We start from the raw sequence: 57,671 nt of genomic DNA on the forward strand, positions 1-57,671 counted from the left end.
GTTCATTCATCTTTGCAGTCGTAATTATTACGTCATTAATCATTGCATTTGAAGCACTGGGTATTGAAGCAATTTCTCAACCAGCAACTGCAATGCTGTATGAGATCATGAATGCCATTCCAAATATCATTGCAGCTGCACTGATTCTGATTCTGGCTTATGTGGTGTCTAGACTGGTAGCACGTCTGGTGACTGAAGTCGTTGCCGGAACAGGCATAGATGAGGTTCCAGCCAAACTGGATCTACAACGCTTCTTGGGCAAAACCAAACTATCAAGTCTGGTGGGTTACCTGATTGTACTGTTTACCATGCTATTTGCAGTTTCTGAAGCTGCGGACCGTTTAGGCTTTGAACAGGTGAGTGGCCTGATTGCGATGTTCATCTACTTCGGTGCAAACATCCTGCTAGGTGCTGTGATCCTGGTGATCGGCTTCTGGCTGGCCAATGTGGTTGCCAACATTGTGCAACGTGGTGAATACAACAGTTCACGCTGGTTAGCGAACCTGGTTCGTGTACTGATCATGGGTCTGGTCATTGCGATGGGTCTACGTGCCATGGGCATTGCTGACTCGATTGTGAATCTGGCGTTCGGTTTAACTTTGGGTGCGGTTGCAGTAGCATTTGCCTTGGCCTTTGGTCTCGGTGGCCGTCAACCAGCAGAACGTGTACTGACTGATTTGATCGATAAAGCTAAACGAGAAGCTAAAGAACCGAATCCTTTGAAAAATGAAACCAATATCATGACTTCAGGCTTAGGTGCTGATGTCAGTGGTACTACAGGTGCAGGCAGTTCAACGACAGGAGAAAATATTGTGCCGAATCAAGATCAATCACAAGATGACAATGCGCCAATGCGTACCAATTTATCCAATAGTACGCCAGCAACATTGACCACTGCACCACAGGATGATGAAGCTTCAGGTGTAGATCAGGTGACACCAGATGTCGATCAGGCTGTACCGGATTCGCTTCAAGTTGATCCAACTCATCCACCAGCAAATAATCCATTTGGTTCTACAGGTGAAGAAGAACCGGATGTCGATAGTCATCCAAAAAAAGATGACCCGAATTAACCTGTTCTATTTAAACAAAATCGGCCACGCTTGAGTGGTCGATTTTTTTAATTCTGAGGAAATCTGAATGAATGCCAAGAAACCGAATAATCTGTTAGCACCCTTAGTGATAGCAGGCATTACCATTGGCTTTTTCACGGCTGCTTATCGATTTGTCTTTGTGAAAAGCAAACAGGATGAGCAGGCTGAAAAAGAGCTGGATAAGAAAATACCTGATCCAGACGAATTTAACTAAGCCAGAATACTGCTCAGTCACTACACATAGAATTTCTTTTTTTTAAAATATAGAATATTCAAGTGAATACTAAAATGATTTTGGTATTTTTCTTGCATTAAAAATATAAAGAAAAAGGAGATCAATAAGATGTGGAAAACATTGCAGCATAAATTCATGGCGCCTATGGCAGGTCAAGTACCCTTACATCTGCAGGAAGCGGCTCAGAAAATGCAACTGACGATTGACCGTTTAGAAAATACGGCCAATCTCAGCCTGTTTAAAACGGATTATCTGGAATAAGCGTAGTATTTTCTTTTCCTAGATCATCTTTGTATTAAACATATTCCGATGCGGCATGTGCTGATGACCATGCCCATTGGAAGTTAAAACCTCCCAAATGACCAGTCACATCCAGTATCTCACCCACAAAATACAAGCCTTTCTGCTTTTTGCTTTCCATTGTTTTAGATGAAACTTCGGTTGTATCTACGCCGCCCAAAGTCACCTCGGCTGTACGGTAACCTTCAGTTCCAGAAGGCTTCAGTTCAAAGCCACTTAAACGTTTGGCAATCTGTTCCAGTTTGTCATCACTGATATTGCCAATGGATGTTTCAGCTACTTCAGTCCAGATCAGATTCTGTAATTCTAGTACTACACTTTTCGGTAAATGTTCGGTCAATAGTGTACGTAGCAAAACCTTAGGTTGGCTCTGTTTTTTAGCTTTAAAGAAATCAAACAGGTCGATACTTGGCAGAAAGTCGACCTTAAAGCTTTGGCCAACATCCCAGTAATTTGACAGTTGTAGCGAGCTAGGACCGCTCAGACCACGATGGGTAAACAGCAGGGCTTCAGTAAAACTGTTTAGGTCATTAGACAGCGTGGCTTCAACTGCATTACCGCTCAGACGGGTGGTGATTTCCTTGAAACTATCCGAGAAAGTAAACGGCACCAGACCGGCACGGGTTGGATAGACATGATGTCCAAACTGTTTGGCTATCTCATAGCCGATACCTGAACCGCCTAAGGTTGGAATAGACAGGCCACCTGAAGCAACCACAACCGATTCCACTTCAAAATATCCTAAAGAAGTGGCTACCTGAAATCCTTGATCGTCCACAGTATTGACGGCTTTCACTTCGCAATTAGTTTTGATCTCGACCAGACCGGTCTTGTCACATTCGGACAGCAACATCGCCAGAATTTCTTTGGCACCATTTAAGGTAAATAGCTGTCCATGTTTACGTTCTTCATACTCGATGCCATATTCGCAGACCAAGCCAATAAAATCCCAATTGGTATAGCGGCTCAGTGCTGAAATCACAAAATGCGGATTGTGCGAGATGAAATTTTCAGGTTCGACATAGAGGTTGGTGAAATTGCATTTGCCACCACCGGACATCAGGATTTTCTTACCCACCTTATTGGCTTTTTCAACGACTACGACTTTACGACCACGTTGTGCTGCCATATAGGCCGTCATTAAACCTGATGCACCTGCACCTATGACCAAAACATCGTATTGCTGAACAGACATGACACACTCAAGGGAGAAGAAAGGGGAGCATTATAGACAATTTTATTTCAGCTTTGTCTATTCCTGAAGGGCGCTGCCCGAATTACAACGTATTAGCGAATATTTATCATAAATAATTTGAAGCAGCTGGTGGATTCATGCATAGTTTTGTCATGCCTAAAAAATAATCACAATGAAAGGAATAATCTATGACGGATACAGCAGCATACAAACAATATAATCTGATCAGCTATATTCTTCATCTACTGGGTTTTTTCCTGGGAATAACCCCATTAATCGCTATTATCATGAATTATATTAAACGTGATGAAATGCGGGGCACCTGGCTAGAAAGTCATGTGGACTGGCAGATTAAAACTTTCTGGTTCAGCTTGCTGGGTTATATTCTGGGTGGGCTGCTCACCGTAATTCTGATCGGTTTTGTGATTATTTTTCTGGTCTTTGTCTGGCATGTCTATCGACTGGTCAAAGGGCTGATTGCACTCAATGAAAATAATCCGATAGGCATTTAAGTTTCGATCAGAACTTTAAGCGAGTTAAATATTTCGACCTTGTAGTCCACCGGTATGCAGGATCAGCAGTTTTTTTTCTGCTGGGAAATAACCTGTTTTAATCAGGTCAGAAATTCCCAACAGCATTTTTCCCGTATAAATCTGCTCTAAGGGAATATCATATTCAGCTTCAAAGTGCTGTATAAACTGGATCAGTTCAGGAGTGGTTTTGGCATAACCACCGCAACAATAATCATCGAGAATGGACCAGTTTCTTTTCGTGGTCAGCTTAGCCACCTCCTCATTCAGGAAGTCGCCTTTTAAGGCAGAAAATCCTAATACCTGTTGCTGAGGATGGCTGGCTTCAATCAAACCTGTAATCGTACCACCCGTGCCTACAGCACAGCAGATGACGTCAAACTGTGCATCGCCATCTTTTAGAATCTCCTGACATCCCCGAATCGCCAATGCATTAGTACCACCTTCAGGAATGATGTAATGTGCAGGGAACTTTTGTGCTAATGCTTCTAAATAATCAGCGTCCTGTTTACGTCGATATTCTTCACGACTCACAAAATGCAGTTGCATGCCGAATTGTCGTGCCAACGTTAAAGTAGGATTTAAAGGCTGATGGGCCAGTTCCTCACCCCGAATAATACCGGCACTCTCAAAGCCAAACTGCCGGGCTGCAAACGCCGTTGCGGCAATATGATTGGAATAAGCGCCACCAAAAGTCAGCAGCTTTTTAAAGCCAAGTTGCTGTGCTTCCAGAAAATTGTATTTCAGTTTAAAAAATTTATTGCCTGATATTTGCGGATGTACTAGATCCAGACGGCGTATGGTTACAAGCCTGTCTTTCAGCCAGATGCGCTGGTCTGGAATATGCTGGGCAATTTTTTCAAACATGGTATTTTCATAAGCTAAGAATGAGCAAATTATAGCGAAATAGAATCAGCAGGATGGCAGAATCATGAGCTCCTTAAACTAAGAATAAAATTTCGTAGATTGTCACAATTCATATGCTGAAAATTTAAACAAATTTGCTAATCTGAATCTGATAGGGAACTTAGAGGAGGATAGAATAATGAAAATACTATCCTGTGCGATTTTAAGTGGATTGCTCTTAGTAGGCTTATCTGGCTGTGATGACCCGCTGAATAAACCTAAAACTGATACACGAAGCATGATCATTGGCGGAGTGCCGGTGCATGACCATGATTATAAGATGCTTGATTCATCTCTCACCGCTCAAGACCAACTGAAGAAATAGCCGGATTTCGCACAAATATTGCATCATTTGTGTAGAAATATTAAAGCAAAATAAATTATTTTTACTTAAAATAAGCCATTCATTTTAAGTTTGGATGGTCACGTGGAATCATTTTGGATTTTAGGTTCAATTGCCTTTGCCCTCATGTTAGGTGCAATGAGCCCAGGACCGACTTCTATTTATGTAGCGAAAAATTCAATTGCGATCTCACGTAAGCATGGTTTATTTACAGCTTTAGGTACCGGAACAGGGGCGGCTATTTTTGGCCTACTTGCAGTCCTAGGTTTACAGGCATTCTTGCTGGCTGTGCCGTCTGCCTATCTGGCTCTTAAAATTTGTGGTGGTTTATATCTGCTCTGGTTGGCTTTTAAAATTATCAAGCATGCCAAAGAACCGATCGATGCAGGCGATGACAGTCAAACTCAGATGTCCTTACGTCGTGCCTATATGACAGGTTTGATTACCCAATTATCTAACCCAAAAATTGCCATTGTATTGGCCAGTATTTTTACTGCTCTTTTACCAAAAGAAATTCCAACTTACTTTTACTTTGTATTGCCGGTTTTATGTTTCTTTATTGATGCGGGCTGGTGTTCACTGGTGGCCGTTGCACTTTCTGCTGAAAAGCCACGTCGAGTATATTTGAAGTTTAAAGCTGGCTTTGACCGTGCAGCAGGGGCGGTTATGACCGTACTTGGCTTAAAGCTGATCTTCGGGATGAAGTAATTTTCCAATTATCGCAGACTATAAAAAAGCCCCGATGATTCGGGGCTTTTTTAATTTGGTGCTTAAAAAATATTCTCTTCGGAATTAGCCGAGATCCGGTGAATAGATAAATCCGCACCGGTAAATTCTTCTTCCTGACTCAGACGAATACCGATCAATACTTTCAGCAGACCATAAATCAGGAATCCACCTGCCAGAGCCACTATAATCGCCAGAACTGTACCGAATAATTGTGAAATGATAGAAACACCGCCCATGCCTCCGAGCCATTGCTGACCGAATACACCGACAGCAATTCCACCAAAAGCACCGCATACACCATGCAAAGGCCAGACCCCTAATACATCATCAACTTTGAGTTTATTTTGGGTATAGGTGAAGAGTTTCACAAAAATCACGCCTGCGCTGATTCCGATAAATAATGCACCCAGTGGATGTACCACATCAGAACCTGCACAGATGGCAACCAGTCCGGCTAATGGCCCGTTGTGCAAGAAGCCTGGGTCATCTTTACCGGCTACTTTTGCCGCAATGGTTCCACCGACCATCGCCATTAAAGAGTTAATTGCAACCAGTCCGGAAATGGCATCCAGGCGCTGTGCACTCATAACATTAAAGCCAAACCAGCCGACAATCAGAATCCATGAGCCTAAAGCTAGAAAGGGGATGGATGATGGTGGATGTGCAGTAATCCGGCCATCATTTTTATAGCGTCCATTACGTGCGCCAAGTAAAACGACCGCAGCCAGAGCAATCCAGCCCCCCATGCCATGCACGACCACAGAGCCAGCAAAATCGTGGAAGCTGGCACCGAATTTATTTGCCAACCAGTCCTGAAAACCAAAGTTGCCATTCCAGATCATCCCTTCAAAAAATGGATAGATCAGAGCCACTAGAAATAAAGTCGCTAAGGCCTGCGAACGCATTTTGGCACGTTCCGCAATTCCCCCTGAGATAATCGCAGGAATAGCTGCGGCAAAGGTCAGCAGGAAGAAACAACGCATCAGGTTATAACCATGATCGGCTGCTAGAGTAGAGGCATCGTGGAAAAAATGCTGACCATAGGCAATATAATAGCCCACCAGAAAGTAAGCGATGGCGGATAGGGAAAAGTCAGTGAGAATTTTACTTAAGGCATTGACCTGATTCTTATGGCGAACTGTCCCTAGTTCTAAAAATGCAAATCCTGCATGCATGGCAAGCACTAGAACTGCACCGAGAAGGAGAAATAATAAGTCTATATTTTGCATTGTGCGTTCCAATTTAGTGCATAGAATCACAAAAGAAATCCAGTATATAGAGGCAAACTGATTCGAAAAGAGTTACTAACAAGGGAAATTTTGATAAAGAATTTCTTGAAACTGACAAGACTCGATATAAAGCACAATAGAATTTTATGCACCAAACTAAGACATCATAAGAAAAGATAAAATTTAAATTTATATTTTGTTTTTTAGATATTTAGCTTTATCACCGAAAATGGCGTGTTAAAAATGTGTGCTAAAGGTGCACATGAAAAGTGAAAGGATTTTTAAGAAAAAATTTAAAAAAATTAAGTGAAAGATGATTTTAAATTTTAGAAGTTATATAGACCATTGATTAGCTATATCTCCAACAAATAAAACCCTAAAGAATTAGGGTTTCATCTGGAGCTAAAATCTCTGAAGTATTCAATTAATCTTTAAAATGCACAGGAATCCACTGATAGCTCTTTCCATCTTTCGAGTAAATATGACCGATTCCCGGGAATGGTAAATGTGGCGCTGCAATGGTCTGACCTTGCTTGGCATATTCAGCAAAATGCTTTAAACGGGTTTCTACCGCAGTTTTAGGATCAACATCGAATTCTATGGCCGTTTCAGGTTTGTCGAATTGCAAGGTATGTGAATGGACGATGTCACCGACAAAAACCACTTCTTGACCATCGGATTTGAGTTTAAAGCTGTAATGCCCTGGGGTATGACCAAAGGATGGCTTAAACTCGACCCTACCAAAGGCTAAAGATTTATCAGAAAAAACTTTCACTTTTTTAGCTTTTTCATAGGGTGCAAGGGCTGCTTTAATTTTCTCTACGGTGCCCAAGAAACCTTCCTGCTGGTCTTTTGGTAGTTTTTTGACGGTATTTGGACTCAGCCAGTAGTCATATTCGGTTTTGGAAATATGTAAGGTGGCATTTGGATAATTTGCTGCGCCGTCATTTGAAATGCCACAGACATGGTCAGGGTGTAGATGAGTCAAAAAAATATCACTCACCTGTGCAGGCTGATAACCTGATGCTTTGAGGTTGTTATAAATTGACCCTAAGTGTGCACCAAAGCAACTTGCAGCACCGCTATCCACCATGAGCAATTGATTGCCTGTATTAATTAGGTAGGCATTGACTGAAGTTTGTATACCTTTGGCTTGATCGGCATGATATTTCTTTAAAATCTCAGTTTTTTCTATATCACTTAGGCCTTTAAACATCGATGGATTTAAGTAGTTTGTACCATCGAGCAGGGCAGTAATCTGAGTATTACCAATTTGGTGATGGTAGTAGCCAGCGACTTGTTTTTGTGAAGTAATCGGTGCAGATTCAGCAGCCTGACTCACACTTACACCTAAAACAGAAAATGAAAGTAAAGAAGTGAGAAGGGATGTCCTTAAAATATTCATGGCAATTCTTATGGTTGTGAAGTTTATGCTATGTATTAGCATGTAAAGCATGAAAATAGAATATAAAAATATTTACCATTTTTTAAAGAGAGAAAAAGAATTCGCTATCTGTACTAGATATTCAGTTTGAATCTGTATATTGATTTTTTAAGGAAATAAAAGATTTTTTATCTAAAAATATTTTTATAAATAAATTACTTAGATAAATTTCACTTTTATAAAAAAGCCCGTTAACATGGGGTATTGCAAACAGCCTTGGGTATCGCTATGAGTTTTTGGAAAAAGAAAAATAATGCAGCATTTGTATTTTTCATTATTACCTTATATTCATTGCTGGGCTTCGGCATTGGCTATGTCATCTGGGAATTTTTCCTTGATAAATAAGTGCTATTTGATTTATTGATTGACCTAAAAAAGCCTCTAAAGATAGAGGCTTTTTTAATAAGCAATTATTTACTGCATTCAGGCTGAGAACGGTCAATAATTTGAGTGCCTTCTACGCGATAGCCAATTTGACCTACAAGAAATGCTTGATTTAGTTGAGTGATGACTACATCAGAAAGTGCTACTGCACAACGATCTTTTTCAATTGCACGATCTACTGCTGTTTTGAAATTAGGAATACCTAAAGGGAATAAAATTACTGGAACTTTATCTTCGCCTTTAACGCGTTCGCCTTTAACGAACTGAGTTGAGTTTAGGTTGAAGTTTTTCGTTGAAGCTACAGTCATATCAGCCATACGAACTGAACATCCTGTGAATAGAATTGTTGATGCTGCTAAAGCTGAAACTAGTAATTTTTTCATGTTTACCCCGAATAATTCTAAAAATAAAAAAGCGTTTAAATTCTATAGATATATTTTTTAAAAACAAGAAAATAAATTGTATAAATGGTAAAAAAATTAAAGATGAAGAACTTTTATTGGCTGAGTATTATTTTATTAGACTAAGTAAAAAGCCCCTACATCAGTAGAGGCTCTTCTTCTATCTAAGACCTAAATCTCAAGACACTTTATCACCCGGTTTAGCGCCAGATTCAGGTGAAATCACCCAAACACCTTCGCCATTACCAGCCGCAAGTACCATACCGTTTGAGATACCAAAACGCATTTTACGTGGAGCAAGGTTAGCGACCATCACCACCAGTTTGCCTTTCAGATCTTCCGGTTTATAGAACTCACGGATACCGCTAAATACGTTACGTGGTTCAGCTTCACCGACATTTAAAGTCAATTGAAGAAGTTTATCAGAACCTTCAACGATTGCAGCTTCTAGAACTTCCGCTACACGCAGGTCAACTTTGATGAAGTCATCAATGGTGATGATTTCAGCTTCGCCTACTTTAGGTTCAGCTTTCTTCTCTTTGGCTTTCTCTTTTTTCTTCTCAGCTTTCGGTGCTTCAGCAGCAGGCGCAGCTAAAGAATCTTTAGAGGCATCGACCATTGCAGCCACAGCTTTCGGATCAACACGTTGCATCAATGGCTGGAACAATGCAATTTCATGACCAGTTAAGATGTCTGTACGAGAAGAAAAGTCGAAAGAAGCCAGTGTAAGGAAGTCCTGAACTTGAGCAGCCAAAGTTGGAAGGACTGGAGCTAAATACACAGCCAATTGACGGAACAGGTTGATACCCACAGAACACACGTCATGAACTTGCTGTTCTTCGCCTTCGATTTTCGCTAAAGCCCAAGGTTTTTTCTCATCGATGTACTGGTTGGCTTTATCTGCAAGCGCCATGATTTCACGGATCGCTGCCGAGAATTCACGAGTTTCATAAGCTTTGGCAATCGAATCGCCAGCATCAATAAAGCTTTGAACCAGTTCAGGCTCGGCACAAGTTGCACTTAACTTGTTATCAAACTTGGTATTGATGAATTTTGCACAACGGCTGGCAATATTAACTACTTTACCTACAAGGTCCGAATTCACTTTCTGAACGAAATCATCCAGATTCAGGTCAGAGTCTTCTACCTTGTCAGAAAGTTTAGAAGCAAAGTAATAACGCAGGTATTCAGGGTTTAAATGCTGTAAATAAGTTTCAGCTTTAATGAAGGTACCACGTGATTTCGACATCTTCTGACCATTCACAGTCAGGAAGCCATTCACGAATAAACCGGTTGGGGTGCGGTAGTCTGCACCTTCCAGCATTGCAGGCCAGAACAGGGCATGGAAGTAAACGATGTCTTTACCAATGAAGTGATAGACTTCATTTTTAGAATCTTTTTTCCAAAAATCATCGAAGCTTAAATCAGGACGTTTAGTTTTGATGTAATTCTCGAAGCTCGACATATAGCCGATTGGCGCATCCACCCACACATAGAAATATTTGTTTGGCGCATCTGGAATTTCAAAGCCGAAATACGGTGCATCACGTGAGATGTCCCAGTCATTCAAGCCATTGTCAAACCATTCATCCAGTTTGTTGGCGATAGATACGGGTAGACGGCCTTCGTCACGGGTCCATTTTTGCAGGTATTCACCAAAATTTGGCAGTTTAAAGAAGTAATGATCCGAAGATTTCTCAACAGGAGTCGCGCCGCTTAAAGTCGATTTTGGATTTAATAATTCAGTCGCGTTGTAAGTTGTACCGCAAACTTCACATGAATCGCCGTATTGATCTTCCGCCTTACATTTTGGGCATGTACCCTTAATAAAACGGTCTGACAGGAACATGCCTTTTTCAGGATCAAATAACTGAGTTACAGGGCGAACTGCGATATTGCCGGCTTCACGGTTTTTGATATAGATTTCTGAAGCGCGGGCGCGGTTGGTATCACTGTGGGTAGAGTCATAATGATCGAAATGCACACCGAAACCGTCAAAGTCACGAATGTGTTCTTTTTGCACATTGGCGATCTGTGCTTCAGGTGAAATGCCATTTGCCTCAGCACGCAGCATGATCGCTGTACCATGAGCATCATCCGCACAGACATACGTCACGTCATGACCCATTGCACGCATCGCACGTACCCATATATCAGCCTGGATATAGCCGAGTAAGTGACCCATATGAATCGGGCCATTGGCGTAAGGAAGGGCATTGGTGACTAGGATTTTACGCACGGATTCACTCTCTCATTCGTATTCATTATGCAATGGACCATAATTTTACATGATGCAGAAGGGATTACAAAGAAATGCTTTTACAGAAGCGTTAGGAATAAATCAGGCTGAATATTCAGAATACAAAAACAGGCTATAGACGGGTAATTGACCCTTAAAAATTCGGTTGAGATAAGTTGATGCTACTTCCTGCAAGCAATAGCAACAACATGTACAGGCTTTGTTGCAGTTTGCTTAATTCACCTACGTCATTGCGTGCTTTGTGCTAAAAATTTGGCTGATCTTTTTTATTATGACGCCTTAGGGGGGTACTCATGACTCAGAATAACCAGACAAGTACTTCAAAACAGAATCAAGATAAAGAACAACATGCACGAGAGCTGCATGACAAGATTGAACAAGAGCAAAAGCAGAACGAGATTGATAAACAGCATAAGCAGAAGCATGAAGAAGTCCTAGAAGCCCAAAAAAATGGTGCTGATGAAAAGTCTGATCATCAGCAAGACTCTAAAGCATCTGGTAATCAGCAATCAGAGCAAAAAGATGCGTCTAAAAATGACCAATCTAATCATGGTAATCAATCAGATAGAAAAGCTGAAAGTACCAAAATGGATGACTTAAAAGCGAAAGCCATCGCAATCGGTGAAGAGCTGTTGCAAAAAGGCGAGAAGATTCTGAATGAGCTAAAAAATGGCAAATCAGACAGCCAGAAAAATGGCGAGCAAGGTTCAGATGATTCGAAAAAGGCTCAAGATCAAAGTTCTGGAGATAAATCAGCAAATCAGGCTGACCAGGATCGTATGGCAAATTTAAAAGATGAAGCGCTGCACAAGTTTGAAGATACCAAAGTCAAAATTAGTGAGTTGGTGAATGAAGCTGCTACGAAACTGAATGAGTTAAAACAGATGGCGGCTGAAACCATGACCAAAATGAAAGGCGATGACCAGTCTCAGTCAGATGATTCTAAAAAGCAGGATCAGGATTCTTCATCTAAAGAGGCTAAGGATAAGGACCAAAATTCAGATCAGACCAATAATAAAGATGATGCTAAAAAGGATCAGGATAAAGCTGATCAATCTGGGCAAAACAAGACCGATCAAGATAAAAATCATAAATAATCATTTCATGTTGAAAGCCACTTCATTCAGCCTTTGAATGAAGTGGCTTTTTAATGCATACTATCTAGTTAATTTTATTTAAAATTTTAAATATCAATAATATAAAGTAATAAATAAGAGATGATGTTCACTTTATAAATTTTCTTCCCTGTAACCCTTTAAAACCCAGTAAAATAGTTGGAAATCATATTTGTCTTTTGGGCTTGTGAATACAGATTACTTAACCTGAGCTAAAAACCTCGTTAAACTAAGCTATTCAGATGTCTATCTATATTTTTGGAGTAACCTATGTCCTGGCTTTCTTCGCTTAAATCGGTTTTTTCGCCTTCCAAGGAGGTGAACGAAGAAGCTGTGCAAAACGTACTGCAAAACTATATCTTGCCAAATTCTACCAATGCACTGAAAGACCGGATTACTCAGGTCAATGTGCAAGGTGAGATTCTGCAAATCACCATTAATACTTATTCGGAAGAAAAAGAGCAGTTACAGCAGATTCATGATGAACTGGCGGATGCGCTAGAGAAATGCGGCATCAAAGAACTAAACCTGCATGTGATTCAGCAAAAGATGGGTCATAAGAAAGAAGGCGGTTGTGGACATCATCATGCGGAAGGTGAGAGCTATTCCAGCCAGCCGCAAACTGCTGCCTCAAAATCGAACCTGCCACCTGTAGTTGATGCTTCAGGTCATGCAGCCCAAGCAGAAGCTGACCCAAATAATCCACCGATCCAGAAAGCTGCTCCACAGCAACGTGATGTGCCGAAGCATCCACGTATTCAGAATGTCATTCTGGTCTCTTCAGGCAAGGGTGGTGTCGGTAAATCTACAACGACTGTGAATCTGGCTTTGGCTTTGCAAAAAATAGGTTTGAAAGTGGGTGTACTGGATGCAGATATTTATGGTCCAAGTATTCCGACGATGCTCGGCAATGCCGGCAAAACCCCGATGATCGAAGCCGAGCAGTTTGTTCCACTCGATGCGTATGGTATGGCAGTGCTGTCAATTGGGCACTTAACGGGTGATAACAATACGCCCGTTGCTTGGCGAGGTCCTAAAGCAACGGGCGCCTTGATGCAGCTATTCAATCAAACCTTATGGCCAGATCTGGATGTATTGATGATCGACATGCCACCAGGTACAGGTGATATCCAGTTAACGCTCGCTCAGCGTATTCCAGTCACAGGTGCTGTGATCGTCACCACACCACAAAACGTGGCATTGCTGGATGCGACCAAAGGCATTGAACTGTTCAATCGTGTGCAGATTCCAGTGATGGGTGTAGTCGAAAACATGTCTACCCATATCTGTTCAAATTGCGGTCACGAAGAACAGATCTTTGGTACAGGCGGCGGTGATAAACTGTCAGAGCAATACAATATTCCATTGCTCGGTCGTTTGCCTTTGAATGCAGTGATTCGTGAAAATGCCGATGCCGGTAAGCCTTCAGTGATTGCTGGAGATGATGCTGCTGAAAGTTATATGGCCATTGCTCAGAAAATTGCAGCAAAATTGCCAAAAGCAGAAAAAGATAAAACTCGTATTTTCTAAGATTCTATAGTGAAAAAAAGAGAGCCGAGGCTCTCTTTTTTTATGAGGTTTTAGTCGTGACTGTATTTTCTTTTCTTGCCTGAATGATATTAAAGCCAATCGCAATAATTACCATGATGGTGCCGATAATATCGGTCATGGTCTCAGGCACAATCATCATGAGTGCGCCCACCCCCAGGAAGATGCGCCAGAACCAATTCATCGCGGTTTTAAAGTAGCCTTCTACTGCAGCGCCAAGTGCCAGAATGCCGACAATGGATGTCACGGTAATGCTTAAAATGACATTCCATGCCGGTAAGGCGAATTCTTTAGCATTAACTGCAATATTTGTTGTGTCAATCATCAGCATCGCCGGGTTATACACAAATAGGAACGGCACAATAAATCCGGCTAGGGATAGGCGCAGCGCCAGGAATCCAGTCCGCATTGGGTCACCCCCGGCAATTCCGGCACCGGCAAAGGCGGCTAAGGCGACGGGAGGGGTAATATTAGCAAACAGGCCAAAATAGAACACGAACATATGTGCGACTAGGATTGGAATATCAAAGTTGGCTAAAGCCGGAGCTGCCATCGTTGCCGTAATGATATAGGCAGGAATGGATGGTAGGCCCATACCCAAAATCATCGATGCAATCATGGTAAAGAAAAGGGTCAGAAACAGACTGCCGGCACCAATGCTCATGATCGAAGAAGTCATCACCGAGCCAAAACTGGTCAAGCTCACCACACCAATAATAATACCCACGACCGCACAGGCCGCCATCACGGAAAGTGACTGTTTGGCACCATCTGCCAGCGCTTCCAGAATTTCTTTAGGTCCCATGCGGGTCGATTTTCTGAATGCTGCAACCACGATAGTCAATAAAATCGTATACACAGCCGCATAGCTAACCGGAATGGATTGAAATAAGAAGAACACCAAAGCAACGATCGGAAATAATAAATGTCCTCGTTCTTTCAGAACTTCTTTGACCCGTGGTAGGTCAGCTTTGGGAACACCTTTCAGGTGATCCCGGCCAGCTCTGAAATGGACTTGTGCCATCACACCGAGGTAATACAGCAGGGCAGGCAATACCGCAGCTAAGGCAATGGTGCCGTAACTGACACCTGTAGTTTCTGCCATGATGAAGGCACTGGCACCCATTACTGGCGGCAAGATCTGTCCACCCACAGAAGCACTGGCTTCAACAGCACCGGCAAAGTTTTTGTGATAGCCAATTTTCTTCATTAAAGGAATGGTAAATGAACCGGTTCCTACCACATTGGCAACCGCTGTCCCATTAATACTGCCCATAAAACCGCTGGAAATCACCGCAACTTTGGCAGGGCCACCTTGCTTATGCCCGGCAAGTGCCATGGCGAGATCATTAAATAATTTTCCCATTCCTGATTTAGCCAGAAAGGCACCAAACAGAATAAACAGGAAAATAAAGGTCACTGATGCCCCAATGGCTGAAGAATATAAACCTTCAGTTTTCAGATACATTTGCCCAAAGATGTCACTGAATGTATAGGGTCGGGTCAGCAAGCGATCCGGCATCCAGTCAAAATGACTGATAAACGGATAGCTTAAGAAAATCAGTCCCAGGATCGGCAACATCCAGCCCATCACCCGTCGAGCAGCCTCGACCACCAATACTACCGTCATAATTGAGAAGACAATATCCAGCGTATTAGGAATGCCTCCTCGGGTGGTCATAATGGCTTGGTATTCTTTAAATAGATAAAAGAAAGAAGCGAAAGAGGCAATCACCCAAATCCAGTCCGTCCACGCGACCTTTTGCCGACTGCTGGCCTGACGTGCTGGATACAACAAGAAAATCAGCGCCAGACCAATGGATACATGCGCTGCACGCTGAATCAGTTCAGGTAAGGGATTAAAAGTAATATAAAGATGAAATAACGAATAGGATATTGCCAAGGCAGCAATAAACCAGCGAACCGATTTGTTGATCGGATTGCGAGTGACAGATTCACGGTCAAATTTTTCTAATAATTCTTGTTGCTGTTGATCATCCAGTGCTTCGGTCACATTTCTTGTTTCTTGTGGATTCATAGGCAATCATTTAAACCTCTTTTTTTCCATAGGCTGTCTCTTTTTATGGAAAGTTGTACCGTACTATAGTCGGGAAAATCCTGATAAATATTCCAGATACGATCAGCACTCTCAATTTTTCCCTGCATTCTGCGTGAAATCACCCAATTGATTTCTTTCATCTTCCGGTTGATTTGCATATGGATATTGCCATCATCCTGTCGAGTAATAGTACCTTGATCAGGTGTACCCGCACCAAATGAAATGAACTGAGTATCTGTCAGAATGAAATGGTCCTTGTCTAGAAGATAACGTTCTTTCCACTGTGTTCTTTCTACCGAATGCATCCAGCTCAGCTGAAAAGATTTCTGGTCAATTTTGCACTGAAAATTTTGCTCTTTCACTTCCACAAAAATATACGAAAATGTCAGCCAAACACAGCTAATAAAAAAAGCAGCCAAACTAAAAAGTGCAGCAATCGCTGCACCTTGTATTAATTTCATCAGTTCGCTTTATTCTCATCATAGAATTTTTGCGCGCCCGGATGCAGTGGAGCAACCAGACCTTTTTGCGCACCTTCTAAAGTAATTTCTTTTGCTGCCTGATGTGAATTGGCGAGTTGATCCAAGCTGGAGAAGAACGTTTTGGTTAGTTTATACACATCATCTGTAGAGAGATCCGAACGAACCACCAATGCATTCATGATCGCTGCTGTTGGAATATCTTCAGCATTGCCATAGGTCCCTTTAGGAATGGTCATTGGCAGGAAATACGCCTGATCTTTGGCAATGGCTTTGACTTTGTCAGGATTGATGCTGACCAATTGAAGGTCAAAACCCTGTTGCAGTTCCATTAGGGAGGAATTTGGAAGACCACTGGTTAGGAAGGCTGCATCCAGTTTGCCACCTTTCAAGGCATCTGCTGCTTCGGCATAACCTAAGTAATCTACTTTGACATCCTTATAAGTGATACCAAAACCGTTCAATAGAGTACGGGCATTCACTTCTACACCTGAATTCTGGGCGCCCACTGCAATACGTTTGCCCTTGAGATCTTCAATATTTTTGATGCCAGAACGTTTTGAAGTGACAATCTGTACATAGTTTGGATAAAGAGCAGCGATCTGCTGCACGTTGTCAATTTTAGAACTAAAACTGCCTTGACCATTAATTGCTTCAGTTAAGCTGTCGCTCATGACAAAGGCCATTTCAACTTTGTTCTGTTTTAATAAATTTAGATTTTCGACAGAAGCCCCTGTGGTCTGGGTTTTGGAACTCACGCCATAGGTCTTGTTATAGATTTCAGCCAATCCTGTCCCGATGACATTATAAGGACCTGAGGCACCGCCTGTCGCAATATTGACAAATCGGGTTTGCAGTTTATCTGCAGCTACGCTCTCACCAGATGCAGCCTGATGATCTGATTTATTTTGTGCATTATCATTCGAGCAGGCAACTACGCCTGATAACGCTAAGCTCATGACTGAAAGTTTGATCCATTTATTCATATATGACTCCTGATATTATTCTTTAGTTCTTAAAATATAATTAAAACAACAATATACTAAACCGTCTGGATGTTAAAAAAATGTGAATTATCAATTGTTGTCCTTGTACAATTTAACAGCAATTATTTTGTCTGAATACCTTTAATAGCATTTTTTTCGAAATTTTGCTTAATTAATATGTTGAGCAAATTGAGCTAGATAGACATCTTAAATGGAGAGCGGAAATTTAATCATTAGGAGTTAGGTAAAAGTTGCTCCCATCACCAAATTTTTCTAGAGAGGTGTCCAAAGTTCATACGCAAGAGCAGGGATTTTAGTTAGTTAAAATTCAATCAAAGGTTACCGGAAATAATGATTTCAAAGTTTTGGATAGTTTTCCATTCATGGTATAGAGACTAGTATTTCAGGAATTTTAAGTCCGAATACTCTATTGAAACTTCTACTTTTATAGCAATTTTATGATGAGCTTATAGCTTTATAAATTGACAAAATTGACTGAAAAGAAAATTTCTTATATTTCTATCTAATTATATGAAATTAATTAAAAAATAAGAAAATATAAAAATTTTTAATATGTTCTCTTACAATTATTTTTTTGCAGATTTGACCGGATTATTTTATGCTTAATACCTAAGAGCGAGGTCAAACTATGATTTCATGGTTATTTATTGGTTTAGTGGCAGCCATTCTATTAACACCGGGCCCAACCAATACTTTATTGGCATCGTCAGGTATTCAAGTTGGATTTAGAAAAACTTTTCGCCTTATTCCCGCAGAAGCTTTCGGCTATCTCATCGCAATTACATTCTGGGGCTTTTTGATTGGTAAAATCTCGGTCTATTTACCGGAATTACCTCATATCCTCAAACTCTGTAGTGCTGCTTACATTCTATTTTTAGCTTTAAAATTATGGCGTACCACAGAACTTGGTGAAAATTTTCAATGTATTTCGATTCGGGCACGGGAACTATTTTTGGCGACTTTGCTGAATCCTAAGGCATTATTATTTGCTTCGGCTATTTTCCCGGTCATTGTGTGGAAAAGCAGTCAATATTATGTGACTTATATGCTGGCATTCTTGGCATTACTTATTCCTATCGCATTTTTCTGGACCTTTTTAGGTAGCTTATTGGCCAGAAAAAACAATCGCTGGCTGAATCAAAAGAACTTACAAAAGACCGCTTCCATTATTTTAATGAGCTTTTCTGTACCTTTATCCTATGCAGCACTCCTCAGTCTTTAAACCTGAAAAAGCAGCTAAATTTCCTGAAATTTAGCTGTCAGAATTTCGCTTATTTTCATTAGTGTCAATTTCAGTTAAAGTACGTCGCAATTACTTATTTTTAAGATTTTTGGATTATATCAATGGCAATTAAGTCTGATCGTTGGATTCGCGAAATGAGCGAAAAACACGGCATGATTGAACCGTATGCAGAAAACCAGATTCGTCTGGATGAAAATGGTCAAAAGCTGATTTCTTATGGTGTTTCAAGCTATGGCTATGACGTGCGATGTGCGCGTGAGTTTAAAGTATTCACCAATGTTCACTCTGCAATTGTCGATCCGAAAAACTTTGACGAAAAAAGCTTTATCGATATTGAATCGGATGTTTGTATCATTCCACCCAACTCATTTGCTTTAGCGCGTACAGTAGAATACTTCCGTATTCCACGAAATGTACTGACCGTTTGCTTGGGTAAATCGACTTATGCACGTTGCGGCATTATCGTGAATGTGACTCCACTTGAACCTGAGTGGGAAGGTCATGTCACGCTAGAGTTTTCGAATACGACTAACCTGCCTGCACGTATTTATGCCGGTGAGGGTGTGGCTCAAATGTTGTTCTTCGAATCAGACGAAGTTTGTGAAACTTCATATAAAGATCGTGGTGGTAAATACCAAGGACAGACAGGCGTTACATTGCCTAAAGCTTAATAGTTTTAAAGCATTTAATAAGCGAGGCTAATGCCTCGCTTATTTTTTTGCTGTTTCATTCATCGGAAACTCGGGGTTTTTAGTCTTTTGGCTTTGGTAATCCTGCTAAAAATAAGCATAATGAAGAATGAATATATAAAAAAGATGTGCCAAGCATCATAAAAATCAAAAATTGAAGGCTGGGAAGCTGAAGGATAAAGATGCGGAGCATCAGATAAGAAGGATAGGTCGAGATGGCTCAAATAAAAGCTAAATTTCAATTTCGTAAAAGCTATTTGGCAATGATGATCGGTTTAGGATTATTGCCATCCGCACATGCAATGCAGGAATTAACAGATTCTTCTCTTTCTGATACTACCGGTGAAGGTGTTGCCCTGGTACTTGATGACTTTAAAATGGTTTTTCAGGCACCGAATGATGCTTCCAGCGGTTCAAGCTATGCACGAAACATTGCCAATCCAGGTCAGGCAGACACAGGCTTTATTCGTATTATTCCGACTGGAGAAAACTATGCTCAATTAGGTGAGCGTGCCTATAACAAAGTCTATGATCGAGTGTATGCAAGTAGCTATTTAAATGGTATCAGTGCAAATGCCAATCTTTATCAAACGACTTATGACAATAGTGTTAGTACCTATAAAACTCAAAACTATAATGCGACTTTAACTGCAATCCGTAATGAAATTGGTGCAAGTGCGCGTAGTGGTATTGTGGAAGAATATCGTAATTCGACATTAATGCAGCAATATTATCAGCAGCGTTATGAGGATTATTATGACGGTACAATTATTACAGGATTAAAAAGTGACGGAACAACATCTCATACTTTAACTGCATGGCAAAAAGATAAATCTGTCGAATATGCATTAAAAAACACCTATGAAATGATCGAATTGTTATATGGAAACAAGGTAACCACTCCATTAAATAATACTTGGACTCAACAAGCGGGTACCCGAACCAATGCTATTGATTCAAGAGTTACTACAGTTGTAGAGAATGCGACACAAGAAAAATTAGCAATTGATGCTGATAGGTATGCACTGATTCAGGCAAAAAATGCAGTGACTGCTATGGAGCAGGCGGTTAAAGCGAGCGCAACAACAGCGGCCAAAGAAGCTGCAATGGGTGCTTCAGTCAGTACGCTACGTACGAAGGCTGATGTATTTATCTATGGTTTGGCTCTATCAAAAAGTGATAACTCGCTCAGTAGCCGCTATAGCAATCAGGGATTTAATTGGGGAACAGCCAGCAATCCATGGTTATTCCATGCAGGGTCTGAAACGGTAAAACAGTTTACGGATACTGGAAAAGAAGTTGGCTATCTAGCTTTGGAAGCACCTCTTGCAACAGTTGCTGCAAATGAAGCAGATAATAATATTAAACTAGGTTTTTGGACTGATATTTTCTCACGCTCTTTAAATTCAAGTAATACCGTAGATTATGCTACTGGAGCACCTACTTCAGGCTTAGATATTTCTGAACGTTTTCGTGCACAGTTTATTGCTAATGGCTTGAGCATGAACGGTTCGCAAGTCCGATTATTCCAAACCCTTACATCGCCTGATCTTGCATATAGTCAAACCTTGGGCCTGGCGAGTCTGATCCGGCTCAATACTAATGATGATCCCTCTACTTTGACCAGTGATTCAAACAATTTGAACAGTAAAGGGATTCGCATTAGTAGTGCAGCAAAAGAGAATAATCTTGATGGGGATGGTCCGACCCCTGCTTTAAATGGCTCTGCAGCTCCTATATTTCATGATACCGAGGGACTGTATTTATATAGCCCGAATATCAACCTGGTACTAGGAAGTATGTACCAGCCTTTTGTTGTGGGTTCGGAAGGAAATAATATTATTTTGGAAGTGACACGTATTCCTAAAATTCCAGATATTTACAACCGGATTTATCAGCGTTATCCAGATGGAAAAGGTGGCTTTTTAGGATCAGAAGCACTTTTAGGCTCTACATGTAATGTATATACGTGTGGTACTGAAATTAAAGCTCAAGCTTCAGATAGCATTGCCTTGTATCAAGGACGCGATGCAACTCACAGTAGTATCGCCATTGGTTCTGTTGAACGTATTGCCAATACCAATATGCTGAAGGCAAAAGATGATAATAATGCAACTGGTGTGGTATTTAGGGGAGCTACTGATAATTCAATGAGGAATTTTGGTTCAGCAGTGATTGATGGTGTGTTGATTCAACATCTGAAAATAAAAACTACAGGTCTATAAAGGAATAGGGCAATGTTGAAAAATTTAATGCTTGCTACAGTTCTAGGGATTTCTTTAGCGACACAAGCCGGCTTGGTCAGTCTTGATCCGCAGCAAATGACAGCAGAAACAGGTCAAGGCGGAGCGGATTTAAGCTGGACCTTGTCACTCAACCATCAATACGCTACTGATTTAACAAAATCTCAAATTTCTGAAACGGTCGCTAATAAGTTAGAAGTGTATTACAAGCCAACAACAGATTGTGGAATTAACACCTTGTTTTGTCGCTTGGCGATTTCTCCTAACAATCATGTCGATGCCCAAGGCAATAAAAAATGGCTGGTATTTAAAGGCATACAAGGCACCCTGCAAATTGATAAGTTTTCTATCGATGGCACCACGATTACTAATGCGGCAGGTGATCCTCAAACAGCCATGAAAATCACTTTTTATGATGATAAACCTTTAAAAATCAGAAATTTGGGTTTTAATACTTTGGCTATTGAAACCGGAACCGGTGAGGGCGATAAAGAAGGCTATGCCAATTCAGAGAAGTATACGACCTTCACCAATCGTGTTTATAAAGCGGACGGTACATATACCACTGCCTCAGCAGATGTTCCAGAATTTGACCGGGGGCGTGAGAAGGGCTTTATGGGTCTCAATATGCACGGCAACATGCACATGTCAGGAAACTTAAAAATATTTGGCTTTAACTGCTCAGCAGGGAGTGCACAAAGCCGTTGCTAACTGCATGGATGCAGCATAGGGATGAAAGAATGAAAAAAATAAAATCACAAATTAAATTATTAACGGCATGTGTCTGTTTGGCACAGCATAGTTATGCACTAGAGCTGATTGAAGAACAAGAATTGGGTCATATCACTGGTCAAGACGGTATTACGATTACACACGAGGTATCAAAAGTAGAAGTTGAACAGCTCAATTGGTATGACCCGAATGCTGATGTAAATACCAAGATGGGACTGGGATTGCATAAAGTAGAAATCTTAGGCAAAGATCAAAATGCGATTTTAAGCCAGCTTAAGTTTGATGTCGGTGCGACCGATGCTGGTGCAGGGATCCGTCTAGAAGCAAGCGTAGCTCCCTTTAGTGCCAATGCAGATTTTAAACTTGTGAGTAAGGATTGTGCTGGAACAAGCTGTGTCGAAAAAAATCAAAATTTGGGCAAATTAGGTCTTGCGATTGATAGCCCATTTAAAATGGTGCTTCAGACGACAGCAGGTTTATTCAATAAGAATGAAACAGCTACTATCGATTTTAATTTGCAAGATGCCACGATTAAACATACTTTAGGTACAAATAGCTTAGTTCTAGATAACTTTAATTTTAACTTCGCTGGTACGGGCTATATGTATATAGACCCGACACAAGGCATTGTACTCGCCAGTAAAAGTGGTACACAAGACCATCTAATTAATTTAAAACCAGTGGCTGTAGGAACAACTGGTGCGCAAACAGCTGGATTAAACTTTGATTTACGCTATCTGAATGGAGATGGCGATTTAAAAAATATCATGCGCTATGGTATTTCGGGTGCAGTGAGTAATGCACGTTTGTCGTTAGGTGCCGATCAGTCAAAACTGAATTCTTTTGATATAAGTAATAAAGTTGGTGGTGTGCTGACGCGACAAGATCAGAGTGTTTCAAGCTATAACGCAGGTGAAGGTGGCTTGCATCTTGGTTTATCAGCTGATTTTACCAATCAGGAAGTGGCAGCAGCACAGGGTTTAAAGCCAACGACTTTGGAAATTGGTCATACGGGTAAAGGAAGCTATGCAGTTCAGTTTAATGAATTACGTTCATTAACTGGAAAGAATAATGCTTATATTGATTTTGGCGATATTTATATCAATACAATTCAGGCACAGAGCCTAGAATTTTTAGTTAATGACAATATTAAGTCAACGCTTAGACGAAGTAATCCGATTTTGCAGCAAACTTTAAGCAGTACGTCTGCTAATCAGGACTTTGTACTAATTGCCATACGGGGTATGGATTTCCAGTCGATTGCAGCCAAAGCAAATTTTATTTCTAATGATACTGGTGTTATTTCCGGGAATAGTGGTTCTTGGGGAATTGGTATTCCAATTTACAACCTGAATGCCAATGTTGCCTTGTCGGGTACAAAATATGACGGTGACAAGAATGGTATTGCCTATAACGTAATGGCATCAACTGAAGGTTATGGAAAGGATGCCAAAACTGGAGCACCAAGTACAACTTCAATTCTTTTAATTGATGGTGGTGTAGAGAATGGCCATGCGCGAAACTATTATGCTGGCCTTCGAAATATTGATGCCTTTATTGAATCCAAAGGGGTGATTGGTTATGAAGATGAAGGCATCTATGTAAAAGCTGATAAATTGCTGATCGCAGCGAAAGCTGAAGTGGCAATTGGACAATTACCGGGATCTAAATATAACTGTGTATCAGGCAATAAATGTGATCAGTTTGTTCCTGATGACAACTTTTCTAAACGCGATGATGTATTAACAACAATTGCCATGATGCTTGATGGTAGTGGTGAGTTAATGATTATTCCGGGACTGGATGTAGCAGACGAAAATTATTTATCGTTGGATGCAAACTTTAAGTTCCGAACATTAACTTCTACAGAAAAAGATGATGTCAATAATCTTGGTAGTTATTTTAGTCTGATTAATGAAGATGTAGATAGCACAGGTGCAGTTCATACTTCTGCGATTAACTTTAATCGTATGGAAGGGAATTTAGGATTAATCACCAAAATAGGCGTGAGTGAAGATACTGTTACTTTAGATAATCAAATTAAATTTAATAAAGATCAGAAGATTATCGAGCCGTTTAGAACCAACATGGCCATGACCACAAATGGCAATATGCAGAATATAGCAACAATTGCACTCACAGGCGGAACCATGCGCAGTACGCTTGGCATTACACCGCGCTGAAATAAGGGATGATTTCATGAAAAAAATAATATTGAATAGCTTGATTGTCACTTTAATGGGCCTTACTCAACAGGCGATGGCTATGACAGCCTTAGACGATGAGGCTTTATCGGCAGTTGATGCACAGGCATTATTAAATTTGGAAAATGCTTATGATTCATCACAAGGGATTAACTTCCATAAGCTAAGTATTGAAGCTTTAATGGAATTGAACATTAATATCAAAACTTTGCAGCTCGGTTGTGGTGGAACTAATAACAGTATTGGGAATACCAATGGTTGTGATATTGATATTTCTAACCTGGCATTGAGTGGCTTAAATACCAGTCTTGATGATAAGGGTAACCCTGTCTTTTCAGGTGACCGTGCTAATACCAGCGCCAGTGTGAGTAATCCCTTTGTTGAGTTTGCAATTAAAAATGGCGGAAGTGCCTCTACTCGGGAAGTGGTCGGTTTCCGTCTAGGTGCAGATAAAATTGTCGGACTCTTAACCATGGGGACTGACAACATCGAAAATCCCAATGATGGCCTCAAAAGTTTTAGTGGTTATATGAAAATGGCGCAAACCACGGGTGAGTCTGTTACAAAAGCGGGAACCTTTGGTATTGCAAATGATGAAAAAATCTCAGGGAATCTAAAGGCTTTAGGACAAACACGTACTTTTACCAGTAAGCCAGGTGCTGATGGCCATACCGGGATTACAGTGCCTTCTATGCGGGTAGACTTCACCATGCCTGAGACTGTCGTGACTGGGCAACGCTTAAAGTCAGCGACTGTAAGTAATATCCGTTCTACTATTGCTTCGATTCCATTAGCAAAGGCTTTAACGGGTTCAACTTTGCCAAGTGACGTGATTGGTACACCAGATTTTTCCAATGATAAGCTATATGTGGAGTTTCCAGCTTTAATTAGTTTCCTGGGAATAAATCTTGGCGACCACTCATATTTCCAAATGGGAGCAGGTTCGAGTCTGGATAACCTGAATATGGACATCACCTTTGTCCAAGCTCTGAATATGATCCATAATATTCCATTAAATGGTACAGGCGGTTATTTGTCTTTACAGAGTCAGAATGTGCATTGGCAAGGTGCGGATGCGGCTGATATTGCCAAACCAGGCTGGTGGTTATCGTTTAAAGATCCGATTCAACTGGGTGTATTAAAAACCACAGATGAAGTTGATATTTCATTCGTGTTACCTCAGGTAGCAACTGCAATTTCTGAGTTTCTGTTACGTCCTGAAAACTTAATCGATGTGAGTGTGGGTGAGGCTTTAGGATCTCTTGCGAATGTCGCGGTGGTACGTAAATTGAATATTGATGTGGGTAAATTTACTAACTATGTAGATGGTACTCCTGCAACTTTAACCTTAATGGATAAGCTGCTACAGAACCAGAATGTGACCTCAAACTGCTTTGGCGGGCATAAGTTCTGTTAAGTTAGAGACATAAAAAAATCCCGCTTTAAGCGGGATTTTTTTATTGATTCAGAGAAAAATTATTTAGCAATTTTTGCCAGTAGTTCTTCTTTCGAAAGATTTACTGATTCTGCATCACGGCGACCTTTATATTCAAAAGTACCTGCATCCAGACCTTTTTCACCAATCACAATGCGATGTGGAATACCAGTCAATTCAAGATCGGAGAATTTCACACCTGGACGTTCATTGCGGTCATCAAGCAGTACATCGAAACCAGCAGCTTGCAATTCTGCATATAAGCTTTCAGCAGCTTCTAAAGTACGAGGTGATTTATGCGCATTCATTGGCACAATTGCCACTTCAAATGGAGCGATCGCTGCCGGCCAGATGATGCCTTTTTCATCGTAATTCTGTTCAATTGCAGATGCTACGACACGTGTCACACCAATACCATAACAACCCATGGTTACAGTGAATGGTTTGCCATCTTCACCTAAGACCTTACAACCTAAAGCTTCAGAGTATTTTTTGCCTAACTGGAAGATATGACCCACTTCGATACCACGTTTGATTTGAAGTGTACCTTTACCATCTGGAGAAGGATCGCCTTCAACCACATTACGCAGGTCATAAACTTCGCTAAACTGCGCATCACGTTCCCAGTTCACGCCAGTTGCATGCTTGTCTGCTTCGTTTGCACCTGCAACAAAGTCAGACAGTACAGAAGCAGCACGGTCAACAATCACTGTTAGGCCTTTTTCTACTAAGCCTTGTGGACCTACAAAACCAGCTGTTAAACCTAGTTCAGCAAGTTGAGCTTCAGTAGCAAAAGCCAAAGGCGCAGCAATTTTTGGATGCTTTTCGGCTTTAATTTCATTCAGTTCATGGTCACCACGAAGGAACAGGGCAACGACAGGAGCTGCTTTACCTTCTTCAGTTGCAACACCTTGAACCAGTAATGCCTTTACTGAATGCGCAGGATCAGTACCAAGGAAATTTGATACATCAGCAATGGTTTTTTGATTTGGGGTATCAACCACTTTCAGTTCTTGAGTCGGAGCAGCACGTTCGCCCACCAGAATCGCTTCAGCCATTTCGATGTTAGCCGCATAATCAGATTCAGTTGAGAAGGCGATATCATCTTCACCACTTGAAGCCAAGACGTGGAATTCGTGTGAACCTGAACCACCAATTGAACCGGTATCTGCCTGTACTGGGCGGAAATCTAAACCTAAACGGGTAAAGATCTTGCAATATGCTTCGTACATTTTGTCGTAAGTTTCTTGTAAAGATTCCTGATCTGCATGGAAAGAATAAGCATCTTTCATGATGAATTCACGTGAGCGCATTACGCCAAAACGAGGACGAATTTCGTCACGGAACTTGGTTTGAACCTGGTAGAAGTTTGCAGGCAATTGTTTGTAACTTTTTAGTTCGTTACGTGCCAGATCAGTGATCACTTCTTCATGTGTTGGGCCAAGTACGAAATCATTGGTATGACGATCTTTAAAACGTAATAGTTCAGGACCGTATTGCACATAACGACCAGATTCTTCCCAAAGAGAAGCTGGTTGAGTCACAGGCATCAAGACTTCGAGTGAACCTGCGTTATTCATTTCTTCGCGAACGATCGCTGCAACTTTATTTAATACGCGAACGCCCATCGGCAGCCAGGTGTACAAACCTGAAGCCAACTTACGAATCATACCGGCACGAAGCATCAGCTGATGTGAAATAACTTCAGCATCGTTCGGGGTTTCTCTCAACGTTGCAAATAAAAAGCGACTCGCGCGCATGGAAACTGTCCTAAAAAATTAAGCGTTAAAGCAGAGATTATACAATAAAAAATGAGGCGAACATTCTTGAATGTCACCTCATTGTGATGGTTTAAATTATGCCATGATTTTACGGGCTTGGCGCAGCATAAAATTCTTAAGGTCATCCAGGTAAGTGAATATCACTGGAACCACGACCAATGTCAGCAGGGTAGAGGTAATCACCCCACCGATCACGGCATGTGCCATAGGCGCACTTTGTTCCCCACCTTCACCTAAGCCCAGAGCGAGCGGTACCATTCCCATGACCATGGCACTGGTGGTCATCAGAATTGGACGTAAACGGGTTTTGCCAGCATTTAGAATCGCATCATACCGGGCTTCACCCCGATCCATGGCTTTCTTGATGAAGTCGATAAGCAGAATCGCATTTTTGGTCACCAGGCCCATCAGCATAATAATCCCGATAATCGAAAACAGGTTCATGGTTGAATTAAACAGGAACAGCGCAAGGAATACACCAATTAATGACAAGGGTAATGAAGCCATAATGGCAGCAGGGTGAATAAAGCTGTTGAACTGGGAGCCGAGTACGATATAAATGAATACAATTGACAGGGTAATCGCAGTCAGCGCATAACCAGCGGATTCTGCCATATCAGCATTGGCACCTTGGGTATCAAAACTATAACCCGGCGGCATGTCGAAACTATCCTGAAGTCTGCTGATATCGGTACCGATGTCACCTGCAGGGCGTCCAGAGGTATTTGCTTCAACCAGTACCTCACGCGCCAGATCTCGACGATTAATCTGAGAAGCTCCCATTTTTTCTTCAAAATTAGCAACGCTAGAAAGCGGGATCAAAATCGGCTGATTATTGCCATCCATTTTAGATGAAGTGATATACATATTTTGCAGATCACTTGGCAAAGTACGTCGGTCTTCAGTCAGGCGTAAGTTAACATCATAAGTTTCACCCTTTTCATCCTGCCACGTGGTGACATCATCGCCGGCAATCAGTGGGCGAACCACATTGGCAATTTGATTGACTGACAAACCAAGATCACTGGCCAGAACGCGATTGATTTGTACGCCTAAGGTCGGTTTCGGCTCTTTCAGTGAGGATTCCAGATCGACGATACCATCAATTTTAGTCATCTCGACCATAAAGCGATCAGAAATCTTCTGTAGTTCATTCAAATCAGGGCCTTTGATTGAAATCATAATCGGCTTTTGACCACCCGATACGGTTTCATCTGCGGAAGCGACTGAGGTAATAGTAATGCCGCCCACAGATTGTAAACGTTGACGGAACTCATTATTAAGATCATTCAAGCTTTTCTCGCGTTCAGTCCGCGGAGTCACAGTGACACGTAAGCTGACATGGTTTTTACCGCGATCGGTCACACCATTAATTACGCCGTAAGTTGCACGTACATCAGGATGCTGACGCACAATTTTATCGACCTGTTGTAGTTTGGCTTGTGAATATTCTAGGGAGGCATCGACTGGGGTTTCAAACTTGATCCGGATTTCACCTTTATCTGGTACAGGCACAAACTCGGTACCAATCAGTTTCGACAGGGCTAGAGCGCCAAACAGAGAAGCCACTGCAATTACAATAGTAATGAATCTAAAGCGCAAAGCCAGTTTCAGCAGTTTTTCATAGACATGACTTAAATTGTCTAATTTGCCTGAAATCCAGTTAAAGAAGCGTTTAATTCGTCCCGGCTTTTTATTGGGATCTTTTTTCTTTTCTGCCCAATGTGCAGATAGCATTGGATCCAGAGTAAAACTGACAAACATGGAAATCAGAACGGCGGTACTCACCGTCACACCGAACTGATAAAAGAAACGCCCAATAATCCCGCCCATAAATGCAACAGGCAAGAATACCGCGACAATTGTCAGTGTTGTTGCCAGAACGGCAAGACCGATTTCTTTGGTGCCGTCCAGCGCGGCAGTAACATGGTCTTTGCCCATATCGGTATGCCGTACGATATTTTCCCGTACTACAATCGCATCATCAATCAGCAGACCGATGCTTAAAGACAGGGCCAATAAGGTCATCATGTTAATACTGAAACCAAAAGCCCAGATAAAGGTCAAAGTTCCGAGCAAAGCGATCGGTAAAGTGAGGCCAGTAATGACCGTTGAGCGGAAAGAACCTAAAAATAACAGAACAATTAGGACAGCAAGAACTGCACCTTCGATAATGGTACGCGCCACATCACCAATGGTGCCGCGGATACTTTTTGAAGAATCCACCACAACTTTTAAAGTGGTTCCTTGTGGCAGTTGGGATTTGATGCTTTCAAGGGTTTTATAGGTACTGTCTACAACTTCAATGACATTAGAATCAGAGCTACGCAGGATATCAACTGCAACTGCAGCCTTGCCATCCAGGAAAGCACCAGTTTCAAGTTCTGCCTGACTATCTTCAATTTCTGCGACCTGTTTCAGAAAGATCGGTGCACCATTTTTATTGGCAATGACCAGATCACCAAAGGCGAGGGGATGCAGGACTTTGGAATTAATCTCGATCACCAGTTCCGAATTGCCAGATTTTAATGTACCGCCCGGAACTTCGATATTTTCAGATTTCAGAGTATTGATGACGCTATCCACGCCGATGCCAAAAGCTTGCAGTTTCTGTGGTTCAACCTGAATGCGAATCTGACGCTGTGCATCACCAAGCAGGTTGACGGTACCTACTCCCGGAACAGTCCTCAGTTGTGGAACTATGCGCTGATCCAGATAGGAACTCAGTGCTTTTAAGCCCATATTGTCAGACTCAAATACGATCGACATGATCGCATTGGCAGTCGGATCATAACGCTCGACGACTGGTTCCTGAATTTCATCACGGAATTCGGCGGTGACTGAAGCAATCTTGTCACGGACATCCTGTGCCGCCGTGGTAGAAGGCACTTCCAGATTGAATTCGGCCGTGATCATCGACAGGCCTTCACTGGATTGTGAAATTACCTGTTTTAAACCGGAAATAGTATTGATCTGGTCTTCGAGTTTTTTGGTAATTTCCGATTCAACGGTTTCTGGAGAGGCGCCTGGATAATTCGTATAAATTACGACAAAGGGGAAGTCAACATCCGGAAATTCTTCCACACCCATACGCTGCCAGGAAGCTAGTCCAAGTACCATCAAACAGAACATCATCATAATGGTGAAGACGGGATACTTCACACTAATTCGGGTAAACCACATATTAATGATCCTGTCTGATTAGTTGGAACGCAGCGTCACTGGCTTGTTGAGATCTGCCTTGGTAAATGGAATGCGACTGACCTGATCACCTGTCTCCAGACCCTGGATCACTGCCGTATTCTGGTTATAGCGCTGTTCCAGAACCTGAACATTCACTTTAATAATTTTGTTCTGGCGAATAACCCAGACATAAGGTTTATTCTGGATATCCTGAATGGTATCGAGGGGAATGATCTGACCAGAAACTTGTTGAGAACTCAGAATATTGCCTTCAACAAAAGAGCCAATACTTAAAGAGGGAATACTTTCATTCGGTCTGGCGAAGAATTCAATCTGGCGACTGGCTTGATCAGCGATTGGAGACACTCGGCTAATAGCAGCGGTAAATGTGTTTGGATTGCCCTGAATCTGGTATTCAATTTTGCTGCCTAAGCGTAGGCTGGACTGCATTTCGCTCGGGACACGGGCCTGAATTTCCAGTTGGTTTGGATTTACGATTTCAAACAGGGTTTGTCCGATCGCCACGGTTTGGCCGGGCTCAACCTGACGCTGGGTGATCACGCCACTAATCGGGCTGGTGATAATGCCATCACGATCGGCTTTTACGGCAATATCGACATTGGCTTGCTGTGCACGGACATTTTCAACCTGGGCCTGATAGTCAACCTGACTTTGCTCATATTCAACTTTAGAGATAAAGCCTTGGTCGAGCAGACGCTTTTTGCGCTGCATCATGTTGCGCGCCTGATTGGCCTGTGCCTGGGTAGATGCCAGATTGGCACGGGCCTGAGCCAGACGTGCGGCATTGTCCTGATTATTTAAGCGAACCAGTACCTGACCTTTAGCTACATTGTCACCTACCTGAGCATTAACGCTGGTGGCAGTGGCAGAAACCTGTGCCTGAATACTGCTTTGGTTGACTGCGCGGATAGTACCGGTAAATGCGGATTTCTGGACTGAAGTACCTGTTTTTAAGGCAACCAGATCCTGAGGAATCAGTTCAATTGTTTCTGGACTTTCGGCTTGCGGTGTAGATTCATTTTTATTGCAGCCGCTTAGAAAAAGACTTAAGCAAAGTGCACTCATCATTAATACAGAGCGCGAAGAAGGGGTCTTTGAAATATGAAAATGCTGTGCAAATGGCATATTAATCCTTTTCACTTGTGGTCGTTTAAAGCAACAACAAGTTATTTGTGTTTATTCAAGTGCTTTTAAACGGGCAATAATTCTGTCGTATTCCGCTTCCATATTTCGATAGCGAGTTTGTAAAGATTGAATATTTTCTTTTTGAGAAATCAGGTTTTTCTGGTTGTTTTCAAGGTTGGCTTTTAAAGAGGCCGGGGGATTATTGCCTTTACGTAAATATTCACGTTCTTGGCGTACAAACATGACCCGGTCTTGCTGCAACTGTTTCATCTGCTCTTGCTGAAAGGCAATCTGCTTTTTCAGTTGGCTCAGACTTTCATTCTTTTTCTGTAGAGCAACATGGCTATTGGTATAGGCACGTTTCAGTTTTTGATCTTCTGCAATGCGCTGAGCCTGCTGGGCACGTTGCGGCGCCTGTTTAATATCTTTATCGACATTATAAGGACGTGCACGTTTAATGACCTGCATATTCTGGTCAAGTGCCTCATAGCCAAAGCGGATATGGTTGGGGGTAACATTAGTACTGATATTGGCCACGCCTTTATTATCATAATAGCGGTACCAGGTGGCTTTTGGTGGCTGGTTAGTTGAGGCATAAGAAATGGTGACCTGAAGAAAAAGTGTCACTGCAAATATGAATCGGCCAGTCATTTTATTTTTATCAATGAAAGCAAGTTTTTCTGAAAACTGACTCATCATTGGCTCCCCAATTGAAAGTTGACTAAATTACTTATTTTAAAGTAATAATAATGCTATATTAGACTCAAATTCACGAATTAAAAACTACCATCAGTCAAAAAAAAAGCAATGACAAAATAAAAATGTGAAATGGTTAATGAAAACCCGCTATTTTTGCACACTTGTGTAGAAAATGTTCATTGATAATACAAGTAGATTTGTGTTAAAAATGTTTATCGATCGTAATAAAATAATCCTATGAGCCTTATGGCGCATCGTTTCTAAAATGGGAAGGGTCAAAATGGACGATAAATTCCAAAATCTAAAAGTTATGGTCATTGATGACTCAAAGACCATTCGTCGTACAGCAGAAACTCTTCTACAGCGCGAAGGATATGAAGTCGTGACTGCGGTAGATGGTTTTGAAGCTTTGTCAAAAATCGCAGAAGCCAATCCGGATATCGTATTTGTAGACATCATGATGCCTCGTCTAGATGGTTATCAAACTTGTGCGTTGATTAAAAATTCTCAAAATTATCAGAATATTCCTGTGATTATGCTTTCGAGTAAAGATGGCTTATTTGATCAGGCCAAAGGTCGTGTTGTTGGTTCGGACGAATACTTGACTAAACCTTTCAGTAAAGATGAATTGCTTAACGCAATCCGTAACCATATTAGTGCTTAATAATTGATTTTTTAGGGGAATTGGCATGGCGCGTATCTTAATCGTAGATGACTCACCGACAGAAACATTCCGTTTTAGAGAGATTCTTTCTAAACACGGCTTTGAGGTGATTGAAGCATCTAATGGTGCAGATGGGGTAACCATGGCTCAGGCTGAGTTGCCAGATCTGGTATTGATGGATGTGGTCATGCCAGGCGTGAACGGCTTCCAGGCAACACGTCAAATTGCACGTGGTGCAACCACCAAGCATATTCCGATTGTGATTGTAAGTACCAAAGATCAGGCCACTGACCGCGTTTGGGGTAAACGTCAGGGTGCCGCAGATTATCTTACAAAACCGGTAGATGAAAAACAGTTGATTGAAGTGATTAAGCACCACCTCAACGCAGGATAAGCTCTATGGCAGCAAATGGATTTATCGAATTGCTTCGCATTGCGAAACGGGGAAATAAAAACTACGTTTCTAATGAAAATGAAGTCAACCGATGGTCAGGCATTGCTTTTGAGATGATGGGGCAATATTTTGTTGCCCCGCTGGGGGAAGTATCCGAAGTGATCTATCCTCCAAAATATACGCCAGTTCCTAATACTCAATCATGGGTGTTAGGATTGGCCAATATTCGGGGAAGGTTATTGTCAGTTTCTGATTTGACTCAATATGTATCAGGACAAAGTAGCCAGTTTTCACCGACTCAAAAAGTATTATGTATTCACCATAATGACCAATATGTCGGTTTGGTCGTTGATCAAGTTTTGGGTATACAACATTTTAATAAGAAAAGTTTTTTTTCTAAAACAACTGAATTGGATAATAACTTACAAGAATACTGTCAGGGATTTTTCCACCAGCATAACCAGCAATGGCATGTGTTCTTATTCAGTCGTCTGTTGCAAAATCCAAAATTTATGAACGCATCTATAAAATTTATAAATTAAACGTCGCGCACGAAAGTAATAAAGACGTAAATCGGGGAGAGGCTGCATGGGCTTTAAACTTAAAAAGAAAAATACAGGTGAAGGTAGCCGCAAAAGTGGCAATACTTTTTTATCTAAGATTCAATCACAAACAGATCAGTTGTCACGTGTATTTGGTGATAGTGAAAAGTCTAAACCGTTTATTTATGGCGCAGCCGGCTGTCTGTTAGCGGCAACCATCACTTTATTGTATCTTTTCTACAGTGTGCCACGTGCCAACCAGCTGACACAAAGCCTGGGTGATTTACGTCTGCTTTCACAAACCATTTCACGTCAGGCGACTGAAGCAACAGCTTCTGGTACACCTGAGGCGATGAAAAACCTGACAGATTCTCAAAAAGCTTTTGCTGAAAACCTTGAGACTGTAAAAAATATTCACTCCAATAATGAAGCGCTGCAAGCAGTAGATAAACAGTGGACAGAAGTATCTTCTAGTATTGATCTGATTGCATCGCAACAAAAAATCATTAACCAGTTATATGACACCAATATTGCGATTGGTGAAGCGATCCCAGGGATTCAGGCCGAATATAACTTGATGGTCGACCAGATGGCGCGTCAAGACATGCCTTCTAACCAGGTGGTCATTGCGAAAAACCAGGTATTTATTGCGGAACGTATTTTACGTTCGATTAGCTTGGTATTGACCGGTAACGACGGTTCACGTGAATCAGCGGACGACTTCAGTGCCGATACCGAAACTTTCGGTTCATACTTAAATGCACAGTTAAACGGTTCTGCTGAACTGGGTGTACAACGTATTACTGATCCAAACCTGCGCGAGTCTCTGGAAGGCATCAAAGCGGAATATGATGATGTACTTGAATCAGCATCTGCGACAATCCTGAAAAACTCTGCGCAAATCGTAAAAGTACGTCAGGCATCTGCGTCAATTTTCTCGCAATCGGATGTCCTGCTCGATAACCTGAACAAACTGTCTGGTAACTCTGGTCTGAAAACAATCGTTCCAGCGGTACTGTTAATTCTGTTATTGATCGGCTTCCTACTGTGTGTATTCCGCCTGTTAACCCTACGTGGTGCATCGGATAAACAGCGTGTAACCCGTCTTCAAGAAGAATATGACCGTAACCAGAATGCGATTTTACGTTTACTGGACGAGATTGCCGACCTTGCGGATGGTGACTTGCGTTCATATGCAACAGTATCGGAAGACTTTACCGGTGCGATTGCCGACTCGATTAACTTTGCGATCGACCAGTTACGTGACCTGGTATCTCGTATTACCGAAACTTCTCAGGAAGTTGCGCAATATACAGCGACAACTCAAAGCATTACCAACCAGTTGGCTGAAGCATCTGAACACCAGGCACAAGAAATTGCCGGTGCATCTGCTGCGATTAACGAAATGGCGATGTCAATTGACCAGGTATCTGCCAACGCGGAAGAATCTGCAGTCGTTGCGGAACGTTCAGTACAAATTGCTGCAAATGGTGCAGACGTTGTACACCGTTCTATTGAAGGTATGGATACGATTCGTGAACAGATCCAGGAAACTTCTAAACGTATTAAACGTCTAGGTGAATCTTCACAAGAAATTGGTAACATCGTAGCCCTGATTAATGATATTGCTGACCAAACCAACATCCTGGCATTGAACGCAGCAATTCAGGCGTCGATGGCGGGTGAAGCTGGTCGTGGTTTCGCCGTGGTAGCGGATGAGGTCCAGCGTCTTGCGGAACGTTCTGCCTCTGCAACCAAACAGATTGAAGGCCTGGTAAAAACCATTCAAACGGATACCAACGAAGCCGTAATTTCAATGGAACAAACCACAGCCGAAGTTGTACGTGGTGCGAACCTGTCTAAAGATGCCGGTGTGGCACTGGATGAGATTCAAACGGTATCGAATAACTTGGCAAAACTGATTGCGAACATTTCCGATGCTGCGAAACTTCAGTCTGCATCTGCGGGTCATATTGCGACCACGATGAATGTCGTACAGGAAATTACTTCACAAACTACGAGTGCAACCTTCGATACAGCACGTTCGGTATCTGAATTGGCGAACATGGCCGATGCATTACGTGAATCTGTATCTGACTTTAAACTACCAGAATAAAGTCAGAAAGTATGAGGGGAGTGTGCCTTAACCCAGGTTGAGGCACATTCAGAAATACAGATAAAGCCTCGACAAGATGGACCTGACTATTAAGGTTAGGTCTCGCGTGACGGTCACAATTAAGTTTGAGCGCCCTTCTTGGCGGCACAACGTAAGAAGCATTAGCTATGAAAGAAATATTAAAAAATTTAGTTGAAACGACAACGCTTCCTGAAGACAGTTATCTTGATCAAGATGCAGAAATTCTTGAAATTTTTGTCGAGGAAATCGAAGAGATTTTCGTTGAGTTAAATGCTTTATTTCCAGAATGGTTGAGTGATCCGGCTCATCAGGAAAACCTGAAAACCATTCGCCGCCATTTTCATACCCTGAAAGGTTCAGGCCGTATGGTGGGGGCTAAATCTGCGGGTGAAATTGCATGGGCAGTGGAAGATACCTTAAACCGGGTACTTTCAGGTTCAATCCAGTTAACGCCTACGATTCAACAGTATGCCAAAGCTGTATTGAATATTTACCAGTTTACTTTATATCCAAAATTCAAACAGGTGCAGGAACTCGATGTTGACCTTCGCCCAGTCGTGCTTTTAGGTCAGCAATTACAACAACAAATGACACCTGAACCGGCTTTAGAAGAACTCTTGCAACTGGCAGACAGTCTGACTGCTGAAGGTCAGATCACAGGTCTTGAGCTAGGTGATTCGACTGAAGACCAAGATACAACTGCAACAATAGAAACAAACACAACAGAACTTGAGCTTGAAAAAGCCGAAACTGAAGATGCTGCACGCAGTGATGTAGAAGAAACCGTGGCAATCTTTATCGAGGAAGCGGAAGAGCATCTCGAAACGATTGCCAAGTTCCTGCGTAGCGAAAATGAAAAAGTGCAGGATTATAATGCATTGATTCGTGCTATTCATACTTTGCGCGGCAGTTCGTCCATGGCACAGATCGAAGAAATCTTCGAGGCCAGCTCTAAAGTAGAACATCTGTTTAAAACGCTGCTTCAGGATGAAATTGCCTCTACTTCAAAAGAAACTGCTGTACTGATTCAGTATGCTGAATTCGTCAGTGACTATCTGCATTTATTGCGTCAGAGCGATAACAGCAAACTGGCAGCAGTGTATGCGACTTTTGAGCGTGTCTGGAATGATTATGGCTTCGCAGCCACTGAAACGGAAACAGTTGAAACCCAAGGTCTGGTGACCAAGCTGGTTGAACTGGAGATTGACCTGTTACTGGATGCCGAGTTTGAATTCGATAAACGCGCTAAAGTCGATTATCCAGAATATATTCAGGCTTTAAGCGAGCAAGCTGCTGAGCTGCTTGCACATACAGATAACCGTGCCGCACTGGGCATTCATGAGTTTACGACAGATTTAAAATCTGCCTATGATGCTTTGCTGGAAAAACCGGTACTGCTGAACAGCGATTATGCCTATGAGCTATTTGCCCAGGCACATCAGGAATTCATTCATTTATTCGATACCCTGGCAGCAGGTCAACGTGTCATTTTAAATGATGATACGCAAAAAACCTTGAGTGAACTTGCTGCATTTGTACAGCAGGATCTGGAGATCTTTGCCGAAGACAATGTACCAGCGGAACAAGTATCAGAAGAAATTTCTATTCCTGAAGCTGCAACTCCAGCCAGCATTGACTTTGCTGCTTTAAGCCAGCGTATTGCCTCTGACCGCCAATACATCGACAGCGCAGAAACTCAGCGTGATTTCGATGAAGATCTATTGAATATCTTCCTGGAAGAAGCGGATGAATTACTGGTAGGTATTGATGAAGATCTGAATACCTGGAGTAAAAAGCAGGATGATACGACTTCACTGAATAACCTGATGCGTCATTTGCACACCTTAAAAGGTGGTGCAAACATGATTACCGCTTCTCATATCGGTTCGATCTCGCACGAACTGGAAAGTATTTATGAGCGAATCATCCGTCAGCAGATTGCAGTAACGCCTACTTTGATTCAAATCATTCGTCTGGTGCAAGATAACGTTTCTGACCGTATCCAGTCGATCCGTGATGAAGGTATCGATTATCCAGCGGTTGAAGCAATTTCGATTCTGCAAAATATTCAGGCCTTGGTGGCTGGTCAAGCTGTTGCAGCTCCAGTAGAAACATCGATTCCTGTTGTCGAATTTGAATATGCAGAAGCTACTGCTGATTCCGAACAAACAGTGGATGAAGCATCGGAAGAGATTGCATCAGAAAATACAGATTCAGATCTAGAACTGGCTCTAGGCTTAGAAGATGAACAAGTTGAGCTTACTGAAACAGAAACTTTAACTGAGCCAGTTGAAGTTGTAGCAGAAGAACGCTCTGAAGAAGATGAACTGAAGTCGATTGTTGAAGAAACCTTCCTGGAAGAGTCAGAAGAGATTCTCGACAATACTGAAAAACTGCTGAACCAATGGTTCGATCAGCGTAGTGACCGTAGCTTATTGCTTCAATTACAACGTGCTGCCCACAGTATCAAGGGGGGTGCGCGCATGGTTGAAAACGAACAGGTGGCCAGCATTGCGTATGAACTAGAAACCACATTTGAACAGTTTGCGGTATATCACTTTAACTCGAATGCTTATGATGGACTGCTGCAAAAAACACTGGCCTGGTTAAGACAAGCCATCTTCCAACGTGACTATAGCAATTTTGAACAGATCCAAAGCAGCCTGAAAAAGATTGCCTATGTGGATGTTACTGCGCAGCTGCCGGAACGTCTGGCTAAAACAGAAACACTGGTCACTGAAAATAGCTTCGAATTTGTCGAAGGTGATGGTACTGAGCCACCACGTATGATGGGTGAGTGGGTTGATACCGGTAATACCGATACCAGTCACGAGATGATCCGTATTTCTGCTGATCTGGTTGAAAAGATGATCGACCTGTCAGGCGAGAATGCGATTAACCGTTCGCGTATCGAGATGGATTTGGGCCAGTTGGGTAATACTCTGAACGAGATGGAACTGGCAATCAAGCGTCTGGCGGATCAGTTGCGCCGAATGGAAGGCGAGCTGGAATCTCAAATTATTGCCAAACACGGTTCAGAAAACTCGCGTTATGCAGACTTTGACCCGCTGGAAATGGACCAATATTCGTCACTGAACCAGTTGTCCAAGTCGCTTGCGGAATCTGCTTCGGACTTGGTTGACTTCAAGAGCACCTTATCCGACAAGATTCGTGAAACTGAAGGTTTGTTATTGCAACAATCACGGATTCAGGCCGAGATTCAGGAAAGCCTGATGCGTACCCGTCTGGTACCGTTTGACCGGATGTTGCCACGTTTACAACGTATCGTACGTCAGACTTCTACGACCTTGAACCGTCCAGCCGAACTGATTGTTCAGAATAGTGAAGGTGAATTAGACCGTAATATTCTGGAGCGTCTGGTAACGCCATTCGAACATATGCTGCGTAATGCGATTGACCATGGTCTAGAAGATACGGCAGATCGTATTGCCTTAAACAAACCAGAAGTCGGTTCAATCCTGTTAAATATCAGCCGTCAGGGTACAGATGTCATCGTCTCATTTAGTGATGATGGTAAAGGTATCGATGCTGAGAAGATTCGTGAGAAAGCACTGAGCCAAGGCCTGATCAAAGAAGATCAGACGCTGGATTCGGAAGAGCTATTGCAATTTATTTTCCACCCAGGCTTTAGTACTGCTAAATCTGTAACCCAGATTTCAGGTCGTGGCGTCGGGCTGGATGTGGTACAAAGTGAGATCAAGTCGCTGGGCGGTCACGTATCTGTCAGCTCTGAAGTCGGCAAAGGCACAACCTTCACTATTCGTGTACCGACCACTGTAGCAGTCAGCGATGCCTTGATGGTAAAAGTGGGCGATCAGCAATATGCTGTTTCTCTGGCGCAAATCGACCGTATTGTACGTATTGCACCATCTACTCTGGAAACTTACTTCAACAGTAAAGACGATTTCTTCAAGATTGATGGCGTTAATTACAAATTGCGTTACCTGTCTGAGTTCGTATCGAATCAGCCAATTCCACGTCTGAACAACGTAGCACATTCACTGCCAGTATTGCTGATTAAAGGGAATAGTGGTCAAACCATTGCCTTGTTAGTCGATCAACTCGTCGGTTCACGTGCACAGATCGTGGTGAAACCAATTGGCCACCAGTTCGCCAATATTGGTGTGGTGACCGGTGCGACGATTCTTGGTGATGGTCAGGTCTGTCTGATTCTGGATGGTCAGAATATTGCCCGTCAGATCCATGGTACGCAGCGTGTCAAACACATGCAGGATCAACGTGATGGTTCACGTTCTGGCAGTGCTCGCCGTCTGGTAATGATCGTGGATGACTCGGTGACTGTACGTAAGGTGACCTCGCGTCTACTTGAGCGTCAGGGCTATGATATTGTCACCGCCAAAGATGGTGTCGATGCGATTGAGCAACTTGAAAATGTCCGTCCGGATCTGATGCTGCTGGATATTGAAATGCCACGAATGGATGGTTTCGAGGTCACGAACCTGGTCCGTCACCACGATATTCACCGTGACCTGCCAATCATCATGATTACTTCGCGTACGGGTGAGAAACACCGTGAACGTGCCTTCAGTTTGGGCGTAACCCACTATATGGGTAAACCGTTCCAGGAAGCTGAATTACTGGCGAACATTCAACAATTAATTGCTGAAAAACAGGGGTCATAAATGAGTCAGAATACGACTAATGCCAAAATGGCTGATCAGATTAGCCAGCAGGAACTTCAGCATTTAATTACGGTATCTACCGGATTTATTGATGCTTATATCATTGACTGTCACGGCAAAGATCCAATGCTGTTACCACAAAATATTGTCCTGTCTGCACTGGATAGTGATACCCAGGTTAAAGTGGTTGAATGGCATGATGCGCAATTACCGGTTTATGCAGTAAATGATCCTGCACGTAAAAGTGGTGTGGCGCTGGTGATTGAAGGAGATGAGGTGCATCAGCGTTTTGCCCTCATGTGCAATGAAATGCCTAAAACCATTCGTCTGCGTATTTCTGAAGTGGTTGATGCCGATCAGCAAGTGACTGACCCCGCAGTATTCCAGTATGTGCGTATGGGGGATCAGTTATTTCACATCCCGCAAATGGGCTATATCCAGTCTTCAATTGGCTTGTAATTTATTATAAAGCACATAAAAAAAGGAACTCATAAGAGTTCCTTTTTTTATATCTGGTGATTAATTGGCTAACAGGTTCACTAGAATCTGCTCATAAATTTCAGCCAAAGGTTCAAGATCCGCGATATCGACATGCTCATTAATCTGATGGATTGTGGCATTCAGTACACCGAGTTCCAGCACCTGTGCACCGGTAGGCGCAATAAAACGACCATCTGAGGTGCCGCCTGAAGTTGATAATTCAGTTTCAGTACCAGTCACAGTTAAAATGGCATCTTTAGCGGCATTCACCAGCTCACCGACCGGTGTCAGGAATGGCAGGCCAGATAAAGTCCATGAAATATCATAGTCCACACCATGACGATCCAGAATTTCAAGCATACGTGCCTTTAGTTCTTCAGCAGTCACTTCAGTTGAATAACGCCAGTTGCAGAGCAAATTCATGGTGCCTGGAACAACGTTGGTTGCACCGGTGCCGGCATTGATATTTGAGATCTGGAAAGACGTCGCAGGGAAGTATTCATTGCCATTATCCCAGACTGTTTCGCACAGTTCCGCAATGGCTTTAGATGCTGTATGAATTGGATTCACTGCTAAGTGCGGATAAGCTACATGCCCCTGTTTGCCTTTTACAGTTAAGTTGGCATTTAAAGAGCCGCGACGACCGTTTTTGACAATATCACCTAGTTTGTTGGTACTTGATGGTTCACCTACCAGACACCAGGTAATTTTCTCATTACGCGCTTCCAGAGTTTCAATCACTTTTACCGTACCATTGATCGATGGACCTTCTTCATCTGAAGTAATTAGATAGGCGATTGAACCTTTGTGATTTGGATATTTTTCGACAAAACGTTCAGTGGCTACAATCATTGCAGCCAAGGCGGTTTTCATGTCAGCGCTACCACGGCCATATAGCTTGCCATCACGAATTTCTGGAGCAAAAGGATCAGAGTTCCAAGCATCCAGATTGCCGGTCGGTACAACATCGGTATGGCCAGCAAAACAGAAAACAGGGCCTTCAGTACCTTTACGCGCCCAAATATTATCAACATCTTCAAAGCGCATTGATTCAATATTGAAACCCATCTCTTTCAAACGTTCTGCCATGATATTCTGGCAGTCATGATCAATAGGGGTCACAGAAGGCTGACGTAATAATTGCAGGCTTAAATCAAGAGTCGCGGAAGATGTCATATGGTGAATTCATAAGTCGATAAATTTGTCGGCTCTATGATAGGCGAATATGGCCTGTAATGTGAATGTTCCGCATAAAAAAACCCTATCTGAGATAGGGTTTGTGGAGAAGCTAGAAAGAGTTTAGTTTTGACGGATTTCTTCAGAAGTTTTTTCTGCAGTGCCTGTTACAGCTTCGCCTGCTTTAGAAACGTCTTTACCCACACCTTTGACAGTGTTACAGCCAGTTAAAACAAAAGCCATTACCAATGAAGCAGCAAGAATTTTTTTCATCATCATCTCCGTATTATCGATAATAAAATTATTATGATGTGGAACTAAGATTAGAAAATATACGACATAAAAAATATGTGGTTTTCATAGTGCTTCGGTTAATAAATGTAATGTTTTAAAAGGGTTTATGCGCAGGAAAGGGCAGCAGAAGCGGGCTGCGATACATATAAAAATCCTCTTGATCAGCCTTTTTATAAAGTCCATTTGTCCACCAATAGGGACTTGAACTGCTGATCTGCGCATTGGGATAAATCCATTCATGACGTTGCAAACGATAGAAATTAGCCGCTGGGTCGGGAATCTGCTGGCCCCATAATCCTATGCGACGTTGGGTATTAACCCAGCCAGGCAATGTCTGATCCGCACGATGTACTGGAAGATAAAGCTGGCCTTTTAACATGCAGAAACGCTGATCAATCTGCTGATCCAGAGCCTCATCAAACTGAAACTGTTTCTGGGTAAAATGCTTCATTTTACGGATTAAAGTATCGGTGCGGTTCAGGCCATACCAGTTTGGCAGCCTAAAATCGGCTTCTGCGAGGTAGTATTTCAGCGCCACTTCCCAATGTTCGGTCAGACCAGTCTCTGTATTGAGTAACAGAAAATCCAGTTCACCCAGCGTTTTAGCGCCGTCAATTTTTTGAATGCTATGACCTAGAAGCTTATAAGGGTGATAGGCATCATCCAGCAGCCAGAACCATACCAGCATTTCAAAGCGCAGACCCAGTCGGGTGCTTTTAAGCTGCTGCACGAATTGCTCCAGCTCTTCTGGATGCCGGTCCAGATATTTCAGACGTGGATGATAATTTTGCAAGTGATGTTGCCAAGTCTCAGAATCATGTAATTCAAAAGCATGGACGACTTCAAGTTCGGCTGGAATTTGAGACAGAAGGTTTGGACTGCCAACAGCAAAAGCCAGTTGCCGCACCAAAGGATGCTGATAATATTGCCATGCTTCTACAAGATGATGATTTAGACTGGAAAAGGGCATAGCACATCCTGTGAAAAGTGCACAAATACAACGGACAGATTTTAAAAACACTTTATACTACCCCTAATTTTGTGGGTAGGACCGATTTATGAAAATATTGTTTTGGCGAAGCCTGGTCGTACTGTTTGTCGTACTGGGCTTTATCGGTGCAATCTTGCCCGGCATGCCAACTACAGTATTTTTAATTCTGGCGGCTTGGGCGGCATCCAAAGGCTGGCCGCAAATGGATGCATGGCTGCTGAATCATCCAAAATATGGTCCGACTTTAAGAGCCTGGCGTGCCAATGGTACTGTGCCACGCAAGGCCAAATGGCTGGCCAGTATCATGATGGTCATCAGTGGCATTATCATGTTATTTACGACAGCACCGTTGGCAGTCAAAATCTTTACTGATGTGACCATGCTGATTGTGGCGATCTGGTTATGGCGTCGGCCTGAACCGGTTCAGGACATAATCCATCCAGAACACATGGCCACAAAGAAAGTAGAACTAGAAACTATTAAGACAGAGAAAGAGAAGTCATGAGCCATTTGCAGCTGGATCAGGCAGAAATCCTGATTGATCTCGCCCAACAAAAACTATATTTGCCAAAATATGATAAGCAGTACCTGATTTCTACGGGTAAGAATGGCATTGGTGAAACAGAAAATAGTGGCAAGACGCCTCGTGGCTGGCATAAAGTCGCTGAAAAGTTTGGCCAGCAGGCACCTTTAAATAGTGTGTTTATTGCTCGTCAAGCGACAGGTGAAATTTATAATGCAGAACTGGCACAGCAGTTCCCGCAGCGAGACTGGATTCTCAGCCGGATCTTATGGCTAAGTGGGCTTGAAGAAGGGTTTAACCAAGGTGAGGGCTGTGATACTTATCAACGTTATATCTATATTCATGGTACGCCTGATTCCGAGCCGATGGGTATTGCAATGTCACATGGCTGTATCCGCATGCGGAATACGGATGTGGCCGAGCTGTTTGAACTGGTGAATGAAGATGCTCTGGTCTATATTTCAGAACAGCCTCTGAATCTGACTGTTTAAATGACCTAAGAAGATTTGTAGTGGATTTAAAATTAATTGAAATATCTTTTATTTATGGATGTAAAAGTAAAAGTGGGCATAGATCAGCTATGTACTCTACTTTTATAGACAAATAGACTTAGAAACAGGATTTATAGCCCGCCAATAAAAGTCATCGATTTGTTTTTTACAGGACTGTAAGCTTTTAAAATAAAGATTACAGGATCACAACGTTGCGGTGAGTTGGGCTTTGTATAATCTTTCAGCAATACTGAAGTCTGTTGCATGTTCTGGTCTCAATTTTCATGAGTAAAACCGTAAAAATCTGCCTTTTAGTTTTAGAGAGTATCCTTAAAAAATCGGTATAGACTTAAAAAATAAACAAAAAGTGTTGTTTTTTTTAACAATCAACCTATTTTTTAATCACTCACACCGAAAAAGCAGAAAACAGTCAGAAAAGCGTTTGACAGTCTGTGAAGATTCTCTATAATGCACCTCATCAAGCGATGAAGTCGATTTGAAAGGGCGCTTAGCTCAGTTGGTAGAGCGTCTGCCTTACAAGCAGAATGTCGGCGGTTCGATCCCGTCAGCGCCCACCAAGCTTCTTTCAAAGTTGAGACACTTATAGTGCAGCGGTAGTTCAGTTGGTTAGAATACCGGCCTGTCACGCCGGGGGTCGCGGGTTCGAGTCCCGTCCGCTGCGCCACTTTAAGTTCTTGATGAATCGTTTGCCACAATAGCGACATTGTGTAAGTGCAGCGGTAGTTCAGTTGGTTAGAATACCGGCCTGTCACGCCGGGGGTCGCGGGTTCGAGTCCCGTCCGCTGCGCCATTTACATGATAGAACTTTTGAGGGCGCTTAGCTCAGTTGGTAGAGCGTCTGCCTTACAAGCAGAATGTCGGCGGTTCGATCCCGTCAGCGCCCACCAGATTTTTTGTGATGCAGCGGTAGTTCAGTTGGTTAGAATACCGGCCTGTCACGCCGGGGGTCGCGGGTTCGAGTCCCGTCCGCTGCGCCATCCTAAGAATCAAACAGTTTGACCCTTTAAGGGCGCTTAGCTCAGTTGGTAGAGCGTCTGCCTTACAAGCAGAATGTCGGCGGTTCGATCCCGTCAGCGCCCACCATATCTTCTAAAGATATACGCGATGCAGCGGTAGTTCAGTTGGTTAGAATACCGGCCTGTCACGCCGGGGGTCGCGGGTTCGAGTCCCGTCCGCTGCGCCATTTTTCATTCCCTGATGTGAAAAATGTGTTTCAAGCAAGATTTTCTTTCTTGCGTCATAAAAACAACAGTGTTGTTTTTATTCCTCAGGGCGCTTAGCTCAGTTGGTAGAGCGTCTGCCTTACAAGCAGAATGTCGGCGGTTCGATCCCGTCAGCGCCCACCATATCTTTCTTGCCTAAATCCTCAATATTTCATAGAATTTGAAGTCTATAATAATTTGAAGATTTCAGACTATCTATGAGAAATCCATATCAGCGCAAGGCAGCGATCAAATCGCAAAATACTGCCTACGATCCGCTACAAGTTTATAAAAATTTTATTGAAGCTATTGTTGCCCAAGGTGGCATTTTTGCACTTTACCAAGAGGGTTGGGCTTTATGTGCTACGCCGACAGGACAGCGTGCTTTCGCAACCTGGCAAAGCAAAGGTCTGGCCAGACTACTCATTAAAGATAACTGGGCCAATTACCAGATTCAGGAAATTACCCTCAAAGATTTTGTTGAAAAGGTCATTCCTTTCTTACGTCAGGAAAGCACTATTGTGTCATTGGATCTGACACCGGAAGGGCAGAATATTCTAGTTGCGCCTGAAAAACTTTTGCTGGATCTTAAAAATTACCTGTATCAGGTCTATGTACAGAAACCTGAACTATTCAAAAATCCAGCGATCCCTTCGCCAAGGCATATCCGTTTAAATTAATTTAGTAATTTAAGTCACTTATTTAAATAGTGAATATTCATTGAGTAGCCAGCCGCTCAAAAAGGCAAAATATTCTCTTAACCAGGAGTTATAGCGCAGATAAAGGGGAGTGCTGGCACTCAAACTAATCACTTGTTGATAACCTTGGTGTCTGGCAATGGCACGAGCACGAGGACTATGAAAATCACTGGTTGCAATCGCAATCGGATCATTTTGACTTATATTTTGTTGTTCCAATATCACTTGAGAATACATCAGGTTTTGAGCAGTACTTCTGCTTCGATCTTCAAGTTGGATGGGGTTGATGAGTTCTGGATAGGTGGTGTTGATATAGTGTTGCATGACTTCAGCCTCACTTTGCCTTTCCCAATAATTACGCCCACCTGTCATAATCATTAAAGTATCTGGATAGTGTGCTGCATATTGTGCTGCAGTATCCAGACGGCTTTTTAAGATGGGTGAGGGTTGTCCATTCGTAATCCCGCTGCCTAAAACCAGAATAGCGGCAGGAGACTGTGTAGATTCATTTGAATGAATGGACATCTGGATATAAGCGAAGAAAACAGCAACACTGATCATCCAGAGTAGAAATCCAGCCCAGAGACTGTTCCAGAACCAGATTCTAAATCTGGAATGCTGTTTCCAGCGTTGAATGTTTGAAAAGAGCAAAGCATAGAGGATCAGTGCTACGCTAATGAAAATTGGCAAAAGAACACCGAAATGTCTTTGTCCCTGACTCATTAACCAGAGGCTGTTTATGCCAAGGATCAAACCAAAGATCAGACTGAGACTTCGTTTAAGTGGGCTGGATATTCGGATATTCATATTTTTATTAATCTTCTTATCTCTTCTTCTATATTATTAATAAAAAAACCGGGCATGAAGCCCGGTTTTTTATAGATCAGCTGATCTTAATATACATCACGACGATAACGACCATCCAGACGTAATTGATCTACTGTGCTTTCACCGAGAATATCAATCAGAGCCTGATCGACATCGCTGGCCATGCCATTAATGCTACCACACACATAAATCACGGCGCCTTGAGCGACCCAGAGTTTCAGTTCTTCAGCTTGCTCACGCAATTTATGATGCACATAAACTTTTTCCTGCTGGTCACGAGAGAAAGCAAGGTCCAGTCGTTTTAATGTACCCATTTGCAGCCAAGCCTGAATGGTTTCTTCAAAGAAGAAATCATGTGCACGCTGACGTTCACCGAAGATGAGCCAGTTTTGAGTATAGTCCTGACGGTTACGCGCACTCAGCAAACTCATCAAACCTGCGATTCCGGTACCATTACCAATACAGATAATCGGACGGTTATCTGCAATCAGATGGAAAGATTCATTCTTGCGAATACGCAGGGCAATCGGTGAATTTAAGGCAGTATGCTGTGTTAACCAGCCTGAGCCCAGACCTAACTGACCTTGCGCATCGGATTGCTGGCGTACGACCAGACGTAACACTTGCTGACTTGGAATACTGGCAATCGAATATTCACGTGTAGCCAGAGCCGGTAATTGCTGTAATAGCTCATCTACTGAATCAAAAGGATCAACCTGAGTCAGGTCACGATCCCAAAGTGCCTGTTCGATACTTTGCTTCAGAGAAGGCACCTGTGTACCCGCGGCAATACGGTATTTCTCTATAAATGCACGGATACGTTCAGGGCTGTTTCCTGGTTGGATTTCGGCAATATCGCCTGCCTGCCACACGGCTTCATGCTGTGGAACCAGTTCAATATTGAACGCAGGTGCCCCTAGACTGTCTGGATTCAGTAATTCGCGTTTGCTCAAAGTCCATTGATCGAAGGTTTTATCGATACCCATATCCTGCAATTCAAACTGGGTCACATGGGCAAGGGCATTGGTCCATTGCTGGATATGCTCATTATTGGCATTATCCACTTCAATGGTCTTGAAGAGCTGCTTGGCACCATTCTGTTGTAACCACTGGTCGATCCGATGACCAAAGCTGCAATAGGTATCAGGATATTCCTGGGAGCCTAGAGCCAAAACTGCATAATTGAGATGATTAAGATCCGCTTTGGCAGACAAAATTTTCTTTTCAAAAGAGGAGGCTAGGTCAGGTGCTTCACCTGTGCCATAAGTACTGGCTACAAATAGAACCTGTTCTGCTTGTTGCAGATCTTCAAGGCTTAGTTGCTGTACTGCTTTAACGGTGACAGGTTGACGTGCTTCCTGTAAGGCAGTAGCTGTGCGCCATGCCAGTTGCTCAGAAACACCTGTTTGTGAGGCATACGCAATCAGCCAAGGCTTAGCATTTGGATCCAGAGGCAGGGCAGTTGCGCCTTGGCGTGCAGCCAGAGTAAGTTTTTTCTGCTTGCGACGTTTCAGATAGAGCATCCAGCCAGTCACGAAGAACAATGGCATTAATAATGCAGCAATCATGACCAGGAACTGGTACACAGGACCAAAGAAGCTGCCACGGTGTACCGGTAACATGCTGCTCATGATTTTTTCATTGAGCTTTTTATCTTCATAGAGCTGGACTTCGGTAAATTCAGCACTGCGATAATTATAAGTCGCATTGTTGCGGGCACGTTCATGTTGTGCCACAGGGTCAACAAAACTCAACTGCATTTCACCATCCGGTTTTTTTGGCAGGTTAAATGTCACAGTCGAATATTTGCCTGCAAATTGAGTACTGAAGCCAGTCCAGCTCTGATCCAGCGCACGTGAAATACTTTCTGGGCTCATGCCAGCTTCTTCACGGCCTTCACCACGTTGTCCGCGTTCACCACGAGAACCGCGTTCGCCTTCTGAACGACCTTCGGCACGTATTTCACCTTCACCGCGAGGTCCACGCTCACCACCTTGGCGACCTTCACCTCGCATTTCACCAGTGCCACGAGGACCGCGTTCACCACGTGGCCCACCTTCGCCGCGACCGCCATTGGCCTGCATTTCTGGTTGTGGACGTTCTACGCCCAGAACTTTATACATACCATCACGCCACCAGCCATAAGACCAGGTAAGACCGGTACAAGCCAGAATCAGGTAGAAAATCACCACCCAGGTACCCACCACTGCATGCAGATCCCAGATAAAATTACGGCCTTTCAGTTGTGGTTTCACTGCCAGCCACTGCTTGATCGAATGACGTTTTGGCCAGCGTAAATACAGGCCAGACAAGACGAAAAAGATCAGCATCAGGGTACAAGCGCCGGTAATCTGTTTACCGACGGGACCTACTGTTAAATTACGATGTAACTGCTGTACAAACTGGAAGAATTCACGACCTTTAATTTCAGGTAATACTTCAGCTGTGTAGGGGTTGACCATCATGTTATAACCACGACGTGCTCCCTCTTTTACAATATTGACCGTACTGGATGCACTTGGATCCTGTGTGACGGTAATACTGTTAATTTTCATTTCAGGATTTTGGTTCTGGAAATGTTGATACAGCTGGGCAGGGCTAAGCTTATCTCGCTGTTGAACCTGTACAGTATAACTGTCGCTATTCATCCATTTTAAGATTTGCGGTTCATAAGAATAAATAGCACCCGTGACTCCCATAATTGAGAGAATCAAACCTGCAGTAATCCCCAGAAACCAGTGGATTTGGAAAAATGTCTTTTTAAACATGATGGTCAGATTTATGGTGGTATGTGTAAAAGTAGGCAAATTATAACTGAAGAATCAGAACAAATTATAGATTATGATGATAATATTTATTCTCATTATCATTTGTGTCGATGAGTCGGATAAAAGATAGACGTAAAAAAACCTCCATGTCGAAACAGGAGGTCTTTTAAAACCGGGATATGTTTTAGATTTCTTTTGGTGCGCCCACTTCTTCTTGCAGATGCTTGCGAATGGTCGCGAAAGAGAAGTTTTTACTGTCTAAACGTTTAGGCAGGATATAAGCACCTTGCTGACCTTTGACTTTAAAATTGATCAGCATGAATTCCGGCGTGTTATACCATTCATAGATGTCTTTCCAGCCAATAGCACCCACACCTTCCTGCATGCCCATTTTCTGGCGCATCACAATACCATGTGGCTGTACGCCCAGACGGATACCTTTAATTTCCTGTACCGGAAATTCATTCATCTTGCGTTTAACATACCATTCCAGACCGAAAGTACGGATCAGGTAATACAGTACTACACAGACAATCGCCACCCAGCAGATAACTGTTGAGTAGTTCTTGATCAGGATAATTCCCAGAATAGACAAGGCAACAATAGCACCCATGATCAGCCAGGCTTTCATGCCAATTTTATTGGTACTACGCCAGATCATCAGCTGAGCATGACGTTGCTCAGCTTCTGAAATTTCATAGTTCACAGGCTGTAGGGTATAAGCGTATAAATTTTTCGCGGTCATAATGAAATTAACAGATTTAAAACTATAAAAAGTTTAGCATTAATTATGCTGATTCAGTGAGTATATTGTTCCAAAATCAGCCAAATTATAATGAGGCCAATTCAGTAGCCTGTTCATCACGTTCGTGACTCAAAGTTTGCTTTAACTGACTCAATTGCTTCAAGATACTAAACATTAAAGACAGTTGCTGCAAAATGATCAATGGTTTCTGGTCTTCTTCCTGCTGTTGTGACAGACGCTGACGAATATTCTGGATCATATTCTGGGTGCTTAGGTCAGGGACTTCATCATAAAGCAGGGCACCACGAATATTTTCTAGGGCTTGATCCAGCAAGTCCAGCACATCCTGATCCTGAATTTTTTCACGATGCGCACCCAGCGCGGCAATATAACTGATAAAAGTATGATTCAGGCACAGGAACTCAAAAGCCTGTGATTTTTGCACTGGGTCAAAGTCAGGTTCAGTGGCCAAAGTTGAGATCAGGGAAGCCACTTCAGCATCGGTATTATGAGCTGCACGACGTACCACGCGGTAGGTCAGGCCATTATTCCGTCCAGACTTATACTGTTCAATCACTTCACTCAAGTAGTCACATTCTGCCTGCAGGCTACGGCTAATGCTGCGTGGCAAGCGACGGAATTTCCAGTCCGGGAAGATAAAGCTCACGCCAAACCATGCAATCGCACAGCCAATCAGGGTATCAATCATACGTGGAATAGCTGCGGCAAAGCCCATACCATCCAGGTTAAAGTTAATCAGTGCCAGAATGGTAATGAAGGCAGTGGCCTGTGCATACTGTTTACTGCGTAATTCAAAGAACAGAATCCCACTCAAAATCAGCAGCAATAATTGTCCTTCGACAGAAGGAATAAAGTACAGAATGGCATAACCCAAAAGAATACCTGCCAGTGTTCCAACGATACGTAAACGTAAGCGGCGTTTGGTGGCATTGAAGTTAGGTTGGCTGACGAATAGAGCGGTCAGCAAAATCCAGTAACCATACTCAATATCGGTCAGCTGGACAAAGATATAGCTGATTAGTAGCACAATCGACAGGCGAATAGCATGACGGAACAACACGGATTCAGGTGTCAGATGCTGCTTGACCCGAATCTTGATATCTTCCCAGCCTTTCAGGTCGTCATCTTTGAGCTGGTTTTCAATATGTTTAGCACGATCAAATTTGATATTACGTTCAGTTTCCAGGTTGCGTAACTGCGCATCAATGGATTTCAGGTTCTGGAATAAGGCAAATAGGGCATTGATCCAGACCTGATCATACTGCTGTTCTGTACGCAATTTTTCCAGGGACAATCTCAGGTTTTCAAAGGCATGTTTGAAGCGTTTATTATGTTTATAGGTTTTGCGTTGCTGAATGCTTTCACTCAGGTCTTTACAGGCTTTGCCTTGAATCGACAGGATGCGCTGAAAACGGAACAAAATGTCGCTATGTTCAAAAATTTTGGCCAGTTTCTGATAATCAATATGCGCAGAATCGGCACGCTCGTGAATATCTTGTGCCACAAAATAGTATTGCAGGCTACGACGGGTATCTTTCTGACCACGGTCACCTTTCAGGCGGGTCAAAAGAACAGTCTTCATTTCATTAAAAATTGAAATCAGTTTGCCATTTTCCAGTGACAGCTCGATCATACTTTGCTGATAACTTTTTGCCGTCATATCAACATCGAACAGATTCGATTTGGCATAAAGGAAATCACCTAGTGAGGCATAACACTTGGCCAGATTATCCTGTGCACGTCGCGCCGGGAATAGCAGGAAGCTGAGGGTCGACAAAAAGCCATACCAGACTGCACCAATCAGCAGTAAGCTCGCCTGTTGATACCATCCATCAAATAGTTCAACCCCCAGCATGGAATAGACAGAAATCACCAGACAGCCATAGGAAATCGTGGCATAACGTCGACCAAGCGAGCCAAGCAGAATCAGGACAATACAAGAAACAATGAGGGCAGAAGCAAACAGCAGCGGATAAGGAAATAACAGATAGACTGCCACTGCGGTAATGAAGAAGCCTAAATAGGTATAGAACAGATTCAGGATACGCACGGAAAAGCGGTCATCAATATCGCTTAAACCTGCGGCCACCACCCCCAGAGTTAGTGGAATAGTCATTAACTGCTGTCCCATGAAATAGGGAACGAAGGCAGTGCCTGCAAAAGCGATCAGCATACGCAGGTTATACATCAGGGTCGTATTATAAGTCGCGTGCTTAAGACGATTGAGCCAAGATTTCAACGGTGATCCTTTCTCTTGCAGTCTCTGCTGCAAAGCTGAATATACATATGAGAAAAAGTATATTTATAACTTTTAATTTCCATGTAAATCATACTATGCGCTATGTTAATTTGTCTGCCTACTACGCATTAAAATCTTTAATTACATGAACTCCAATACGACAGCACCACGGCCTTATGCCATGTCCTGGATTATTTTGCTGGCTTCACTGACTGCACTTGGTCCTTTATCCATTGATATGTATCTCTCTGCCTTGCCAGAAATGGCAGCGGATTTTGGTGTCAGTACCCAGATGGTCTCCAATAGTCTGCCAGCTTATTTCCTTGGACTGGCGGTTGGGCAGTTGCTATATGGCCCGATCAGTGACCGGATTGGACGTAAGCCACCACTTTATTTTGGATTGTGCCTATATATTCTGGCCAGCCTGCTGTGTATGTTTGCACAGAATGAATGGAGCCTGATCGCAGCACGGGTATTACAAGCGTTAGGAGGATGTGTAGGAGTCGTGGTTGCCCGAGCAACCATTCGTGATCGGCTGGATATGCAAGCGGCTGCACAGGCCTTTGCCAGCATGATGATTGTAACGACCATTGCACCGATTATTGCGCCAAGTCTCGGCGCATGGGTACTGATGTTCTTTGAGTGGAATATTATTTTCTTGGTGCTGATGGGCTGTGGTTTGTTTAGTCTAGTCTGTGTGCATTTTTTCTTTCAGGAAACCTTACCTCCGGAACGCCGTCTTAAACTGAATTTGCAGCAGGTATTGAGTTTATATCGAACTATTTTTCAGGATGAAAGTTTCAGACGACCGATGCTGGTGGGCTGTTTTTCTGGGGCAGTGATGTTCTGCTATATCAGTGCTTCTTCAGCCATTCTGATGGATCATTATCATCTGACCGAGCAGCAGTTTGCTTATGCTTTCGGGGGGAATGCTGTGGGAATCATGCTATTCTCGACCATGAATAAGCATCTGGCCCAATATCTTTCAGTATTAAGTCGTTTAAAACTAGGTGCTTCTTTACAGGGAATCGGTGTCTTGGCTTTACTGGTTTTAGGCTATCTGAATATTGAATCTGTTGTCCTGGTTATGGCGGCCTTATTTGTTGTTGTGGCTTCAATTGGTTTTGTGGGACCGAATGCGATGGCGCTGGCCATGGCAGAGCAGGGTGCGCGTGCCGGGACCGCCAGTGCGATTATGGGCAGTATGCAATTTGCCTGCGGTTTGTTGGGTGGAGTTTTACTGAACTTTATGCTGTGGGATGCTTTATTCAATATGGCCTTGGTAATGGCAATCTTTGTGGTTATAGCCTTTAGATCTGTATTGAAATTAGAACTACCTATAGTTAAACAGAGATAAGGAGCTGCAAGAACTCTATATCTCTGTCAGACGATCCAAGCAGCTCAAAGTTGATGCTTGGATCATGGCTTATCTAATCTTATTCATCTACAAAAACGGCAAATTCCTCTACCGGGACACGTGGGGTAATAAAGGTATTTACGATATGGTCTGGATCTGCATAGCCTAGTGACATACCACAGACCAGCTCTTCATCTTCACCTGCCCCTAATACATCCAGCACGATGCTATGAAAATGATTCCAGGCAGCCTGCGGACAGGTATCCAGACCACGTGCCTTGGCGGCCAGCATCACGTTCTGAATCATCATGGAAATATCCATTTTTGAACCTACGCCTAAATCTTTATGCAAGGTAAAGAACAATCCTACTGGAGCATCAAACAGTTCAAAGTTACGCAGGTTCTGGCGCGCCATTTTTTCTTTTTCGCCTTTCTGGATATTCAGCAAACCATATAAGCCCCAGCCATTTTCACGGCGTCGGTCGATATAGGGAGAGAACCATTGCTCGGGATAATAGGCAAAGGTTTCTTTATATTGCTCGGCCAGTGCCGGATTCTGGTAAAGCTCCATTTGCACCTGACAGACACGCTGTACCAGCTCGTCACGTTTTTTCCCGGTTAGCACATATACTTTCCATGGCTGGGTATTGGTCCCTGAAGGGGCACGGCTGGCCACAGTTAAAATGTCTTTGAGCATGTCGGTACTGACCGGCGTATCCAGAAAAGCACGAACCGAATGCCGGGAAGTAATGGTTTGATCTACAGCATGAACGAGGTTTTGATCCATTTTAATTTCCAATCTCATATCCTTAATGATGGTGAACTGACTATAAACCAAACAAACCTTGTCGGGCAGGGGGTAATTTTAGTTTCACAGTGAATTGGGATGATTAATAGAAATCACATGAATGAGAATGTATTTAGGAGATATAGGAGCTATATAAATAGCCTAAGAAATTTATTGAATGCTTAAACAAAACTGCTTATAAAAATGAAACCAATACTTTAGATGCTGATATCTTGAGCAATTAACATCGATGACTGTAACTATACAGAAAGTTAAGAGCAAAATAGAATGATTAAAATTCAATCTTAAAAATAAAATTAAATATCCGTTTTTACATTCAATTAATATTTTATTTCGATAAAAATTTAGGGGTAGTAAACTATAAAAAATAAGAAGTTATAATTATTTTTTATATATTTGCTAACTATAGTTAATAAAAAACAATAAAACTTTATACAAAGAAACAGCATAATGTGCGACTTTTCAGTTGAATACATGCATTTTGAAGAAATAATGAAGATTGCATGGTCAAGCTCTATTTGAAATATCTTATTGCAAATGACTTGATGAACTCAGTTAGGTTAAAAGCACTCATGCAGCAATTCATGCTGGTTGAGAAGTAAAAAATATAGGCTGGATGTTATCGCTATGAGTTGCACGCTGAGATGAATTTACGCATCTGGCGTAGCTTATACAATCAGCAAAAGGCCGTTTTTCGCTTTTATAAATCTCTCACTGAATATGATCATCACGATGATATTCATAAGTTTGAAACAGATGCGGAATGCTTTGTTAATTCTAAAAGCGATGGATGAATGAAGAAGATGATAATTACATGGGGTTATGTAAGGTTTTCTTCTGTGGAAATGAATCGCAGCATGACTTTTAGAATGACAAAAATTCAGAACCATCTTGGACAAAAAAATTATGGATTTTACTTTTAACGCATTTTATACCCTGATCGCTGCAGTAATTGTGCTATTACTGGGCCGGTTTCTGGTAGATAAAATCGATTTTCTAAAACGTTACAACATTCCTGAACCTGTCGCAGGTGGTCTGGTTGCAGCGGTTATCTCTCTGCTGGTTCATTCGTTCTGGGGCTATAGCATTACTACGAGTGCAGAGCTACAAACCAGTTTCATGCTGATTTTCTTTGCGTCAATCGGTTTAAGCGCGAACTTTGCCAAATTGCGTGAAGGCGGGATCGGACTGGTGATCTTCCTGGTTGCCATCTCGACATTTATTGCACTACAAAATGCAGTCGGTATGGGACTGGCAAGCTTGTTAGGTATTGATCCTCTGATTGGTCTGATTGCCGGTTCGATTACCTTGACTGGTGGACACGGTACTGCTGGCGCCTGGGGTGAAATTATGGAGGTTGAGCATGGTATTCAGGGAGCTCTGGCGCTCGGGATGGCAAGTGCAACCTTTGGTCTGATCATTGGTGGTGTTATCGGTGGACCTTTGGCGAAACTGTTGATTAACCGTCATAATCTTGCTGTGGCACGTACCGATCAGCAGATCGAAAAGCGTGACAATACGCCAATGGACAGCACGACAGATGAATATGTGCAATTTGAATATCCACATCGTGTCCGTCTGATCACTGCAGATAATGCCATTACCACACTTGGTCTGTTTGCAGGCTGTCTGGCATTTGCAGAACTGATGACTGGCTTCAGTAAAGATACAGTATTTGAACTGCCAACCTTTGTATGGGCACTGGCTGGCGGCGTGATTTTGCGTAACGTGCTGGAAGGTATCCTGAAAATCCAGATCTTCGACCGTGCAATTGATGTGTTTGGTAATGCTTCATTGTCGCTCTATCTGGCCATGGCGCTGCTGTCATTAAAACTATGGCAACTGGCGGATCTGGCAGGACCATTGATGGTGATTCTCGGTGCACAAACCCTGACCATGGCTTTATATGCAGCATTTGTCACTTTCCGGGTGATGGGCAAAAACTACGATGCCGCAGTACTGGCTGCAGGTCACTGTGGTTTCGGGATGGGTGCAACCCCAACGGCAGTCGCCAA

General features: G+C 42.6%; 47 protein-coding genes and 8 tRNA genes (2 of these 55 cut by a window edge). 34 read left to right on the top strand and 21 right to left on the bottom strand.

Translation table 11 applies throughout. The features are described from left to right. The 3 genes from AC4MCD_RS03375 to AC4MCD_RS03385 form a co-directional block, all read left to right on the top strand. Nucleotides 1-1,073, top strand: the 3' portion of a protein-coding gene (locus tag AC4MCD_RS03375; RefSeq protein WP_419374736.1) for a mechanosensitive ion channel. The gene continues 763 nt to the left of window position 1, outside the view; only the last 1,073 of its 1,836 coding nucleotides appear in the window; its start codon lies off the left edge, out of view; it ends in the stop codon at nt 1,071-1,073. 67 nt (nt 1,074-1,140) lie between these two features. Further along, complete coding sequence (locus tag AC4MCD_RS03380) at nt 1,141-1,308, top strand: hypothetical protein (RefSeq protein WP_179992650.1); 168 nt, start codon at nt 1,141-1,143, stop codon at nt 1,306-1,308. Between the two features lie 129 nt (nt 1,309-1,437). Next, nucleotides 1,438-1,590, top strand: a complete 153-nt coding sequence (locus AC4MCD_RS03385; protein WP_491876579.1) for a hypothetical protein — start codon at nt 1,438-1,440, stop codon at nt 1,588-1,590. Between the two features lie 34 nt (nt 1,591-1,624). On the opposite strand, the gene AC4MCD_RS03390 is transcribed toward AC4MCD_RS03385, so the two are convergent. Continuing rightward, on the bottom strand, nt 1,625-2,824 hold the full coding sequence (locus AC4MCD_RS03390) for a BaiN/RdsA family NAD(P)/FAD-dependent oxidoreductase (protein WP_491876580.1): 1,200 nt from the start codon (nt 2,822-2,824) through the stop codon (nt 1,625-1,627). A gap of 188 nt (nt 2,825-3,012) precedes the next feature. On the opposite strand from AC4MCD_RS03390, the gene AC4MCD_RS03395 reads away from it, so the two are divergent. Further along, nucleotides 3,013-3,336 carry a DUF4870 family protein gene (locus AC4MCD_RS03395; RefSeq protein WP_004785040.1) on the top strand — a complete coding sequence of 108 codons (324 nt, stop codon included), beginning with the start codon at nt 3,013-3,015 and terminating at the stop codon, nt 3,334-3,336. Nucleotides 3,337-3,360: 24 nt separating this feature from the next. Here the strand turns inward: AC4MCD_RS03395 and AC4MCD_RS03400 are convergent, their stop codons facing one another. Then, complete coding sequence (locus tag AC4MCD_RS03400) at nt 3,361-4,221, bottom strand: 1-aminocyclopropane-1-carboxylate deaminase/D-cysteine desulfhydrase (protein WP_419374738.1); 861 nt, start codon at nt 4,219-4,221, stop codon at nt 3,361-3,363. A 178-nt stretch (nt 4,222-4,399) separates the two neighbouring features. Between AC4MCD_RS03400 and AC4MCD_RS03405 the strand changes: the two genes are divergently transcribed. Next, nucleotides 4,400-4,585 carry an NF038215 family lipoprotein gene (locus tag AC4MCD_RS03405; RefSeq protein ID WP_419364608.1) on the top strand — a complete coding sequence of 62 codons (186 nt, stop codon included), beginning with the start codon at nt 4,400-4,402 and terminating at the stop codon, nt 4,583-4,585. A 102-nt stretch (nt 4,586-4,687) separates the two neighbouring features. Continuing rightward, entirely contained in the window at nt 4,688-5,311 is a 624-nt protein-coding gene (locus AC4MCD_RS03410; protein ID WP_004785033.1) for a LysE family translocator, read from the top strand. 62 nt (nt 5,312-5,373) lie between these two features. Here AC4MCD_RS03410 and AC4MCD_RS03415 read toward each other — a convergent pair whose 3' ends face one another. Both AC4MCD_RS03415 and AC4MCD_RS03420 read right to left on the bottom strand, forming a co-directional pair. Next, nucleotides 5,374-6,561 carry an ammonium transporter gene (locus tag AC4MCD_RS03415; protein ID WP_419374739.1) on the bottom strand — a complete coding sequence of 396 codons (1,188 nt, stop codon included), beginning with the start codon at nt 6,559-6,561 and terminating at the stop codon, nt 5,374-5,376. 424 nt (nt 6,562-6,985) lie between these two features. Further along, entirely contained in the window at nt 6,986-7,966 is a 981-nt protein-coding gene (locus tag AC4MCD_RS03420; RefSeq protein ID WP_419374740.1) for an MBL fold metallo-hydrolase, read from the bottom strand. Nucleotides 7,967-8,233: 267 nt separating this feature from the next. On the opposite strand from AC4MCD_RS03420, the gene AC4MCD_RS03425 reads away from it, so the two are divergent. Then, complete coding sequence (locus AC4MCD_RS03425; RefSeq protein ID WP_373683639.1) at nt 8,234-8,350, top strand: hypothetical protein; 117 nt, start codon at nt 8,234-8,236, stop codon at nt 8,348-8,350. 65 nt (nt 8,351-8,415) lie between these two features. Here AC4MCD_RS03425 and AC4MCD_RS03430 read toward each other — a convergent pair whose 3' ends face one another. Together AC4MCD_RS03430 and metG are read right to left on the bottom strand one after the other, a co-directional pair. After that, entirely contained in the window at nt 8,416-8,772 is a 357-nt protein-coding gene (locus tag AC4MCD_RS03430; RefSeq protein WP_034170100.1) for a hypothetical protein, read from the bottom strand. A 196-nt stretch (nt 8,773-8,968) separates the two neighbouring features. After that, nucleotides 8,969-11,029: a methionine--tRNA ligase gene (metG, locus tag AC4MCD_RS03435; protein ID WP_419364599.1), complete on the bottom strand. Its 2,061-nt coding sequence runs from the start codon at nt 11,027-11,029 to the stop codon at nt 8,969-8,971. Nucleotides 11,030-11,343: 314 nt separating this feature from the next. Between metG and AC4MCD_RS03440 the strand changes: the two genes are divergently transcribed. Together AC4MCD_RS03440 and apbC are read left to right on the top strand one after the other, a co-directional pair. After that, the gene (locus AC4MCD_RS03440) at nt 11,344-12,147 is read left to right on the top strand and encodes a hypothetical protein (protein WP_419374741.1); all 804 of its coding nucleotides are present in this window, start codon (nt 11,344-11,346) and stop codon (nt 12,145-12,147) included. 288 nt (nt 12,148-12,435) lie between these two features. Beyond that, nucleotides 12,436-13,695, top strand: coding sequence for an iron-sulfur cluster carrier protein ApbC (gene apbC / locus AC4MCD_RS03445; protein ID WP_419374742.1), 1,260 nt, complete (start codon nt 12,436-12,438; stop codon nt 13,693-13,695). 40 nt (nt 13,696-13,735) lie between these two features. Here apbC and AC4MCD_RS03450 read toward each other — a convergent pair whose 3' ends face one another. The 3 genes from AC4MCD_RS03450 to AC4MCD_RS03460 are packed head-to-tail and all read right to left on the bottom strand — an operon-like array spanning nt 13,736 to nt 17,237. Next, nucleotides 13,736-15,751: a TRAP transporter permease gene (locus tag AC4MCD_RS03450; RefSeq protein WP_419374743.1), complete on the bottom strand. Its 2,016-nt coding sequence runs from the start codon at nt 15,749-15,751 to the stop codon at nt 13,736-13,738. Beyond that, nucleotides 15,748-16,233, bottom strand: coding sequence for a DUF1850 domain-containing protein (locus tag AC4MCD_RS03455; RefSeq protein ID WP_419374744.1), 486 nt, complete (start codon nt 16,231-16,233; stop codon nt 15,748-15,750). Before AC4MCD_RS03455 ends, AC4MCD_RS03450 begins: the two co-directional genes overlap by 4 nt. Then, nucleotides 16,233-17,237 (bottom strand): TAXI family TRAP transporter solute-binding subunit, encoded by a 1,005-nt coding sequence (locus AC4MCD_RS03460; RefSeq protein ID WP_419374745.1) that lies wholly within the window; start codon nt 17,235-17,237, stop codon nt 16,233-16,235. The genes AC4MCD_RS03455 and AC4MCD_RS03460 overlap by 1 nt, the downstream gene beginning before the upstream one ends. Nucleotides 17,238-17,886: 649 nt before the next feature. On the opposite strand from AC4MCD_RS03460, the gene AC4MCD_RS03465 reads away from it, so the two are divergent. From AC4MCD_RS03465 to AC4MCD_RS03490, 6 genes are all read left to right on the top strand, one after another. Next, the gene (locus AC4MCD_RS03465) at nt 17,887-18,480 is read left to right on the top strand and encodes a LysE family translocator (protein ID WP_419374746.1); all 594 of its coding nucleotides are present in this window, start codon (nt 17,887-17,889) and stop codon (nt 18,478-18,480) included. Nucleotides 18,481-18,602: 122 nt separating this feature from the next. Next, nucleotides 18,603-19,172: a dCTP deaminase gene (dcd, locus tag AC4MCD_RS03470; protein WP_004785008.1), complete on the top strand. Its 570-nt coding sequence runs from the start codon at nt 18,603-18,605 to the stop codon at nt 19,170-19,172. Nucleotides 19,173-19,405: 233 nt separating this feature from the next. Continuing rightward, a complete protein-coding gene (locus AC4MCD_RS03475) occupies nt 19,406-21,415 on the top strand; it encodes a hypothetical protein (protein WP_419374747.1) in 2,010 nt (669 codons plus the stop codon). Nucleotides 21,416-21,427: 12 nt separating this feature from the next. Then, nucleotides 21,428-22,144, top strand: a complete 717-nt coding sequence (locus AC4MCD_RS03480; protein ID WP_419364583.1) for a hypothetical protein — start codon at nt 21,428-21,430, stop codon at nt 22,142-22,144. Nucleotides 22,145-22,173: 29 nt separating this feature from the next. Next, on the top strand, nt 22,174-24,348 hold the full coding sequence (locus tag AC4MCD_RS03485; protein ID WP_419374748.1) for a DUF6160 family protein: 2,175 nt from the start codon (nt 22,174-22,176) through the stop codon (nt 24,346-24,348). A gap of 16 nt (nt 24,349-24,364) precedes the next feature. Then, entirely contained in the window at nt 24,365-25,786 is a 1,422-nt protein-coding gene (locus AC4MCD_RS03490) for a hypothetical protein (protein ID WP_180159255.1), read from the top strand. Between the two features lie 59 nt (nt 25,787-25,845). Here the strand turns inward: AC4MCD_RS03490 and AC4MCD_RS03495 are convergent, their stop codons facing one another. The 4 genes from AC4MCD_RS03495 to AC4MCD_RS03510 all read right to left on the bottom strand — a co-directional run bounded on the left by AC4MCD_RS03495 (nt 25,846) and on the right by AC4MCD_RS03510 (nt 32,610). After that, nucleotides 25,846-27,564 carry a proline--tRNA ligase gene (locus AC4MCD_RS03495; protein ID WP_419374749.1) on the bottom strand — a complete coding sequence of 573 codons (1,719 nt, stop codon included), beginning with the start codon at nt 27,562-27,564 and terminating at the stop codon, nt 25,846-25,848. A gap of 96 nt (nt 27,565-27,660) precedes the next feature. Then, nucleotides 27,661-30,768 carry an efflux RND transporter permease subunit gene (locus AC4MCD_RS03500; RefSeq protein WP_419374750.1) on the bottom strand — a complete coding sequence of 1,036 codons (3,108 nt, stop codon included), beginning with the start codon at nt 30,766-30,768 and terminating at the stop codon, nt 27,661-27,663. A gap of 18 nt (nt 30,769-30,786) precedes the next feature. Further along, nucleotides 30,787-31,914 carry an efflux RND transporter periplasmic adaptor subunit gene (locus tag AC4MCD_RS03505; RefSeq protein WP_419374751.1) on the bottom strand — a complete coding sequence of 376 codons (1,128 nt, stop codon included), beginning with the start codon at nt 31,912-31,914 and terminating at the stop codon, nt 30,787-30,789. 51 nt (nt 31,915-31,965) lie between these two features. Beyond that, a complete protein-coding gene (locus AC4MCD_RS03510; RefSeq protein WP_419364573.1) occupies nt 31,966-32,610 on the bottom strand; it encodes a hypothetical protein in 645 nt (214 codons plus the stop codon). 283 nt (nt 32,611-32,893) lie between these two features. Here AC4MCD_RS03510 and pilG point away from each other — a divergent pair, with 283 nt between their 5' ends. The 6 genes from pilG to AC4MCD_RS03540 all read left to right on the top strand — a co-directional run bounded on the left by pilG (nt 32,894) and on the right by AC4MCD_RS03540 (nt 41,473). Then, nucleotides 32,894-33,277 carry a twitching motility response regulator PilG gene (gene pilG, locus AC4MCD_RS03515; RefSeq protein WP_004784987.1) on the top strand — a complete coding sequence of 128 codons (384 nt, stop codon included), beginning with the start codon at nt 32,894-32,896 and terminating at the stop codon, nt 33,275-33,277. 25 nt (nt 33,278-33,302) lie between these two features. Beyond that, the gene (locus AC4MCD_RS03520; RefSeq protein ID WP_004784985.1) at nt 33,303-33,671 is read left to right on the top strand and encodes a response regulator; all 369 of its coding nucleotides are present in this window, start codon (nt 33,303-33,305) and stop codon (nt 33,669-33,671) included. 5 nt (nt 33,672-33,676) lie between these two features. Further along, nucleotides 33,677-34,213, top strand: coding sequence for a chemotaxis protein CheW (locus tag AC4MCD_RS03525; protein ID WP_159123371.1), 537 nt, complete (start codon nt 33,677-33,679; stop codon nt 34,211-34,213). Nucleotides 34,214-34,259: 46 nt separating this feature from the next. Next, nucleotides 34,260-36,329, top strand: a complete 2,070-nt coding sequence (locus AC4MCD_RS03530) for a methyl-accepting chemotaxis protein (protein ID WP_180052329.1) — start codon at nt 34,260-34,262, stop codon at nt 36,327-36,329. A gap of 167 nt (nt 36,330-36,496) precedes the next feature. Further along, nucleotides 36,497-41,014 (top strand): hybrid sensor histidine kinase/response regulator, encoded by a 4,518-nt coding sequence (locus AC4MCD_RS03535; RefSeq protein WP_419374752.1) that lies wholly within the window; start codon nt 36,497-36,499, stop codon nt 41,012-41,014. Further along, nucleotides 41,015-41,473: a hypothetical protein gene (locus AC4MCD_RS03540; protein ID WP_419374753.1), complete on the top strand. Its 459-nt coding sequence runs from the start codon at nt 41,015-41,017 to the stop codon at nt 41,471-41,473. It begins immediately after the preceding gene. Nucleotides 41,474-41,533: 60 nt separating this feature from the next. Here the strand turns inward: AC4MCD_RS03540 and dapE are convergent, their stop codons facing one another. The 3 genes from dapE to AC4MCD_RS03555 all read right to left on the bottom strand — a co-directional run bounded on the left by dapE (nt 41,534) and on the right by AC4MCD_RS03555 (nt 43,934). Beyond that, nucleotides 41,534-42,670: a succinyl-diaminopimelate desuccinylase gene (dapE, locus tag AC4MCD_RS03545; RefSeq protein ID WP_419374754.1), complete on the bottom strand. Its 1,137-nt coding sequence runs from the start codon at nt 42,668-42,670 to the stop codon at nt 41,534-41,536. Nucleotides 42,671-42,793: 123 nt separating this feature from the next. Beyond that, entirely contained in the window at nt 42,794-42,943 is a 150-nt protein-coding gene (locus AC4MCD_RS03550; RefSeq protein ID WP_004784975.1) for an entericidin A/B family lipoprotein, read from the bottom strand. 115 nt (nt 42,944-43,058) lie between these two features. Next, nucleotides 43,059-43,934 carry a DUF1853 family protein gene (locus AC4MCD_RS03555; protein WP_419374755.1) on the bottom strand — a complete coding sequence of 292 codons (876 nt, stop codon included), beginning with the start codon at nt 43,932-43,934 and terminating at the stop codon, nt 43,059-43,061. 88 nt (nt 43,935-44,022) lie between these two features. On the opposite strand from AC4MCD_RS03555, the gene AC4MCD_RS03560 reads away from it, so the two are divergent. The 11 genes from AC4MCD_RS03560 (at nt 44,023) to AC4MCD_RS03610 (ending at nt 46,872) form a co-directional block, all read left to right on the top strand. Beyond that, on the top strand, nt 44,023-44,460 hold the full coding sequence (locus AC4MCD_RS03560; RefSeq protein WP_419364563.1) for a YbaN family protein: 438 nt from the start codon (nt 44,023-44,025) through the stop codon (nt 44,458-44,460). Then, the gene (elsL, locus tag AC4MCD_RS03565; protein WP_419364561.1) at nt 44,457-44,969 is read left to right on the top strand and encodes a cell wall-recycling L,D-carboxypeptidase ElsL; all 513 of its coding nucleotides are present in this window, start codon (nt 44,457-44,459) and stop codon (nt 44,967-44,969) included. The genes AC4MCD_RS03560 and elsL overlap by 4 nt, the downstream gene beginning before the upstream one ends. 502 nt (nt 44,970-45,471) lie before the next feature. Further along, nucleotides 45,472-45,547 (top strand) — tRNA-Val (locus AC4MCD_RS03570). Nucleotides 45,548-45,577: 30 nt separating this feature from the next. After that, a tRNA-Asp gene (locus tag AC4MCD_RS03575) sits at nt 45,578-45,654 on the top strand. Nucleotides 45,655-45,703: 49 nt separating this feature from the next. Beyond that, a tRNA-Asp gene (locus AC4MCD_RS03580) sits at nt 45,704-45,780 on the top strand. 21 nt (nt 45,781-45,801) lie between these two features. Then, nucleotides 45,802-45,877 (top strand) — tRNA-Val (locus tag AC4MCD_RS03585). 13 nt (nt 45,878-45,890) lie between these two features. Further along, nucleotides 45,891-45,967: transfer RNA gene (locus tag AC4MCD_RS03590), tRNA-Asp, on the top strand. 30 nt (nt 45,968-45,997) lie between these two features. Further along, nucleotides 45,998-46,073: transfer RNA gene (locus AC4MCD_RS03595), tRNA-Val, on the top strand. Nucleotides 46,074-46,096: 23 nt separating this feature from the next. Further along, nucleotides 46,097-46,173, top strand: a tRNA-Asp gene (locus tag AC4MCD_RS03600). A gap of 87 nt (nt 46,174-46,260) precedes the next feature. Beyond that, nucleotides 46,261-46,336 (top strand) — tRNA-Val (locus tag AC4MCD_RS03605). A gap of 74 nt (nt 46,337-46,410) precedes the next feature. Then, nucleotides 46,411-46,872, top strand: coding sequence for a DUF2750 domain-containing protein (locus AC4MCD_RS03610; protein WP_004784968.1), 462 nt, complete (start codon nt 46,411-46,413; stop codon nt 46,870-46,872). Nucleotides 46,873-46,890: 18 nt separating this feature from the next. Here the strand turns inward: AC4MCD_RS03610 and AC4MCD_RS03615 are convergent, their stop codons facing one another. The 4 genes from AC4MCD_RS03615 to yccS all read right to left on the bottom strand — a co-directional run bounded on the left by AC4MCD_RS03615 (nt 46,891) and on the right by yccS (nt 53,491). Beyond that, the gene (locus AC4MCD_RS03615) at nt 46,891-47,685 is read right to left on the bottom strand and encodes a YdcF family protein (protein ID WP_491876835.1); all 795 of its coding nucleotides are present in this window, start codon (nt 47,683-47,685) and stop codon (nt 46,891-46,893) included. 98 nt (nt 47,686-47,783) lie between these two features. Then, on the bottom strand, nt 47,784-50,486 hold the full coding sequence (locus tag AC4MCD_RS03620; RefSeq protein ID WP_491876581.1) for a PepSY domain-containing protein: 2,703 nt from the start codon (nt 50,484-50,486) through the stop codon (nt 47,784-47,786). 184 nt (nt 50,487-50,670) lie between these two features. Continuing rightward, the gene (locus AC4MCD_RS03625; protein ID WP_004784963.1) at nt 50,671-51,231 is read right to left on the bottom strand and encodes a YcxB family protein; all 561 of its coding nucleotides are present in this window, start codon (nt 51,229-51,231) and stop codon (nt 50,671-50,673) included. An 85-nt stretch (nt 51,232-51,316) separates the two neighbouring features. Next, on the bottom strand, nt 51,317-53,491 hold the full coding sequence (gene yccS / locus AC4MCD_RS03630) for a YccS family putative transporter (protein WP_419364556.1): 2,175 nt from the start codon (nt 53,489-53,491) through the stop codon (nt 51,317-51,319). Between the two features lie 145 nt (nt 53,492-53,636). Between yccS and AC4MCD_RS03635 the strand changes: the two genes are divergently transcribed. Continuing rightward, entirely contained in the window at nt 53,637-54,848 is a 1,212-nt protein-coding gene (locus AC4MCD_RS03635) for a multidrug effflux MFS transporter (protein ID WP_491876582.1), read from the top strand. A gap of 79 nt (nt 54,849-54,927) precedes the next feature. Here the strand turns inward: AC4MCD_RS03635 and AC4MCD_RS03640 are convergent, their stop codons facing one another. Beyond that, nucleotides 54,928-55,635 (bottom strand): nitroreductase, encoded by a 708-nt coding sequence (locus AC4MCD_RS03640; RefSeq protein WP_491876583.1) that lies wholly within the window; start codon nt 55,633-55,635, stop codon nt 54,928-54,930. A 927-nt stretch (nt 55,636-56,562) separates the two neighbouring features. On the opposite strand from AC4MCD_RS03640, the gene gltS reads away from it, so the two are divergent. Next, a protein-coding gene (gene gltS, locus AC4MCD_RS03645) for a sodium/glutamate symporter (protein WP_166137667.1) crosses the window boundary here: on the top strand, nt 56,563-57,671 show its 5' portion. 130 nt of this gene lie beyond the right edge of the window; only the first 1,109 of its 1,239 coding nucleotides appear in the window; its start codon is at nt 56,563-56,565; its stop codon lies beyond the right edge, outside the window.

It is taken from the genome of Acinetobacter sp. CAU_H_78 (assembly GCF_058599365.1).

Coding starts and splice junctions, on each gene's coding strand:
- AC4MCD_RS03625 (WP_004784963.1), bottom strand. CDS start 51,231: ATGACCGCGAAAAATTTATACGCTTATACCCTACAGCCTGTGAACTAT.
- AC4MCD_RS03430 (WP_034170100.1), bottom strand. CDS start 8,772: ATGAAAAAATTACTAGTTTCAGCTTTAGCAGCATCAACAATTCTATTC.
- pilG (WP_004784987.1), top strand. CDS start 32,894: ATGGACGATAAATTCCAAAATCTAAAAGTTATGGTCATTGATGACTCA.
- AC4MCD_RS03400 (WP_419374738.1), bottom strand. CDS start 4,221: ATGTTTGAAAAAATTGCCCAGCATATTCCAGACCAGCGCATCTGGCTG.
- AC4MCD_RS03555 (WP_419374755.1), bottom strand. CDS start 43,934: ATGCCCTTTTCCAGTCTAAATCATCATCTTGTAGAAGCATGGCAATAT.
- AC4MCD_RS03620 (WP_491876581.1), bottom strand. CDS start 50,486: ATGTTTAAAAAGACATTTTTCCAAATCCACTGGTTTCTGGGGATTACT.
- dcd (WP_004785008.1), top strand. CDS start 18,603: ATGGCAATTAAGTCTGATCGTTGGATTCGCGAAATGAGCGAAAAACAC.
- AC4MCD_RS03540 (WP_419374753.1), top strand. CDS start 41,015: ATGAGTCAGAATACGACTAATGCCAAAATGGCTGATCAGATTAGCCAG.
- AC4MCD_RS03405 (WP_419364608.1), top strand. CDS start 4,400: ATGAAAATACTATCCTGTGCGATTTTAAGTGGATTGCTCTTAGTAGGC.
- AC4MCD_RS03530 (WP_180052329.1), top strand. CDS start 34,260: ATGGGCTTTAAACTTAAAAAGAAAAATACAGGTGAAGGTAGCCGCAAA.
- AC4MCD_RS03415 (WP_419374739.1), bottom strand. CDS start 6,561: ATGCAAAATATAGACTTATTATTTCTCCTTCTCGGTGCAGTTCTAGTG.
- AC4MCD_RS03465 (WP_419374746.1), top strand. CDS start 17,887: ATGATTTCATGGTTATTTATTGGTTTAGTGGCAGCCATTCTATTAACA.
- apbC (WP_419374742.1), top strand. CDS start 12,436: ATGTCCTGGCTTTCTTCGCTTAAATCGGTTTTTTCGCCTTCCAAGGAG.
- elsL (WP_419364561.1), top strand. CDS start 44,457: ATGAGCCATTTGCAGCTGGATCAGGCAGAAATCCTGATTGATCTCGCC.
- AC4MCD_RS03380 (WP_179992650.1), top strand. CDS start 1,141: ATGAATGCCAAGAAACCGAATAATCTGTTAGCACCCTTAGTGATAGCA.
- AC4MCD_RS03385 (WP_491876579.1), top strand. CDS start 1,438: ATGTGGAAAACATTGCAGCATAAATTCATGGCGCCTATGGCAGGTCAA.
- AC4MCD_RS03520 (WP_004784985.1), top strand. CDS start 33,303: ATGGCGCGTATCTTAATCGTAGATGACTCACCGACAGAAACATTCCGT.
- AC4MCD_RS03610 (WP_004784968.1), top strand. CDS start 46,411: ATGAGAAATCCATATCAGCGCAAGGCAGCGATCAAATCGCAAAATACT.
- AC4MCD_RS03550 (WP_004784975.1), bottom strand. CDS start 42,943: ATGAAAAAAATTCTTGCTGCTTCATTGGTAATGGCTTTTGTTTTAACT.
- AC4MCD_RS03505 (WP_419374751.1), bottom strand. CDS start 31,914: ATGCCATTTGCACAGCATTTTCATATTTCAAAGACCCCTTCTTCGCGC.
- dapE (WP_419374754.1), bottom strand. CDS start 42,670: ATGACATCTTCCGCGACTCTTGATTTAAGCCTGCAATTATTACGTCAG.
- AC4MCD_RS03440 (WP_419374741.1), top strand. CDS start 11,344: ATGACTCAGAATAACCAGACAAGTACTTCAAAACAGAATCAAGATAAA.
- AC4MCD_RS03560 (WP_419364563.1), top strand. CDS start 44,023: ATGAAAATATTGTTTTGGCGAAGCCTGGTCGTACTGTTTGTCGTACTG.
- AC4MCD_RS03455 (WP_419374744.1), bottom strand. CDS start 16,233: ATGAAATTAATACAAGGTGCAGCGATTGCTGCACTTTTTAGTTTGGCT.
- AC4MCD_RS03395 (WP_004785040.1), top strand. CDS start 3,013: ATGACGGATACAGCAGCATACAAACAATATAATCTGATCAGCTATATT.
- AC4MCD_RS03450 (WP_419374743.1), bottom strand. CDS start 15,751: ATGAATCCACAAGAAACAAGAAATGTGACCGAAGCACTGGATGATCAA.
- AC4MCD_RS03460 (WP_419374745.1), bottom strand. CDS start 17,237: ATGAATAAATGGATCAAACTTTCAGTCATGAGCTTAGCGTTATCAGGC.
- AC4MCD_RS03510 (WP_419364573.1), bottom strand. CDS start 32,610: ATGAGTCAGTTTTCAGAAAAACTTGCTTTCATTGATAAAAATAAAATG.
- AC4MCD_RS03525 (WP_159123371.1), top strand. CDS start 33,677: ATGGCAGCAAATGGATTTATCGAATTGCTTCGCATTGCGAAACGGGGA.
- AC4MCD_RS03535 (WP_419374752.1), top strand. CDS start 36,497: ATGAAAGAAATATTAAAAAATTTAGTTGAAACGACAACGCTTCCTGAA.
- AC4MCD_RS03475 (WP_419374747.1), top strand. CDS start 19,406: ATGGCTCAAATAAAAGCTAAATTTCAATTTCGTAAAAGCTATTTGGCA.
- AC4MCD_RS03640 (WP_491876583.1), bottom strand. CDS start 55,635: ATGGATCAAAACCTCGTTCATGCTGTAGATCAAACCATTACTTCCCGG.
- AC4MCD_RS03425 (WP_373683639.1), top strand. CDS start 8,234: ATGAGTTTTTGGAAAAAGAAAAATAATGCAGCATTTGTATTTTTCATT.
- AC4MCD_RS03500 (WP_419374750.1), bottom strand. CDS start 30,768: ATGTGGTTTACCCGAATTAGTGTGAAGTATCCCGTCTTCACCATTATG.
- AC4MCD_RS03635 (WP_491876582.1), top strand. CDS start 53,637: ATGAACTCCAATACGACAGCACCACGGCCTTATGCCATGTCCTGGATT.
- AC4MCD_RS03480 (WP_419364583.1), top strand. CDS start 21,428: ATGTTGAAAAATTTAATGCTTGCTACAGTTCTAGGGATTTCTTTAGCG.
- AC4MCD_RS03390 (WP_491876580.1), bottom strand. CDS start 2,824: ATGTCTGTTCAGCAATACGATGTTTTGGTCATAGGTGCAGGTGCATCA.
- AC4MCD_RS03490 (WP_180159255.1), top strand. CDS start 24,365: ATGAAAAAAATAATATTGAATAGCTTGATTGTCACTTTAATGGGCCTT.
- AC4MCD_RS03495 (WP_419374749.1), bottom strand. CDS start 27,564: ATGCGCGCGAGTCGCTTTTTATTTGCAACGTTGAGAGAAACCCCGAAC.
- AC4MCD_RS03420 (WP_419374740.1), bottom strand. CDS start 7,966: ATGAATATTTTAAGGACATCCCTTCTCACTTCTTTACTTTCATTTTCT.
- AC4MCD_RS03485 (WP_419374748.1), top strand. CDS start 22,174: ATGAAAAAAATAAAATCACAAATTAAATTATTAACGGCATGTGTCTGT.